This is a genomic window from Candidatus Methylomirabilota bacterium, assembly GCA_035764725.1.
GTDB lineage: Bacteria > Methylomirabilota > Methylomirabilia > Rokubacteriales > CSP1-6 > DASRWT01.
The window spans coordinates 1-57,671 of record DASTYT010000155.1 but is presented as its reverse complement, the minus strand read 5'-3'; the positions used below and the strand labels follow the sequence as shown (position 1 = coordinate 57,671).

General features: G+C 70.9%; 52 protein-coding genes (1 of these 52 running past the window's edge). 8 read left to right on the top strand and 44 right to left on the bottom strand.

Annotated elements, in window-relative coordinates:
* From VFX14_25520 to VFX14_25500, 5 genes are all read left to right on the top strand, one after another.
* Positions 1–765: the 3' end of an ABC transporter substrate-binding protein gene (locus tag VFX14_25520; protein ID HEU5193058.1), read on the top strand. Its footprint begins 924 nt before the window's first position; only the last 765 of its 1,689 coding nucleotides appear in the window; its start codon lies off the left edge, out of view; the stop codon is at positions 763–765.
* 15 nt (positions 766–780) lie between these two features.
* Positions 781–1,737 carry an ABC transporter permease gene (locus VFX14_25515; GenBank protein HEU5193057.1) on the top strand — a complete coding sequence of 319 codons (957 nt, stop codon included), beginning with the start codon at positions 781–783 and terminating at the stop codon, positions 1,735–1,737.
* A gap of 8 nt (positions 1,738–1,745) precedes the next feature.
* Positions 1,746–2,678, top strand: a complete 933-nt coding sequence (locus tag VFX14_25510; GenBank protein ID HEU5193056.1) for an ABC transporter permease — start codon at positions 1,746–1,748, stop codon at positions 2,676–2,678.
* A gap of 224 nt (positions 2,679–2,902) precedes the next feature.
* Positions 2,903–3,013, top strand: coding sequence for an ATP-binding protein (locus VFX14_25505; protein ID HEU5193055.1), 111 nt, complete (start codon positions 2,903–2,905; stop codon positions 3,011–3,013).
* Positions 3,014–3,081: 68 nt separating this feature from the next.
* Positions 3,082–3,630, top strand: a complete 549-nt coding sequence (locus VFX14_25500; GenBank protein HEU5193054.1) for a hypothetical protein — start codon at positions 3,082–3,084, stop codon at positions 3,628–3,630.
* Here the strand turns inward: VFX14_25500 and rsmA are convergent.
* From rsmA to VFX14_25310, 38 genes are all read right to left on the bottom strand, one after another.
* On the bottom strand, positions 3,627–4,517 hold the full coding sequence (gene rsmA / locus VFX14_25495; protein ID HEU5193053.1) for a 16S rRNA (adenine(1518)-N(6)/adenine(1519)-N(6))-dimethyltransferase RsmA: 891 nt from the start codon (positions 4,515–4,517) through the stop codon (positions 3,627–3,629). The two genes, VFX14_25500 and rsmA, sit on opposite strands and share 4 nt — an antisense overlap.
* Positions 4,514–5,146 carry a dephospho-CoA kinase gene (gene coaE / locus VFX14_25490; protein HEU5193052.1) on the bottom strand — a complete coding sequence of 211 codons (633 nt, stop codon included), beginning with the start codon at positions 5,144–5,146 and terminating at the stop codon, positions 4,514–4,516. The genes rsmA and coaE overlap by 4 nt, the downstream gene beginning before the upstream one ends.
* Positions 5,147–5,148: 2 nt before the next feature.
* Entirely contained in the window at positions 5,149–7,701 is a 2,553-nt protein-coding gene (gene polA, locus VFX14_25485; GenBank protein ID HEU5193051.1) for a DNA polymerase I, read from the bottom strand.
* A gap of 60 nt (positions 7,702–7,761) precedes the next feature.
* Entirely contained in the window at positions 7,762–10,827 is a 3,066-nt protein-coding gene (glnE, locus tag VFX14_25480) for a bifunctional [glutamate--ammonia ligase]-adenylyl-L-tyrosine phosphorylase/[glutamate--ammonia-ligase] adenylyltransferase (GenBank protein ID HEU5193050.1), read from the bottom strand.
* Between the two features lie 84 nt (positions 10,828–10,911).
* On the bottom strand, positions 10,912–11,250 hold the full coding sequence (locus tag VFX14_25475; protein ID HEU5193049.1) for a P-II family nitrogen regulator: 339 nt from the start codon (positions 11,248–11,250) through the stop codon (positions 10,912–10,914).
* Positions 11,247–12,731 (bottom strand): glycogen synthase GlgA, encoded by a 1,485-nt coding sequence (glgA, locus tag VFX14_25470; GenBank protein ID HEU5193048.1) that lies wholly within the window; start codon positions 12,729–12,731, stop codon positions 11,247–11,249. The genes VFX14_25475 and glgA overlap by 4 nt, the downstream gene beginning before the upstream one ends.
* A gap of 23 nt (positions 12,732–12,754) precedes the next feature.
* Entirely contained in the window at positions 12,755–14,362 is a 1,608-nt protein-coding gene (locus VFX14_25465) for a Na/Pi cotransporter family protein (GenBank protein ID HEU5193047.1), read from the bottom strand.
* A gap of 10 nt (positions 14,363–14,372) precedes the next feature.
* A complete protein-coding gene (locus VFX14_25460; GenBank protein HEU5193046.1) occupies positions 14,373–15,011 on the bottom strand; it encodes a histidine phosphatase family protein in 639 nt (212 codons plus the stop codon).
* A complete protein-coding gene (gene gltX, locus VFX14_25455; GenBank protein ID HEU5193045.1) occupies positions 15,008–16,429 on the bottom strand; it encodes a glutamate--tRNA ligase in 1,422 nt (473 codons plus the stop codon). The genes VFX14_25460 and gltX overlap by 4 nt, the downstream gene beginning before the upstream one ends.
* A gap of 64 nt (positions 16,430–16,493) precedes the next feature.
* A complete protein-coding gene (locus tag VFX14_25450; protein ID HEU5193044.1) occupies positions 16,494–17,231 on the bottom strand; it encodes an SDR family NAD(P)-dependent oxidoreductase in 738 nt (245 codons plus the stop codon).
* Positions 17,232–17,300: 69 nt separating this feature from the next.
* A complete protein-coding gene (locus VFX14_25445; protein ID HEU5193043.1) occupies positions 17,301–18,668 on the bottom strand; it encodes an FAD-binding oxidoreductase in 1,368 nt (455 codons plus the stop codon).
* A 4-nt stretch (positions 18,669–18,672) separates the two neighbouring features.
* Positions 18,673–19,569 carry a decaprenyl-phosphate phosphoribosyltransferase gene (locus VFX14_25440; protein HEU5193042.1) on the bottom strand — a complete coding sequence of 299 codons (897 nt, stop codon included), beginning with the start codon at positions 19,567–19,569 and terminating at the stop codon, positions 18,673–18,675.
* A gap of 70 nt (positions 19,570–19,639) precedes the next feature.
* Entirely contained in the window at positions 19,640–21,799 is a 2,160-nt protein-coding gene (gene lptD, locus VFX14_25435; GenBank protein HEU5193041.1) for an LPS assembly protein LptD, read from the bottom strand.
* Between the two features lie 18 nt (positions 21,800–21,817).
* Positions 21,818–23,119 carry a folylpolyglutamate synthase/dihydrofolate synthase family protein gene (locus VFX14_25430; protein HEU5193040.1) on the bottom strand — a complete coding sequence of 434 codons (1,302 nt, stop codon included), beginning with the start codon at positions 23,117–23,119 and terminating at the stop codon, positions 21,818–21,820.
* Positions 23,116–23,985 (bottom strand): acetyl-CoA carboxylase, carboxyltransferase subunit beta, encoded by an 870-nt coding sequence (accD, locus tag VFX14_25425; GenBank protein HEU5193039.1) that lies wholly within the window; start codon positions 23,983–23,985, stop codon positions 23,116–23,118. Before accD ends, VFX14_25430 begins: the two co-directional genes overlap by 4 nt.
* Positions 23,982–24,794, bottom strand: coding sequence for a tryptophan synthase subunit alpha (gene trpA, locus VFX14_25420; GenBank protein HEU5193038.1), 813 nt, complete (start codon positions 24,792–24,794; stop codon positions 23,982–23,984). The genes accD and trpA overlap by 4 nt, the downstream gene beginning before the upstream one ends.
* On the bottom strand, positions 24,791–26,020 hold the full coding sequence (trpB, locus tag VFX14_25415) for a tryptophan synthase subunit beta (GenBank protein HEU5193037.1): 1,230 nt from the start codon (positions 26,018–26,020) through the stop codon (positions 24,791–24,793). The genes trpA and trpB overlap by 4 nt, the downstream gene beginning before the upstream one ends.
* Complete coding sequence (locus VFX14_25410) at positions 26,017–26,631, bottom strand: phosphoribosylanthranilate isomerase (protein ID HEU5193036.1); 615 nt, start codon at positions 26,629–26,631, stop codon at positions 26,017–26,019. Before VFX14_25410 ends, trpB begins: the two co-directional genes overlap by 4 nt.
* 1 nt (position 26,632) lies before the next feature.
* Entirely contained in the window at positions 26,633–27,424 is a 792-nt protein-coding gene (gene trpC / locus VFX14_25405; protein HEU5193035.1) for an indole-3-glycerol phosphate synthase TrpC, read from the bottom strand.
* Positions 27,425–27,440: 16 nt separating this feature from the next.
* Positions 27,441–28,658: a nicotinate phosphoribosyltransferase gene (locus VFX14_25400; protein HEU5193034.1), complete on the bottom strand. Its 1,218-nt coding sequence runs from the start codon at positions 28,656–28,658 to the stop codon at positions 27,441–27,443.
* A 125-nt stretch (positions 28,659–28,783) separates the two neighbouring features.
* Positions 28,784–29,653 carry a UTP--glucose-1-phosphate uridylyltransferase GalU gene (gene galU, locus VFX14_25395; GenBank protein HEU5193033.1) on the bottom strand — a complete coding sequence of 290 codons (870 nt, stop codon included), beginning with the start codon at positions 29,651–29,653 and terminating at the stop codon, positions 28,784–28,786.
* A gap of 21 nt (positions 29,654–29,674) precedes the next feature.
* Positions 29,675–31,051 (bottom strand): sigma-54 dependent transcriptional regulator, encoded by a 1,377-nt coding sequence (locus VFX14_25390; protein ID HEU5193032.1) that lies wholly within the window; start codon positions 31,049–31,051, stop codon positions 29,675–29,677.
* Entirely contained in the window at positions 31,044–32,507 is a 1,464-nt protein-coding gene (locus VFX14_25385) for an ATP-binding protein (protein HEU5193031.1), read from the bottom strand. Before VFX14_25385 ends, VFX14_25390 begins: the two co-directional genes overlap by 8 nt.
* Positions 32,508–32,509: 2 nt before the next feature.
* Positions 32,510–33,775: a type II secretion system F family protein gene (locus VFX14_25380; protein HEU5193030.1), complete on the bottom strand. Its 1,266-nt coding sequence runs from the start codon at positions 33,773–33,775 to the stop codon at positions 32,510–32,512.
* A gap of 5 nt (positions 33,776–33,780) precedes the next feature.
* Entirely contained in the window at positions 33,781–35,511 is a 1,731-nt protein-coding gene (locus VFX14_25375) for an ATPase, T2SS/T4P/T4SS family (GenBank protein HEU5193029.1), read from the bottom strand.
* A complete protein-coding gene (locus tag VFX14_25370; protein ID HEU5193028.1) occupies positions 35,508–35,990 on the bottom strand; it encodes a tetratricopeptide repeat protein in 483 nt (160 codons plus the stop codon). The genes VFX14_25375 and VFX14_25370 overlap by 4 nt, the downstream gene beginning before the upstream one ends.
* Before the next feature lie 140 nt (positions 35,991–36,130).
* Positions 36,131–37,822, bottom strand: coding sequence for an AAA family ATPase (locus tag VFX14_25365; protein ID HEU5193027.1), 1,692 nt, complete (start codon positions 37,820–37,822; stop codon positions 36,131–36,133).
* Between the two features lie 6 nt (positions 37,823–37,828).
* Positions 37,829–39,505, bottom strand: coding sequence for a secretin N-terminal domain-containing protein (locus VFX14_25360; protein HEU5193026.1), 1,677 nt, complete (start codon positions 39,503–39,505; stop codon positions 37,829–37,831).
* Positions 39,506–39,513: 8 nt separating this feature from the next.
* On the bottom strand, positions 39,514–40,455 hold the full coding sequence (locus tag VFX14_25355) for a hypothetical protein (protein ID HEU5193025.1): 942 nt from the start codon (positions 40,453–40,455) through the stop codon (positions 39,514–39,516).
* Entirely contained in the window at positions 40,452–41,090 is a 639-nt protein-coding gene (locus tag VFX14_25350) for a hypothetical protein (GenBank protein HEU5193024.1), read from the bottom strand. The genes VFX14_25355 and VFX14_25350 overlap by 4 nt, the downstream gene beginning before the upstream one ends.
* On the bottom strand, positions 41,087–42,115 hold the full coding sequence (gene pilM, locus VFX14_25345; GenBank protein HEU5193023.1) for a pilus assembly protein PilM: 1,029 nt from the start codon (positions 42,113–42,115) through the stop codon (positions 41,087–41,089). The genes VFX14_25350 and pilM overlap by 4 nt, the downstream gene beginning before the upstream one ends.
* 120 nt (positions 42,116–42,235) lie before the next feature.
* Entirely contained in the window at positions 42,236–44,371 is a 2,136-nt protein-coding gene (locus tag VFX14_25340) for a hypothetical protein (GenBank protein HEU5193022.1), read from the bottom strand.
* Positions 44,371–45,012, bottom strand: a complete 642-nt coding sequence (locus tag VFX14_25335) for a prepilin-type N-terminal cleavage/methylation domain-containing protein (GenBank protein HEU5193021.1) — start codon at positions 45,010–45,012, stop codon at positions 44,371–44,373. The genes VFX14_25340 and VFX14_25335 overlap by 1 nt, the downstream gene beginning before the upstream one ends.
* Complete coding sequence (locus tag VFX14_25330; protein ID HEU5193020.1) at positions 45,009–45,482, bottom strand: hypothetical protein; 474 nt, start codon at positions 45,480–45,482, stop codon at positions 45,009–45,011. Before VFX14_25330 ends, VFX14_25335 begins: the two co-directional genes overlap by 4 nt.
* Before the next feature lie 117 nt (positions 45,483–45,599).
* Entirely contained in the window at positions 45,600–46,319 is a 720-nt protein-coding gene (locus VFX14_25325; GenBank protein HEU5193019.1) for a PEP-CTERM sorting domain-containing protein, read from the bottom strand.
* Between the two features lie 312 nt (positions 46,320–46,631).
* Positions 46,632–47,024 (bottom strand): hypothetical protein, encoded by a 393-nt coding sequence (locus VFX14_25320; GenBank protein ID HEU5193018.1) that lies wholly within the window; start codon positions 47,022–47,024, stop codon positions 46,632–46,634.
* 77 nt (positions 47,025–47,101) lie between these two features.
* A complete protein-coding gene (locus tag VFX14_25315; protein ID HEU5193017.1) occupies positions 47,102–47,560 on the bottom strand; it encodes a hypothetical protein in 459 nt (152 codons plus the stop codon).
* Between the two features lie 35 nt (positions 47,561–47,595).
* The gene (locus VFX14_25310) at positions 47,596–47,973 is read right to left on the bottom strand and encodes a response regulator (GenBank protein ID HEU5193016.1); all 378 of its coding nucleotides are present in this window, start codon (positions 47,971–47,973) and stop codon (positions 47,596–47,598) included.
* Positions 47,974–48,039: 66 nt separating this feature from the next.
* Here VFX14_25310 and VFX14_25305 point away from each other — a divergent pair, with 66 nt between their 5' ends.
* Both VFX14_25305 and VFX14_25300 read left to right on the top strand, forming a co-directional pair.
* On the top strand, positions 48,040–50,043 hold the full coding sequence (locus tag VFX14_25305) for a tetratricopeptide repeat protein (protein HEU5193015.1): 2,004 nt from the start codon (positions 48,040–48,042) through the stop codon (positions 50,041–50,043).
* The gene (locus tag VFX14_25300) at positions 50,043–51,623 is read left to right on the top strand and encodes a hypothetical protein (protein HEU5193014.1); all 1,581 of its coding nucleotides are present in this window, start codon (positions 50,043–50,045) and stop codon (positions 51,621–51,623) included. Before VFX14_25305 ends, VFX14_25300 begins: the two co-directional genes overlap by 1 nt.
* Here VFX14_25300 and VFX14_25295 read toward each other — a convergent pair.
* Both VFX14_25295 and VFX14_25290 read right to left on the bottom strand, forming a co-directional pair.
* On the bottom strand, positions 51,604–53,580 hold the full coding sequence (locus tag VFX14_25295) for a tetratricopeptide repeat protein (protein ID HEU5193013.1): 1,977 nt from the start codon (positions 53,578–53,580) through the stop codon (positions 51,604–51,606). The two genes, VFX14_25300 and VFX14_25295, sit on opposite strands and share 20 nt — an antisense overlap.
* Before the next feature lie 33 nt (positions 53,581–53,613).
* Positions 53,614–54,099: a prepilin-type N-terminal cleavage/methylation domain-containing protein gene (locus VFX14_25290; protein HEU5193012.1), complete on the bottom strand. Its 486-nt coding sequence runs from the start codon at positions 54,097–54,099 to the stop codon at positions 53,614–53,616.
* 536 nt (positions 54,100–54,635) lie between these two features.
* On the opposite strand from VFX14_25290, the gene VFX14_25285 reads away from it, so the two are divergent.
* Positions 54,636–55,847, top strand: coding sequence for a Do family serine endopeptidase (locus VFX14_25285; protein ID HEU5193011.1), 1,212 nt, complete (start codon positions 54,636–54,638; stop codon positions 55,845–55,847).
* A 101-nt stretch (positions 55,848–55,948) separates the two neighbouring features.
* On the opposite strand, the gene VFX14_25280 is transcribed toward VFX14_25285, so the two are convergent.
* From VFX14_25280 to VFX14_25265, 4 genes are all read right to left on the bottom strand, one after another.
* A complete protein-coding gene (locus VFX14_25280) occupies positions 55,949–56,776 on the bottom strand; it encodes a cytidylate kinase family protein (GenBank protein HEU5193010.1) in 828 nt (275 codons plus the stop codon).
* A gap of 3 nt (positions 56,777–56,779) precedes the next feature.
* The gene (locus tag VFX14_25275; protein HEU5193009.1) at positions 56,780–56,977 is read right to left on the bottom strand and encodes a hypothetical protein; all 198 of its coding nucleotides are present in this window, start codon (positions 56,975–56,977) and stop codon (positions 56,780–56,782) included.
* A gap of 2 nt (positions 56,978–56,979) precedes the next feature.
* Positions 56,980–57,369 carry an ACT domain-containing protein gene (locus tag VFX14_25270; GenBank protein ID HEU5193008.1) on the bottom strand — a complete coding sequence of 130 codons (390 nt, stop codon included), beginning with the start codon at positions 57,367–57,369 and terminating at the stop codon, positions 56,980–56,982.
* A 118-nt stretch (positions 57,370–57,487) separates the two neighbouring features.
* The coding region (locus tag VFX14_25265) for a tetratricopeptide repeat protein (GenBank protein HEU5193007.1) at positions 57,488–57,671 on the bottom strand (184 nt) is incomplete at its 5' end.

Sequence of the window (57,671 nt, the reverse complement as noted above, 5' to 3'; positions counted from 1 at the left end):
ATCCAGGCCTTCTGGATGAACATGGAGAAGAACAAGGCGCTGGCCGACAAGCGGGTCCGGCGGGCCATTCATCTCGCCATGGATCGCCCCACCCTGATCGAGGTCGTGAAGGACGCCGCGCCCATGCAGGTGGGCGGGTTCGTCTATCCGTTCCACGAGATGTCGACGCCGCGCGCTGAGCTGGAGAAGAAGCTCGGCTATCAGAAGGACATCAAGCGCGCCGTGCAGGAGGCCCGGAAGCTCATGCAGGCCGCGGGCTACGGCCAGGGCCTCAAGAACCTCGACTTCTGCGTGCGCGACATCCCTACCTTCAAGCTCTGGGCGGTGGCCATCCAAGCCATGCTGAAGGAGCACCTCAACATCGAGTCGAACCTGCGCGTGGTGCAAACCTCGGTGTGGTTCGACGAGGCCCAGGCGGGCAACTTCGACCTCGCCATCAGCGCCATCGTGTCCACCCTCATGGATCCCTCCGACATCTTCAGCGCCTGGTACGGCAAGGGCGGCCCGCAGAACTACTCCCGATGGACGAACCCGGCCTTCCACGATCTCGCTGCCCAGGTGGATCGCGAGCTCGACGACAACCGGCGCAAGGCCCTGGTACGCAAGGCGGAAGAGATTCTTGAGGACGACCCGCCGTTGATCCCGGTAGCGTACGAGCAGATCTACGACGCCTATTACAACAAGGTGCGCGGGCAGAACCCGTCCACCTTCTTCGGCATCTACGACGTGGTCCGCTGGGACAACGTCTGGCTGGCGTCTTCCTAAGGGGGACTCGGCCGCGTGCGGAAGTACCTGCTTCGCCGGGCAGGGTACGCCCTCGGTACCCTGCTCGGTGTCTCGCTCACCATTTTCGTAGTGCTCCGCGTCCTCCCGGGTGATCCGCTGGTGGCGATCCTCGGCGTGGAGGGGCACGCCCAGATGAAGCCCGAGGACCGCGTTCGCATCATGGCCGATCTCGGGCTCAGCGACCCCCTGCCCATCCAGTACGGCCACTGGCTCGTCGACATCGGCGCCGGCCGGCTCGGCAAGTCCTTCTTCCGCGGTGATACCGTCGCCGACCTGATCGCGCATCGCGGCCCCATCAGCGCCGAGATCGGGGTGCTCGCCCTCCTCGTGTCCTGGCTCGTCGGCCTGCCCGTCGGGATCCTCAGCGCGTTCAAGCCCAACAGCATCCCCGACGGCCTCGCGCGCGCGCTGTCCATCCTCTTCATCGCCATCCCGGGGTTCTGGCTGGGCATGCTCATCGTGCTCGCTCTGCTCTTCTGGTTCGGCTACAAGGCGCCCTTCATCATCGTGCATTTCTGGGAGGACCCCTGGCAGAACTTCCAGATGGTGATTGGCCCCGCGGTGGTGCTGGGGCTTGCCCAGGGCGCATACATCGCGCGCATGTCCCGTTCATGCCTCCTCGAGGTGATCAGCGAGGACTTCGTGCGAACGGCGCGGGCCAAAGGCCTTCGCGAGGGGCTCGTTGTCCTCCGCCACGCGCTCCCGAACGCGCTTCTGCCCGTCATCACCATCTCCGGCGTGCTGCTGGGCTTCGTCCTGGGCGGCTCGGTGGCGGTGGAGCAGGCCTTCGGGGTGCCCGGGCTCGGGCGCGCCCTCGTCGTGGCGGTCATCGAGCGCGACATCATCGTCGTCCAGAACCTCGTGCTCTTCTACGCGGTGATTTTCGTGGCCGTCAACGTGCTCGTCGATCTCAGCTATGCGTGGCTCGACCCGCGCATCCGGTTCGGCTGATGCGTATCGTGCTTCGCGAGCTGGGTCGCTTCACCCGCCGCAACACGCTGGCGGCGCTCGGCGGGCTGGTCGGGTTGTTCATCGTCTTCGTGGCCCTTGCGGCGCCGCTCCTCGCCCCCTACGATCCCCTCAAGGCGGACTTCCGCCGCATGAACAAGCCCCCGGATGCCCAGCACGTGCTGGGGACGGATCAGGTGGGCCGCGACACGCTCAGCCGGGTGATCTACGGCGCGCGGACGTCGCTCTTCGTCGCGTTCTCCGCCGTATTGCTGGGGACCACGGTGGGCTCGCTCTGGGGCGTGGCCTGCGGCTACCTCCGCGGGCGCTTCGATCTCGTGAGCCAGCGCATCATGGAGATCCTGCAATCGTTTCCGGACCTCATCCTGGCCATGGCCATCTCCATGGCCATCGGGACCGGCCTCCAGGCGGTGATCTTCGCCATCGCGATCACGCGCATTCCGTTCGGCGGGCGCGTCATCCGATCGGTCGCGCTGTCAGTGCGCGAGATGCCGTTCGTGGAGGCGGGCCGCGCCAACGGCTCCTCCACCCTCCGCGTGATGGCCAAGCACGTGCTGCCCCAGTGCGTGGCGCCGTATCTCGTCCTCGCCACCACACATCTCGGCGTGGCCATCGTCATCGAGGCCGCGCTGGGCTTCCTCGGCGTCGGCGTGCCGCCCCCCACGCCCACGTGGGGCAACATGCTGGCGGACTCGATCACCGGGCTCGTGCCGCCGTGGTGGCTCGCCTTCTTCCCCGGGCTCGCCATCACGATCACCGTGCTCGCGTTCAACCTGCTGGGCGACGGGATCCGCGACACGCTGGACCCGCGCTTGTCGCCCGGCTTCCTCCGCCTCGTGACCGGCGCGGGGCGTGCCGCGCCCGCGGCGACCCCCGCCGCGACCGCGCCCGTATCGTTGACAATGCCCGCGGGGAAGTCATAGATGAGGCGATGCCAGGCGACGCGCTCGCGGCGGCCGTCGGACAGCCCGCGCCGCACTTCACGCTTCCATCGGTGCAAGGGCCCACGATCGACCTGAAGTCGTATCACTGTCGGCCGAGCTGCCCGAGCGCTGAACCTCACTGGCAACGCCCTCAAGTACACGCGGGAGGGGGGCCGCGTGCACGTCTCGCGCTGACGGTGCTGCCGTCGGAGACCGCGCCCTGGGTGCGCGTCGCCTCCCGAAGCCTCGTGGAGTCCCATGGCGGCCGGATCTGGGCGGAGAGCGTGGAGGGTCAGGGCAGCACCTTCGCGTTCACCCTGCCCCTCGCGGGCTAGTTTCACACGGCCGCCCCGGCGGGGTTGTGCTCTCTGAGGGCGCTGCGCGCGCCCGAGGAGGAGATTTCATGTCCACGATGAGTGTTGGGCACTTCGAGAGAGCACAGGCGGTGCTGGCCTCGCCCGGTCGTGCCCCCGAGATCCCCGAGGCGGCGGACGTCTATGGATGGCTGGTAGGAAGCTGGGATCTCGACGTGCGCCGGTACGCCGGCATCGATGTGAGCGGGCGACGCTTGCGCGGCGAGGTGCACTTCGGCTGGGCGCTGGAGGGACGCGCGATCCAGGACGTGTGGATCATGCCGCCCCGGGCCGAGCGCGTGGGCGAGCCGGAGCGGGGCATGAACATGTTCGGCACCACCCTGCGGGTGTGGGATCCGACCATCCAGGCGTGGCGGATCACGTGGATCAATCCCCTGAACGGCCACCGCGAGGAGCAGGTCGGCCGGCGCATCGGCGCCGAGATCGTGCAGGTGGGCGCCCGCGCCAACGGGACGCCGACCCGCTGGCGCTTCACCGAGATCACGCCGGATTCCTTCCACTGGATCGGCGAGGCGCTCGCCGCCGACGGCGCGACCTGGCTCGTGGAGGGCGAGTTCCTCGCGCGGCGCGCGCGCTAGCCCACGTCGACCTGGTCGGCGGCCCGCGCGAACTCGGCGAGGGTGAGGGTCTCGGCCCGGCGGCCGGCAGCGATGCCGGCGGCGGCGAGGCGCGCGCGGGCGCGCTCGACGGGAATTCCGAGACCGGCGGCGAGCGCGTTGGCCAGGCTCTTGCGACGCTGCGCGAAGGCCGCGCGCACGAGCGCACGAAAGCGCCGCGGATCGGCGATGGGCACCGGCGGCGCGGCGAGCGCGCGCAGATGCAGCACCGCGGACTCGACGAGCGGCGGCGGGCGGAACGCGCCCGGCGGCACCGTGAAGGCCAGGCGCACCTCGACGGCGCACTGGGTGAGCACGGAGAGGCTGCCGTAGGTGCGGTCGCCCGGCGGCGCGGCCACGCGCTCCGCCACTTCCTTCTGGAGCATCAGCGCCATCTCGGTCGGCGCGGCGACGGCGAGCGCGGGCGCCGCGTCAGCCAGCGCCATCAGGATCGGCTTGCCCACGCTGTACGGGAGATTCCCCACCACGAGGATGCGACCACCGACGGCCGGCCGGAGCGCGGGCAGGCCCCGCCAGTCGAAGGCGAGCGCATCGGCGTGGCGGATTTCGACGGTGGGGGAGGCGGGCAGGCGCGCGCCGAGCCGGGCGGCGAGGGCGGCGTCCACTTCCACGGCGATGAAGCGTCCCGCCGCCGCGGCGAGCCGGCCGGTCAGCGCGCCCTCGCCGGGCCCGATCTCCACCACGAGGTCCGCGGGGCCCGGCCGCACGAGGGCGACGATGCGCTCGACGACGCCTTCGTCCCGCAGGAAGTGCTGGCCGAGGGCGCGCCGCTTGCCGCCGGTGGCGCGGCCGCCGCCGAAGCGGCGCGACGGCGGCGCGGTGGCTCGCGCGTTCCGCCGCGGGCTCATGCCGCGCCGCGCGCGGCGAGGTCTCCGAGGAGCGCCCTGTACACTGCGCGCACCTGCCGTTCGGTCTCGGCGCGGGGGCCGGAGTTGTCCACGACGTAGTCGGCCAGCTTGGCCTTCTCGGCCACCGGCAGCTGGCTGGCGATGCGCGCCCGCGCCTCCGCCTCAGTGCAGCTGTCGCGGGCCACGAGGCGGGCGAGCTGCACATCCGGGTCCGTGAACACCACCACCACCTTCTCCATGAGCCGCGCGCCGCCCGTCTCGTAGAGGAGGGCGGCGTCCCAGAAGACGATGCCGACGAACGCCTCTTCCTCGTAGACGCGGAGGATGCGGTCCCAGCGCGTCCGGATCGCCGGATGGGTGATGGCCTCCAATCGCTTGCGCCGCTCGGGGTCGGCGAACACCACCGCACCCAGTCGCTTGCGGTCCAGATAGCCGTCGGGCTGCAGCATCTCGGCGCCGAATTCCTTCACGATGGCGGCATGCGCGGGCTGGCCCGGCGCCACCACCTCGCGGGCGAGCTGGTCGGCGTCGGTGACGCGGCAGCCGAGATGGGTGAACATCGCGCTCACCGTGCTCTTGCCGGTGGCGATGCCGCCGGTGAGCCCGGCGAGGAGGAAGGGCCGCCCCACCGTCAGACCTGCGCCCAGTCGGCGCCGGCCTTGACGTCCACCTTGAGCGGCACCTCGAGCGTCATCGCGCCCTCCATCACCTCGGCCGCGAGGACCATCAGGCGCTCCTCCTCCTCGGGCGGGGCCTCGAAGAGCAGCTCGTCGTGCACTTGCAGGAGCATGCGGCTCGCCAGCCGCGCCTCCGTCATCGCCGTCGCCATGCGGATCATGGCGATCTTGATCATGTCCGCGGCGGTGCCCTGGATCGGCGCGTTGGTCGCCACGCGCTCGGCGAAGCTCCGGAGGTTCGGGTTGCCGCTGCGCAGCTCGGGCAAATAGCGACGCCTGCCCCGCAAAGTCTCCACGTAGCCGCGCTCGCGCCCCTCCTTCACCGTGCGGTCGAGCCACGCCCGAACCTTCGGATGCCGCGCGAAGAAGCGATCGAGGTACTCCTGCGCCTCGCGCGAGGTGATGCGGAGCCCGCGGGCCAGCCCGAACGCGGTGACGCCGTAGATCACGGAGAAGTTCGTGGTCTTGGCGATGTCGCGCTGGGCGGACGTGATCTGGTCGAGCGCGACGCCAAAGACCTCGGCGGCGGTGCGGCGATGGATGTCCTCGCCGCGGCGGAAGGCCTCCACCAAGCTCTCCTCGCCGCAGACGTGGGCGAGGATGCGCAATTCCACCTGGGAGTAGTCCGCGGCGACGAGGCGCCAGCCCGGCTCCGGCACGAAGGCGGCGCGGATGCGCCGGCCGAGCTCGGTGCGCACGGGGATGTTCTGAAGGTTCGGGGACGACGAGCTGACCCGTCCGGTGGCCGCGCCCATCTGGTTGAACGACGTGTGGATCCGCCCGGTGTCTGGATTGATCATGCCGGGCAACGCGTCGGCGTACGTGGACTTGAGCTTGGAGAGGGTGCGCTGCTCGAGGATCTTGGCGGGCAGCGCGTGGCCCACCGCAAGCTGCTCGAGCACGTCGGCGTCGGTGGAGTAGCCGGTCTTGGTCTTTTTGACCGGCGGCAGCGAGAGCTTCTCGAACAGGATCGCCGCGAGCTGCTTCGGCGAGCCCAGGTTGAATTCCTCGCCGGCCAGTTCGTAGATCTCGCGCGTGAGGCCCTCGAGGCTGCGGTCCAGCTCCTTGGAGAAGTCGGCGAGACGGTCGGAGTCGGCGCGGATCCCGTGGCGCTCCATCACCGCCAGCACCGGCACCAGCGGCCGCTCGATCTCGTCGTAGAGCGCGCGCACCTTCGCCTCGCGCAGCTCGCGCTCCTCCTGCTCCCAGAGGGCCCAGACGAGGCGCGCGCGCCCACCCGGCCGTCCCGTCGCCGCGCCCTCGCCGAGATGCTCGGTGGCGACTTCCTCGAGCTTGTAGTTCGACCGGGCGGGGTTGAGCAGGAACGCGGCGATCGCGGTGTCCTGCACCGCGGGCGCGGCCGCGCCACGGGCGAGGCACCACTGCACGAGCCGCTTGATGTCGTGGCCGATGAGGAGCCGGCTCACCAGGCGCGGCAGAGTCTCCGCCACCGCCTCCGGCGTCACCTGCACCTCGCCCGCGGCGGGATGGTGAAAGCCCACGCGCGTGAGCGCGGGATCGGGCGGCCCGCTCTCCTCGGCCCAGTCCACCGCCAGCGGCTCGCCGTCGGGCACCTTGGCGAGGAACGTGCCCAGCTCGTCGGCCCCGCCCGCGGGGGCCGCCTCCTCCACCGGCGCCGGCGCCGCCGAGCCCGGGAGCTGGCGCAGGAGATTTCGCAGCTCGAGCTCGGTCCACACCACGCGGAGCTTGTCCCAGTCCGGCTCCACGCGGCGCAGCGCCTCGAGGTCCTGTGGCAGCGGCACGCGTGTGCTCACGGTGGCCAGCTCGCGCGAGAGCAGCGCCTGCTTGCGATTGGCGGCCAGGGTCTCGCGGAGCTTCCCCGGCACGAGCGAGAGATGCTCGTAGAGGCCCTCGACCGAGCCGAACTGGCCGATCAGCTTCACCGCCGTCTTCTGGCCGACGCCCGGCACGCCGGGGATGTTGTCGATGGAGTCGCCCATGAGGGCGAGGAGATCCGGAATCTGCTCGGGCCCCACACCCCACTTCTCGCGTACCCGGTCGGCGTCGTACACGACTTGCTCGCCGGCCTTCGCGCCGGGCGCGAGCACGGTGACGCGCGGCCCCACGAGCTGCAGCATGTCCTTGTCCTGGGTAACGAGCACCACGTCCACGTCGTGGGCGCGCGCCCGCTCCACCATGGTGCCGAGCACATCATCGGCCTCGAAGCCCGCCACCTCCAACACGGGTACACGCAGAGCGGCGAGCACCTGCATCACCAGCGGGATCTGGCGCTTGAGGTCGTCCGGGGTGGCGGCGCGCGTCTCCTTGTAAGCGGCGAACTTCTCGTCACGGAACGTGGGGCCGGGCGGGTCCCACGCCACCGCAAAGTAGTCGGGGCGCTCCTCCCGAAATAGTTTCCACAGCATCGTGGACATGCCGAGCACGGTGTTGGTGGGCACACCCTTGGAGGTCGAGAGGTAGGGCAGCGCATGGTACGCCCGGAAGAGATAGCCGGGACCGTCGAGAACGAAGAGCCGCGCGCACATCGCGGCTCATTCTACCAGCGGCGCGGCCCGCGCGGCGCCGCGGTTGCCGCGCCGCCTGCCTCAGGTCGGGACCACGCGGTTCCACAGCGCGCGCACCCAGGTGGTGCGGCGCCGGTAGTCCTCCAGGAAGTCCTTGCGCGAGGGGTACTCGAGGCCGCGCGCCACGCGCGAGACGAAGGGGCCCGCGAGCTCCAGGGCGTCGCTCGGCCGCGCGCCGAAGAGCCGGAGGCTGCCGGAGACGCGGCGGAGGAAGCGGTAGTGGTCGGCCAGCGCGGCCGCGTCCTCCGCAGACAAGAGGCCGGCGGCGGCGATGGCGCGGACCGCCTGCAGCGTGTTGGGGCGCCGGATGCCGGGATGGCGGCGGCCGTGCACGAGCTGCAGCGCCTGGGTGATGAACTCCACGTCGACGAGGCCTCCCTTGCCGAACTTGACGTGGAAGAGCCCGGGCGTCTCCTTGCCGAGCTCCTTCTCCATGCGCTCGCGCAGCATGCGCATCTCCTTCAGGTCGGGCGGCGCGGCGTCCGGGCCGTGGAGGAGCGCGGTGATCAGGCGCCGCACCCCCCGCCCCACCGCGGGCGAGCCCGTCACGAGGCGCGCCCGGGTGAGAGTCTGGCGCTCCCAGGGATCCGCCCACTCGCGGTAGTACTGTGCCATCGACGCGCGGCTGGCCGCGAAGCCGCTGCCCTTGGAGCCGGGACGCAGCCGCAGATCCACGGAGAAGACGATGCCGGCGGCGGTGATGTCGCCGAGCAGGGCCTGCAGGATCTCCACCGCGCCGTGATAGAAGACGGCGGCCTCGATCGGGTCGGCGCCGTCGGTGGTCCCGTCGGCGTCGAAGATCACGAAGCAGTCGAGGTCGGAGCCGGTGGAGAGCTCGCGGCCGCCGAGCTTGCCGACCCCGACGATGACCGCGTCGAGGAAGCGCCCGCGGGCGTCGCGGGGCACCCCGTGGCGCGCGGCCATCTCGCTCACCGCCATGAGCCAGGCCACCGCGAGTGCGGCTTCGGCCAGCCCGGTGAGCTCGGCGGAGAAGCGCTCGGCGTCGGTGACGCCGAGCAGCATGCGCCAGGTGGCCCGCAGCTCCTCCGCCTGCTTGAGCCGGCGCAGGAGGTCTTTTCGCTCGGAGGGGCCGAGGGCGGGCCCCAGCACCGGCGCGAGCGCGGCGCGGAACTCCCGCTCGGTCTTGTGCGCGGCGAAGGTAGCCGGATCGGCCAGGCTCCCCAGGAGCTCGGGCTGGGCCAGCAGCATCTGGCTCATCAGCTCGCCACGCGCGCAGAGCCGCACCAGATTGACGAGGAGCGGCGGCGACTCCGCGAGCAGCTCCAGCCAGGCGGCGCGCGGGCCCGCCGCGGCCACAAAGCGCTCGAACAGGTTCAGGGCCTCGTCGGGGTCCGGGCTCTGCCAGAGCGCATCGAGAAGCACGGGGAACATGCGCCCGAGCGCCTGGGCGGCGCGGGCGGGATACGGCAGGAGCGGCCGGCCCTCCAGCAGGAGGCGCAGGTTCTGCCGCGCGCGATCGGGATCGACGAAGCCGGTCGCCTTGAGAGCGGTGAACGTCGGGATGCGAGGCGCGGGCGCCGCGCGCGGCGCCGGCCGCGCGTCGAAGAAATCGCGGAACGCCGCATGCACCGCGTCGGTGACGCGCCGGTACTCGGCGAGGAAGCGCCGCCGGGCCGCATCCGGCGGGAGCGGGATTCCCATGCGTCGGGCGAGCAGACCCAGGGCCCGCGGCTCCTCCGGCAGCGTGTGTGTCTGGAACTCGTGGAGGATCTGCAGACGATGCTCCACGCTGCGAAGGAAGACCAGCGCGTCGCCCAGCGTGCGCCCCAGCGCGGGGGCGAGGTAGCCGCGCTCGGTCAGCCGGAACAGCGTCCGCAGCGTGTTGCCGCCGCGCAGCCAGGGGTCGTCGCCCGCGTAGAGCAGCTGCAACGCCTGGACGAGGAACTCGACCTCGCGGATTCCCCCGCGGCCCAGCTTCACGTTGCGCCGCTCGCCGCGCTTGGCCCGCTGGGCGCGGTCGATCTCCTGCTTCATGCGGCGCACCTCGTCCACGATGCCTGCGTCGAGCCCGGCGCGGAACACGAAGGGCCGCACCAGCTCGAAGAAGCGCGCCGCCACCGCAGCATCCCCCGCGCAGAAGCGCGCCTTGATCAAGGCCTGTCGCTCCCAAAGCTCGGCGCGATCGGCGAAGTACGCGCGATAGCCGTCGAGGGACAGGATGAGCGCGCCGGAACGGCCCTCCGGCCGCAGCCGCAGGTCCACGCGGAAGGCGTAGCCCTCGTCGGTGACCGATTCCAGCGCCGCCACCACCGCCCTGGCCGCCTCGGCGAAGTACTGCCCGTTGGCGAGGGAGCCCTGCGACCCTCCGCTGGTCTCGCCGTCGTCGCCGTAGACGAAAATGAGGTCGATGTCCGAGGAGTAGTTGAGCTCGTCACCGCCGAGCTTGCCCATGCCGATCACGGCGAGGCCCGCGCGGCCACCGTCGGGCGCCTGGGGGACGCCGTAGAGGGGCTCCAGCGCCTCGTCCGCCCAGCGGCAGGCGGCGGCCAGGCACACGTCGGCGAGCCGCGAAAGCTCCTCGGTGGTCACCGTGAGGTCGGCGTCGCCCAGGATGTCGCGGGTTCCGATGCGAAGGAGCTGCCGGTACTTGAAGCGGCGCAGCGCGTTCCACCGCGCCTCCCGCTTGCTGAACGGCGCCAGGCTCGTCGCGAGCCCCGCCTCGAGCTCGTCGCCCAGCCACTGCCGCATAGTGCGGGGCTCGAGCAGCCAGGCGAAGAGCTGCGGGTAGCGGCGCAGGGTGTCGGCGAGGAACTGGCTGGTGCCGCCGAGCCGCGCGAGCAGGTGAATGGCGCCGGGATGCGCGGCGAGCGTGCGCAGGAACACGACGCGGTCGCCCTGGGCGGCGAGACGCTCGAGATTGTTGAGCGCCATGTCGGGATCGGGCGCTCCGGCGAGCTCGGTGAGCAGCCTCGGGAGGATGGGATCGAGGAGGGCGCCCTCCGCGGGAGTGGGGGCCAGCGCGTGGAGATTGGCCAGCGCCGTCCCCGGCTCGGCGAAGCCGCGCCGCTTGAGCTCGGCCAGCGCCCGCCGGTCGCCCGGCGCCGCGCGTACCAGATCTATCTTCATCATCAACATGCCTTTGGCATGTTGACCGTGGTCCAATCGGTTAGGGCGACCCGTCGCCCCCCGGCAACCGCTACCTTCCACTGGTCAGATAGCGCTCTCGCCTTTTTCCCCCGTGCGGATCCGGATGGCCTCGCTCATGGGCAGCACGAAGACCTTGCCGTCGCCGATGGAGCCGGTCTTGGCGGCGGACGCGATCGCTGTCACTACCTTGTCCACGAGCTCGTCGGGCAACACCACCTCGATCTTCACCTTGGGCAGGAAGTCGATGGTGTACTCCGAGCCGCGATAGAGCTCCGTGTGCCCCTTCTGGCGGCCGAACCCGCGCACCTCGGTGACGGTCATGCCGTACACCCCGAGCTGGGTCAGGGCCTCCTTGACGTCGTCTAGCTTGAATGGCTTGATCACCGCCTCGACCTTCTTCATGGCTGGCTCCCCCGCTCGCGAATCGTGCGCGCCTTCATGGCCTTGCGGTAGAGGGTCACGTATTCCCGCGCCGAGGCGTCCCAGGAAAAGTCCTCGGCCATCCCGTTCCGGACGATGGCGCTCCACAGCGCCGGATCGGCGTGCGCGGCGGCGGCACGGCGCACCGCCTCCACGAGCGCGTCGACCGCGAAGGCATCGAAGAGGAAGCCCGTGCCGGTGCGGCGGGCCGGGTCGACCTCGTGCACGGTGTCGGCGAGGCCGCCGGTGCGCCGCACGATCGGCACCGCCCCGTAGCGCAGGGCGATGAGCTGCCCGAGCCCGCAGGGCTCGTAGCGCGATGGCATCAGGAAGCAGTCGGACCCCGCGTAGATGCGTCGCGCGAGGTCGTCGTTGTAGCCGATGCGCACCGCCACTCGACCCGGATACGCGGCGGCCGCCGCGACGAAGGCTTCCTCGAGCGGGGCGTCGCCCGATCCCAGCAGGACGAGGCGGGCGGACGTGGCGAGCAGCCCGGGCAGCGCGTCGAGGGTGAGGTCGAGGCCCTTCTGGGTGGCGAGGCGCGTCACCATACCGACGATGGGGCCGCCGCCGCGCTCGAGCCCCATCTCCTCCTGGAGAGCCTGGCGGCAGATCGCCTTGGCCTCGAGCTCCCCCGGCCCGTAGCGCTTGGCGAGCACCGGGTCGGTGGCGGGGTTCCACGCCTCGTAGTCGATCCCGTTCACCACGCCGTGGAGGTCCGCGCTCCGCTCCTCCAGCACGCCCTCCAGCCCCGCTCCGAACGCGGCGGTGCGGATCTCCTGGGAATAGGTTCGGCTCACCGTGGTGAGCAGCTCCGAGAACACGAGCCCGCCCTTGAGGAAGTTGAGCCGGCCGTAGAACTCGAGCGCGGCGGGCGTGAAGAGATCCCAGCCGAGACCAGTCATGGGCATGTCGTAGTGCCAGAACACGCCCTGATAGGCCAGGTTGTGGATGGTGAAGAGGGTGGTGATCGGCCCCAGGACGGGGTGCGCGCGGTAGAGGGTCTGCAGATACACGGGCACGAGCCCGGTCTGCCAGTCATTGGCGTGGATCACCTGGGGCCGCCAGCCCTGCGCGCCCAGCGCCGCCACCGCCTCGAGCCCGCCGCGGCACAGGAAGATGAAGCGCTCGCAGTTGTCCCAGTAGTCCCCCTCCGCGGTGCCGTAGAGGGCCTCGCGGTCGTAGTAGTGATCGTGGCCGAGAAAATAGACGGTGACGCCGCCCGGCGCCTGCGCCTCGAACAGCGCGCCCTCCGCGGTGCGATCGCCCAGGGAGACCCGGATGCCGCTGGCGGCGACGCTCAGCGTGCCCGCGCAGGCCTCGACGCCCCGATACTTCGGCATCAGGATCCGCACGTCGTGGCCCAGGCCGGCGAGGGCCCGGGGGAGCGCGCCCGCCACGTCGGCGAGCCCGCCCGTCTTGGCGTAGGGCGCGGCCTCGGAGGCCATGAGGAGAATGCGCAGACGTTCGCGGGGCATCGGGGACCTCAAACTTCCTCTTCGAGGATCGGGAATACGAGGGCGGTGACGTGCGAGGAGATCCGCTTGAGATTGGTGAGCACGTCGAGGTGGATCTCGGAGGTCTCCAGCGACTCGGCGAGCCCACGGCGCAGGCGCGCGAGGTGCGACTCGCGCAGCTCTCGCTCCCTCTGGCGGATGAACGGCCGCTGGTCCAGCACCTCCTGGGCGAGGGCGCGGTCGCTCGCGGCGACGGCGGCGATCGCCCGCTCGAGATTCTTCGACACGATGCCGTGGAACTCGACCAGCTCGGTCTCCCCTTCCTCCGAGAACCGCCGGCCCTGGTAGAGCTTCTTGCGGGCGAGCTCCATGAGGTTCTTGTCCACGATGTCGCCGATGTTCTCGAGGTTGCCGATGAACGAGATCAGCCCGATCTCGCGGGCCGCCATGTCGGAGCTCATGGTCTCCCGGCCGAGGCGGGTGAGGAACATCTTGATCTCGCGCTCGAGATAGTCGAGCTGATCGTCGCGCCGCTCGACCTCCTCCAGCAGCTCGCGATCGTCGCGCCGCAGCACCACGAGCGCGTCGCGCAGCATGCTCTGGGCCACGTCGCCCATGCGCAGGGCCTCCCGGGTGGCCTGGCCGAGGGCGAGCGAGGGCTGGTCGAGATAGCGATCGTCGAGGTAACGGGTCTTGAGCGGGTTGTCGCCGCGCTCCTCCTCCGGCACGAGCGCGGTGATGGCGCGCGCGGCGAAGGGGGCAAAGGGCAAGAAGAGCGCGCTGATCGCGACGTTGAAGAGTGTATGCGCGTTGGCGATCTGCCGCGCGGTCTCCCCCGCCGTCGCCGCGACGAGCGCGGTGAGCGGGTGGATGAACGGGAACACGAGGGCGACGCCCAGGACCTTGAAGGCGATGTGCGCCACCGCGACCCGGCGCGCGTCCGAGGTGGACCGCATGCTCGCGGCGAGGGCGGCGGTGCAGGTCCCGATGTTGGCGCCCAGCACCACCGGGATCGCGCCTTCCAGCGGGAGCAGCCCCTGGTGGGCGAGGGACAGGAGCACCCCGATGGTGGCGGCCGAGGAGGCCATCCCAGCGCTGAGGACCGCGCCGGCGAGCACGCCCATGGCGGGATTCGACGCGAAGGCGACCAACACCTGGCGGGCGAGCGGATGCTCGGTGACGGGGGCGATGCCGTCCGTCATCAGGCGCATGCCGAGGAACAGGAAGCCAAAGCCCAGCACCGCCTGGCCGAGGTTCTTCACAAGGCCGCGCCGGCCGAAGAAGGCCAGCCCGAAGCCGACGGCGAGCAAGGCGAAGGCCAGGTCGCGCAGGTTGAAGGCGAGCAGCTGCACAGTGAAGGTCGTGCCGATGTCCGCGCCCAGGATCACGCCGAGCGACTGGCGGAACGTCATGAGGCCGGCGGACACGAAGCCGATCAGCATCAACGTGGTCGCGGAGGACGACTGGATCAGCGCGGTGACGAGCGCGCCCGCCGCCACCGCGGAGAGCCGGGTCCGCGTCATGCTCGTGAGGAGATGGCGGAGCTGGCCGCCCGCCGCGCGCTGCAGGCCCTCGCCGGACAGCTGCATCCCGTAGAGCAGGATCGCGAGACCGCCCGCCAGCGAGAGCAGGCTCATCGGTCCGGCCTCATGGCGACAGCGGCCGGAACCCGCCGGGCGGCTCCGCCACGCCGTGGAGATGGGCGGTGTCGTTCATCGTGAGCACGCGCGGGGGGGCCACCTCGCTGATCGAGCAATTCGACAGCGTCAGCCGCCAAATCGAGGACAGCGGAAGGGCCAGGCAGTAGGCGAGATACGCGCCGATCACGCCGCCGTGGCACACGACCAGCACGTCGTCACCATTCGGATGTGCGTGCTCGATCGTCGCGATCGCGCGCAGCACCCGCGCCTGCACCTCCGCCAGCGGCTCGCCGCCCGGCGGCATGGCACCCACGGGGTCGCGCACCCAGCAGGTGTAGGGATCGCCCGGGCGGGCCCGCACCTCCTCCACCGTGCAGCCCTCCCACTCGCCCAGCGACAGCTCCCGGAGATCCGCGACCGGCTCGAGCGGAGCGCCGGTGGCCGCGGCCACGATCTCCGCGGTGCGGCGGGCGCGCTGGAGCGGGCTCGCGTAGATGGCGGCGATGCGCCGGCGCGCGAGGGCGGCGCCGAGGGCTTCCGCCTGGCGCTCGCCCAGCTCGGACAGGGCGATGTCTTGCACGCCCTGGAAGCGCCGGACGGCGTTGGACACCGACTGGCCGTGGCGGGCGAGGAGGAGCCGTCTCACCGCCGGCCCTCGGCGGCGGCCTGGGCGCCGCGCAGGCGCCGGAGGGTCTCCTTCTTGCCCAGGATGCCGATGATGTCGAAGATGGGCGGGCTCGCGGTACGGCCGGTGAGGGCCAGGCGCGTGAGCTGGGCGAGATCCACGAGCTTGAGGCCGAGCTCGGCGGCGAGCCCCCGGTAGAACGCCTCGAGCGAGGCGGGGTCCATGTCCGCCTGCCCCTCGAGCCGCTTCACGATGAGCGCGTAGCGGCCGGGCGCCTCCGCCCCCCAGAACTTCGCGGTGGCCGCCGCGTCGTACGCGGCCGGCGCGCGGAAGTAGAAGGTCGCCGCCTCCGCCATCTCCACCAGCGTCTTCGCGCGCTCCTGGAGCGTGGCGACCACGCGGGCGAGCCAGGCGCGGTCCGCGGGCACCGGCAGCCCGGCGCGCTCGAGGAAGGTGGGCAGGCGCTCGGCCAGGGTCGGCGCCGGCAAGGTCTTGATCCAGTGCTGGCTCAGCCACTCGAGCTTGGTGCGGTCGAAGACGGCGGCGGCGAGGCCCACGTGAGCGAGGTCGAAGTACTGGCCGATCTCCTCGCGGGTGAAGACCTCCTGATCGCCGTGGGACCAGCCGAGCCGGGCCAGGTAGTTGAACAGGGCCTCGGCCACCACCCCCGCCTCGCGGAAGGCCTGCACGCTCGTCGCCCCGTGGCGCTTGGACAGGCGGTTCTTGTCCGGCCCGAGGATGAGCGGAATGTGGGCGAAGGCCGGAATGGGATAGCCGAGGGCGCGGTAGCACTGCACCTGCTTCGGCGTGTTCGAGAGGTGGTCGTCGCCGCGGATCACGTGGGTGATCTTCATCGTGACGTCGTCCACCACCACACAGAAGTTATAGGTGGGCGTGCCATCGGTACGGACGAGGATCCAGTCGTCGAGCTGACTGTGATCGAACGCCACTGATCCGTGGAGGAGATCCTCCACCACCGTCTGCCCCTCGTCGGCGATGCGCAGACGCAGAGCGTGCGGCTCGCTCGCCGGCACGTTCGCGTCCCGACATGTCCCCGGGTAGCGGAAGGTCTCCCCGCGGGCCTGGGCGGCCTTGCGGAGGCTGTCGAGCTCGGCGGGCGTGCACCGGCAGCGGTAGGCGCGGCCCTCCGCGAAGAGCCGCTCGGCGTGCGCGCGATAGATCTCGAAGCGCTCGGTCTGCCGGTAGCCGGGTGTGGGCGGCCCCTCGTCCCAGTCGATCCCGAGCCATCGCAGCGCGTCGAGCACCGACGCCAGATACTCCTCGGTCGAGCGCTCGCGATCGGTGTCCTCCACGCGCAGGATGAAGACCCCGCGATGCGCGCGGGCGAAGGCCCAGTTGAACAGCGCAGTGCGAGCGCCGCCCACGTGCAGATGACCGGTCGGGCTCGGAGCGAAGCGCACGCGCACAGGCTCGGGCATGGCCCGACCATTGTACCGTGGTGCGGTCGGAGAGAAGGGTCCGATGGGCCCTTCCCTCCGACCGCTAGGACTTCATGCGGCGCATCACGGAGCGCGGGAGAGCGCGGATCAGCGCCATGATCAGCCGCCAGATAGGCGGGGCGTACACCACGGGCCGGCCGGCATCCATCGCACGCAGCGCCCGTGCCGCCACCGCATCCGCGTCGCCCGCAAACGGGGGCACCGGCAGCCCCGCCGTCATCTCCGTGCGGACGAATCCCGGCTTCACGCAGACCACGCGGACGTCGCGGTCGGCGTAGGCGAGCCCGAGCCCGTCGAGGAAGGCGGAGAGCCCGGCCTTGGAGGCGCCGTAGAGATAGTTGGCGGGGCGGGCGCGGTCGCCCGCCACCGACGAGAACGCGCAGACGACCCCGCCGCCCCGCCCGGCGAGGCGTGCCGCCGCGAGCTGACACAGGAGTGCGGTGCCGGTGAAGTTGGCGTGGAGCAGGCGCTCGAGCCGTGCGGGATCGGAGGCCAACTCACCCTGCTCGCCGAAGAGACCGCCGGTGACGACGAACGTGTCGAAGCGGCCCAGCGCGGCGTCGGCCGCGTCCAGCGCGGCGAGGAACCCGGTGGAGTCGGCCAGGTCGAGCGGGCCCACGCGGACGGGCGCGCGGGCGCCCCGCGCCTCGAGATCACGCGCGGCCACCGTGAGCGTCGCGGCGTCGCGGCCCAGCAGGAACAGCGCGTCGGCGCGCTCGGCCATGAGCCGGGCCAGGGCTTTGCCCATCCCGCGCGTCGCGCCGACGAACGCGGCTTTCATGCCTGCCTCGCCTTCGGCTCGGACACCATCATGTTTCCGCTCGCCTCGCCTTCGGCTGCGGCTCGCCAATCAATTGCGGTCTCCGAGCAGTCTGACGGATTGCGCCGAGCGGAAGCGGTGGGCAGGGTCCCAGCGGTCGCGCACGGCGCGCCACTCCGGCAGGCGCGGCATCATCTGGGCGAAATCCTCGGCGCGCGTCACCGCATCCTTGGCCAGGTAGATGCGCCCACCCGCGGCGATGACAACCGCGTTGAGCTCGTGCACGAGCGTGACCGTGGCGGGACCGCGATACGGCAGATCGAGACCCAGCGTCACGCCCTCCATGGGGAACGACAGGGGCGCGGGCCCGGCCGGCCCGCAGTCCTTGATCACGGCGAGGAAGGAGGCCGAGCCCGCCCGCGCGATGCGCTCGAGCAGCTCGCGCATGGCGGCGAGCCCGGCCGCCCGCGGCACCACGCACTGGAACTGGAGGAAGCCGCGGCGCCCATAGAGGCGATTCCAGTCCGTAATCATGTCGAGCGGGTAGAAGAAGGACTCGTAGGACACGAGGCTCTGATGTGGCCTCGCCGCCCCGCCCCGGCGGCCCGCCTTCATCCAGTAGTAGAGCCCGTTGAAGGCGCGCATCGCGAGCGGGCTCAGGAGCCACTCGGGCGCATCCAGCGGCACGCCCAGCGCGCGGCGGGGGCGCGGATCGCCGGTGGGCACCTCGGCGCGCGTCGCGTGGCGGCCGCGCATGAGCACGCCGCGGCCCAGGCCCGCGCCCGCGGCGAGGCAGTCGATCCACCCCACCGTGTAGGGCCAGGCCTCTCGCGAGGCCTCGAGGGCCGCCGCCATCTGCTCGAGATTGGCCACCCCCTCCGTCTCCATGGCGATCCAGCCCGTCTCCACGGGACGCAGTCGCAGGGTGACCTCGGTGATGAGGCCGGTGAGCCCCATGCCACCCACCGTGGCGAGGAACAGCTCGCGGTCGAGATCGGGGCCGCACGCGATCTCCTTGCCGTCCGCGGTGAGGAGCCCCAGCCGCTCCACGAAGCCGCCGAAAGAACCGTCGCAGTGATGGTTCTTCCCATGCACGTCGCAGGCGACACAGCCGCCGAGCGTCACGAATTTGGTGCCGGGCGTGACGGGAGGGAACCATCCGCGCGGCAGGAAGAGGCGCAGGATCTCCGCAAGCGACAGCCCGGCCTCGGCGGTGAGCCGCCCGGACACGGGATCCCAGTCGAGGATGCGGTCGGCGCGCGGCGTCGCCAGCACCAGCGCGTCCTCGCGCGCCGGCACGGCGGCATCACCGTACGCGCGGCCGAGCCCGCGGGGGAGCACGATCCCCTCGCCGGGCGGCAGGCGCAGGCGCTCCGGCCGGGCCACGCGCCCCGGGCGCACGGGCATGCGGCCCCAGCCCGCGACGGACTCGCGCGCGGCGCGCAGCGGCGGCGTCACAGCCTCAATGCCCCCACGGCCCGTAGATCAGCAGGAGCAAGGTCGCGATCCAGAGCACGCTGTTGGCAAGGAGGGCCCGGTCGGACAGGACGAGATCGGAGGGGTTGCCGCCCAGCTGTCGGCGGTAGAGGAGATAGAGGTAGCGGAAGATCCCGTACAGCACGAACGGCAGGGTCAAGGGAAGGAGGCGCGTGTGGAACTTCCCCACCGTCTCCGGCGACATCGTGTAGAGGGCGTAGGCGGTAACGGTGGAGGCGGTGACCACCGCGATCATCTGGTCGATGAAGCCCTCGCTGTACTCGGCGAGGATGGGGCGGTGCGAGGCGGCGTCGCCGTGCAGGGTGAGGTACTCGTGGCGCCGCTTGCCGAGCGCCAGGAAGAGGGCGATGAGCACGGTGCAGATGAGCAGCCAACCCGAGATGTCGGCGTCCACCGCCACCGCCCCCGCCACCGCGCGGAGCACGAAGCCCAGCGCCACCGTCAGCACGTCGAGGATGACGAGATGCTTGAGCCGCACCGTGTACGCGGTGAGGAGCACGCCGTAGGCGAGCGCGACCAGTCCGAAGCGCACGCCGAGGCCGAACGACAGCATGAGGCTCACGAGCAAGAGGATCAGGCCGATGGCGAGCGCGGCGCCGCGCGACAGCGCCCCCGAGGCGACGGGGCGGCGCCGCTTGTCGGGATGAAGGCGGTCTTTCTCGGCGTCGGCGACGTCGTTCAGGAGATAGATGGCGCCGGAGAGCCCGCAAAAGAGCGCGAAGGCCGCCGCCGCCCGCCACGCCTGCGGAGTGAAGAGCTGATGGGAGAAGATCACGCCGGCGAAGACGAAGAAGTTCTTCACCCACTGTCGCGGGCGCAGCGAGACGACGACGGCGGTGAGGAGCCCCATCGGGCGGGTTATCGCCCCCTCACACGCGGCGCGCCCCCGCGAGCACGGGGCGGAGCGCCGGCGCCATCTCGTCGAACGCTCCTCATCGCAGCACCGAGCCGGTGCCGAAGCGCGTTCCGGTCTGGCCGACACCGAGCAGATTCACGGAGAAGCGGAACTCGTCCTCGTTCTTATGCCGATCGATGTACTCGAGCAAAATCGACCAGCATTGAAAGTGGATGTCCACCCCGACCCGATTCTCCACCTTGGTGCCGTTGAGGACGTCGTACTCGGTGGAGGCCCGGACGTTCATGTGCGAGCCGAGCCTGGTCACGACGGCCGCTTGAACGGTGTTGAACGGCGAGCCGATCTCGTTGAAGCGCGCCCCCGCGGACACTCTGAAGAGGTCCCGGTAATTGGCGAAGATATCGGCGGTGGCGGTGCGCATGCCCAGGCCGTACAGGTTCCAGACGCCCAATCCGCGGAGGCCGAAGTACTGGTTGGGGCTCACGATCAACTCGGCGCCCAGATCGCGGAATGGCTCGTCGGCGTCGGGCAGCATGTTGTAGATCTGGGTCACGGTGAGGCGGGCCGCCTCCCATCGCACCGGCTCCTCGTCGGGTCCGGAGACGGTCTTGGCGTTGAGCCGCTGCACGATCGAGTACGCGAGCTGGCTCTTCTTGCCGATGTCGTCGATGGTCCTGTCGTACACGGGATTCGCCTTCTGATCGAGCCCGCGGATCTCGAGCCACTGCACCCGCGGCTCGATGGTGTGCTGGAGGGCGGCGAGGCCCCACGTGCCGTCCATGGTCCACACGCGGGAGAGACGCGTTTCCAGCTCGACGCCGCCCTCAGCCTGGACGCGCACGTGCCGGTCGTTCTCCGTTTCCTCGACGAGGAAGCCGCCCACATTGGTCAGGCGCTCCCCCACCACCCGCTTGTCGTAGTACGTGGCTCGGCCGCCCACAAACGGCGTCACCGTGAAGAAGCCAAAGACCGGGATTGGATAGAAGAGGCGCGGGTGCACGTCCGCGCGCGCGCCGGCGGCGCCGACATCTCTGATGAAATAGGTGCCGCTGGCCTCCGTCTCGTAGAGGAAACCAGGGAGGCCCGGGAAGGGTTGGCGCAGCCCCTGGAGCCGAATATCCGGCACGCGCTGCAGCTCGACCGGACGTGGCGTGGTCAGGTCCTGGTACCAAAAGAAGTTGCCCACGAGGTTCCAGGTGTCCCAGCGCTTGGACACGAACACGTTGGTCTCTGCGCGCTGCTGGGCCCGGTCGGACAGCCGGTCCGCGTACTCGCGGAGCACCCGGTCGTCGCTCACCGCATTGGCGTCCACCTTGAAGGACAGGCTCGGACTGATCTGCCACGAGTGGCGATAGGTGCCCGCGGCCCGGAGGTCGCCGTCGCGAAATGCCTCGTCGACCCCGAAGCCGTTGAACTGGCCCCGCGCGTTCGCCGACATGATGTAGCGGTACTCGAGCGTGGTGCCGAAGCCACGGTTGGCGTAGGTGTCGAGCGATACCGTCAGGTCCTGGCTGTCATCGATGGCCCAGTAATAGGGAACCCGGGCGAAGAAGCCCTTCTGGCTGGACACCCCAAAACTCGGGTACAGGAAGCCCGATTGCCGCTCGCGCCGGATCGCCGCCGCGAAGAACGGGAACCACGGCAGCAGCGGCACCTTGCCCACCAGGAACGAGACGTCACGGCCCCAGACGATGTCGTTGAGGTCGGCGGTGCCAGAGCCGAAGCGGAAGGACCACGGCGGCGGATTGTCATCTTCACACGTGGTGAACGAAGCGTCCTTCAGCTCGTACACGCTCTCCCCCACGCGATCCATCCGCTGGGCGCCCAGCCGGTAGTACGGCGCGGAGAATGCGGAGCCGTTGTACACGACGCCCGTGCCGGTTCTCAGGTTGTAGTCGATGCGCTCGCCGACCAGGCGGTCCTCGCCGTCGTAGAACACCACCTTGCCCTGGGCGACCGCCTCGCCGGTGTCGCGGTTGAGCTCCACACGATCGGCGAGGAGCCGCGTCATGCCGCGCACGATCTCGACGTTGCCGGTGGCGATCAGGAGATTGGTGGCGCCCCCCACCTGCTGCATCTGATCGGCGACCACGCTGACCTCGCCGCCCCCCGGCTGCGGGAGGAGAAGCGGCGCGGGGCGCGTGGCCTGCGCGAGGACGCCGCCCGGCGCCGCGAGGAGAAGGAGCAACGCCGGCAGCAGCACGATCCCCACGGCGCGCGAGCGGGTAGGCGGCATGAGCTCGCGGACATGCTATCAGCGGGGCGGACCCAAGCAAAGCGTCTCGGCGTCCTCCGCGCGCGGCGCGAGCACCTTGCCGATCAGGAAGAGCGAGCCGGCCACGCAGACGGGTCCGTCCGCGCCGGCCTGGGCCTGCGCGACCGCCGCCACGGGGTCGGGCGTGACGGCGAGACGGTCGGGGGGCAGCACGTCGAGGTCACGCGCGAGGTCGCGGAGGGCGGCGGGATCGGCGGCGCGCGGATTCGGCGAGGCGGTGAAGATCGCGCGCGTGGCCAGCGGCAGCAGCGGCGCCAGGATGCCCGCGAGGTCCTTGTCGGCGGACGCGCCGAGCACGAGCGTCACCGGCTGTCCTGGGAAATAGGCACGTAGCGAGTCCGCGAGGGCGCGGGCGCCGCCGGGATTGTGGGCCCCGTCGAGGACGACGGGGGGCGTTCCCGGCAGGATCTGGAAGCGGCCGGGCCAGCGCGCCTCGGCGAGACCCCGGCGGATGGCAGCGTCTCCCGCGCCGAGCGCGCGGGCCGCCGCGGCGGCGACCAGCGCGTTGGCCGGCTGATAGAGCCCGAGGAGGGCGCAGCGCGCGTCGAGGACCTGCCAGTCGGGTCCCGCGAGGTCCAGCCGCTGCCCGTCGAGGCCTCGCGCGCGGACGGTCACCGAGAGCTCGCGTCCCTCCAGGAGCAGCGGCACGCCGACGGCGGCCGCGCGGTCGAGAATGGGGCGCTCGGCCTCGGGCGCCTGCTGGACGGACACCGCCACGCCGCTCCGGATGATATGCGCCTTGTCCCAGGCGATGCGGGCCAGGGTGTCGCCCAGCAGGGCCTGATGGTCGTAGTCGACGCGCGTGAGCACGGAGACGGCCGGCCGGCCCACCGTGGTCGCGTCGAGACGCCCGCCGACGCCGACTTCGAGCACGGCCACTTCGGCCGCCCGGGCGACGAAGTGGTCCAGGGCGAGCGCGGTACAGGCCTCGAACACGCTGGCGTCGAGGCGCGCGAACAGGGTCGCCATCGCGTCCATGCCGTCGGCGAGGTCGTCCTCGGCGATGCAGGCGCCGTCCATCCGGATGCGCTCGCGCACCGAGCAGAGATGCGGCGAGGTGAAGAGCCCCACCCGGAGCCCCGCGGCGGTGAGGATGGTGGCGAGCATGGCGGCGGCGGAGCCCTTGCCGTTGGTGCCGCCGACCTGGACCAGGCGCAGCCGCCGCTCGGGATTGCCGATGGCGTCGAGGAGAGCCTGGATCGTCTCCTGACCCGGCCGCATGCCCGCCATCTCCCCGCCACGAAGGGCGAGGAGCCGGGCCACGGCCTCGCGATAGGTCATGGAGCCGGCTGCGAGGGCCCCGTCCCGAAGAAGGCGATGATGCGGCGGAGGGTCTCCCGGAGGTCGCGCCGCTCGACCACCATATCGAGCTGGCCGTGCTCGAGGAGGAACTCCGAGCGCTGGAAGCCCTCGGGCAGCGGCTGACGGATGGTCTCGGCGATGACGCGGGGTCCGGCGAAGCCGATGAGGGCGCGCGGCTCGGCGAGGACCAGGTCGCCCAGCATCGCAAAGCTCGCGGTGACCCCCCCGGTGGTGGGATCGGTGAGGAGCGAGATGTAGGGCACCCGCTCCTCGGCGAGGCGGTGGAGGGCGGCGGAGGTCTTCGCCATCTGCATCAGGGAGAGAATGCCCTCCTGCATGCGCGCGCCGCCGGAGGCCGACACGATGATGAGCGGCGCGCGCTTCTGGATGGCCAGCTCGATGGCACGGGTGAGCTTTTCGCCGACCACCGAGGCCATGCTGCCGCCGAGGAAGCCGAACTCGAAGACGGCGAGGACCACGGGGGTACCGCCGATGCGCCCCATCCCGGTCACCACCGCCTCGTCGAGGCCGGTGGACTTCTTCGCCGCCTTGACCCGGTCCACGTACTTCTTCGTGTCCTTGAACTCGAGGGGATCGCGGGAGGTGAGCCCGGCGTCGCGCTCCTCGAAGGAGTCCGCGTCGAGCAGCGAGGCCACGCGCTCGCGCGCGGAGATGCGGAAGGGATACTTGCAGCGGGGGCACACGCGGCCGGCGCGATCGACCTCGGCGCGGTAGACGATCTCCTTGCAGGAGTCGCACTTGACCCAGAGGCCCTCGGCGATCTGCACCTTCTTCCGCGGCGCCTCTTCCTCCCCTTCCCGCTTCTTCCAGAACCAGGCGGTCATCGCGCCGCCTCCGTCCCGCGCAACGGCGCCTTGAGGGCGGCGAGGAAGCGTCCCACCTCGGGGACCAGCGCCGTCGAGCCGGCGTGACGCTCGACGAGCCGCACGATGGCCGAGCCCACGATGACGCCGTCGGCGTGCGCGCCCACCATCGCCGACTGCTCCGGCGTGGAGATGCCGAAGCCCACGCAGACCGGCTTGGTGGTGACGCCGCGGAGCGTGCGGAGCAGGTCGGTGAGATCGGGCGGCAGGCTGGCGCGCTCGCCGGTGACGCCGGTCAGCGAGACCAGGTAGATGAAACCGCGGCTGGCCCGCGCGATCGTGCGCATCCGCGCGGGCGGCGTGGTGGGCGCCACGAAATGCACCACGTCCAGGCCGAGCGGATCGGCCTCGGCGTGGAGGGGAGCCGCCTCCTCGGGCGGCAGGTCGATGACGAGCACGCCGTCCACACCGACCTCGACAGCGGTGCGGCAGAATGCCTTGAGGCCGAACGCGAGGATGGGGTTGTAGTAGATCATGAACACGAGGGGCGTGGTGAGGTCGCCCCGCAGCTCGCGCACCATCTCGAGCACGCGCGGGAGCGTCACGCCGGCGGCGAGCGCCCGCTGGGTGGCGCGCTGTATCACCGGCCCGTCGGCGAGCGGGTCGGAGAAGGGCACGCCGAGCTCGATCACGTCGGCGCCCTGTCGCGAGGCCTCGAGCAAGAGCTTGGCGGTGTCGGCCAGCGAAGGGTCGCCGGCGGTGAAGTACGGGATCAGCGCGCGCGCGCCCCGCGCCCGCAGGCCCGCGAACGTGGCGTCGAGGCGGCTCATGGGTGGCCGTTCCCCTTGCCCTCGAGCGCCTGCCCCACGGTGTGGACGTCCTTGTCCCCGCGGCCCGAGAGGCCCACCACGATCATCTCGGACTTCTTCATGCGCCCCGCCGCCTTCATGGCGTAGGCCACCGCGTGCGCCGACTCCAGCGCGGGCATCAGCCCCTCCAGGCGCGCGAGAGTCTGGAAGGCCTCGAGCGCTTCGGCGTCCGTGATGGATTCGTACTGAAAGCGGCCCGCATCCTTGTAATAGGCGTGCTCGGGGCCCACGCCCGGGTAGTCGAGCCCCGCCGAGATGGAGTGCGCCTCCATCACCTGCCCGTCGTCGTTCTGGAGGAGATAGCTCATGCTCCCGTGCAGTACGCCCACCGCGCCCGCGGAGAGCGCGGCGCCATGCTTGCCGCTCGAGAGCCCGTGGCCGCCCGGCTCCACCCCGACGATGCGGACGCGCCGGTCCTTGATGAACGGCCAGAAGAGGCCGATGGCGTTGGATCCGCCGCCCACGCAGGCCACGAGGAGATCGGGCAGCCGCCCGGCCTCGCGGCGCGCCTGCGCGCGCGTCTCCTCCCCGATCACGCGCTGGAAATCGCGCACCATCATGGGATAGGGATGCGGCCCCATGACCGAGCCGAGGAGGTAGTAGGTGGACCGCACGTTGGTGACCCAGTCACGGAGCGCCTCGTTCACCGCGTCCTTGAGCGTCTTCGAGCCCGACTCCACCGGGAGAACGCGCGCGCCGAGCAGCCGCATGCGGAAGACATTGAGCGCCTGGCGCTCGATGTCCACGCTGCCCATGTACACCTCGCACTCGAGGCCGAGCAGCGCGGCGGCGGTGGCGGACGCGACCCCGTGCTGCCCCGCGCCGGTCTCCGCGATGACGCGCTTCTTCCCCATGCGCTGGGCGAGCAGCGCCTGGCCCAACACGTTGTTGATCTTGTGCGCGCCGGTGTGGCAGAGGTCTTCTCTCTTCAGATAGATGCGGGCGCCGCCGCAGTGCTCGGTCAGCCGTTGCGCGAAGTAGAGCGGCGTGGGCCGGCCCGCGTAGTGGCGCAGGAGGTCGGCAAGGCGACGGCGGAATCGCGCGTCGGCGCGCGCGGCCTTGAACGCCCGCTCGAGCTCGATGAGCGGCGCCATGAGCGTCTCGGGCACGAAGCGGCCACCGAACCGGCCGAAGTGGCCCTGCGCGTCCGGCAGCGCGGCAGGATCGACCCGGGCAACCGCCATCATGCCCCCTTCGCGGCCGCCACGAAGCGGCGCACCTTGTCGGGGTCCTTCACGCCGGGGCGGGCCTCGACGCCGGAGGCCACGTCCACCGCGTAGGGGCGCACCCTTCGCGTCGCCTCCGCCACATTGTCGGGCGTGAGGCCGGCGGCGAGGATGACGCGATGCCCCGCCGCCGTCGCCTCATGCGCGACCGACCACGAGATGGGCGTGCGGGCCTCCCCTTCGCTCCAGCGCGCGGGCGAGTCCAGCAGGATCGCGGCGGCCGCATAGCGGCGCATCCGCTCGAGCGCATCCGGCCCGTCCACCTTGATGGTCTTGATCACGGGCAGTCGGTGCTGGGCGAGGTCCTCCGGCGACTCGTCGCCGTGGAACTGCAGCGCGGCCAGGCCGCATTCCTCGGCGACGGCCTTGACGTGGCCGGTGGGATGATCCCAGAAGACGCCGACGGGCGTCACGAAGGGCGGCAACGTGGCGATCACCTCCCGCGCCTGGGCCGGCGTGACGAAGCGCGGAGACCGCTCCACGAAGTTGAAGCCGAGCGCGTCGGCACCCGCCTCCACGCAGAGCCGCGCGTCCTCGACGCTGGTGATCCCGCAGACCTTCACGCGGACCACGTCACGCCTCCTCGAGGCACAGCTCGCGGACCTTGGCCGCCACGTCGCCCGCGCGCACCAGGGCCTCGCCCACGAGGACGGCGTGAGCGCCCGCGGCGGCCACTCGCTCGACGTCGTCCCTCGTGAAGATCCCGCTCTCCGCGACGGCGACGTGCCCGGGCGGGATCAGGGGGAGCAGGCGGAGCGAGGTGCCGAGGTCGGTGGTCAGGGTCTGGAGATTGCGGTTGTTCACGCCGACCACGCGGGCGCCGATGGCGAGCGCTTCCTCCAGCTCGGCGCTGGTGTGCGCCTCCACGAGCGTGTGCACCCCCACGCCCTTGGCCGCCTGATGGAGATCGCGAAGGGCGCGGCGATCGAGCGCGGCCACGATGAGCAGGGCGGCGTCGGCGCCGGACGCGCGCGCCTCCCAGAGCTGATACTCGTCGATGGTGAAGTCCTTTCTCAGTAGCGGGCGGGTCATCACGCCCCGCACCGCCACCAGATCCTCGAGGCTCCCGTTGAACCAGCGCGCATCGGTGAGCACGGACACCGCGTCGGCGCCCGCCGCGGCGTAGGTGCGCGCCTGCGCGGCGACGTCAAGGTCGGCGGCGAGCACGCCCTTGGACGGCGAGGCCTTCTTGACCTCGGCGATCAGGCGCACGCGCCGGCCCGCGCCGGGCGTGAGCGCCTCGGCGAGCTCGCGCGCGGGGCCGAGACCCCGGCATGCCGCCTCGAGGGCGACCTGCGGGCAGGTCGCGCGGCGGGCCGCGACCTCCTCACGCTTGTGGGCGACGATCTCGTCCAGCACACCCATGGCGGGGGCCGGAGCCCTAATAGTCTCCGCGCAGGCCGCGCTCCCGCGAGGCGCCGATGTCGATCCGGGCCATCTGCTCGAGGACGTACTCGCGAATCGTCCGGGGCGGCGGGAGATCGCGCACGAGCCGCCCGCGCGAGATGAGGGGCTTGAGCAGCGCCTCGGCCGGCCGACCGTCGGACCCCACGGGCGCGGGCTTGTGCGCGGGCAGCACCTGATTCTGCGCCATGCCGGGCAGGCGCCACACCTGCTTGGCGCCGGAGCGCTTGCCGCGCTTGGCCATTGGCTTGCCCTCGATCTCCATGATGTCGAGGGCGAAGGAGAGGACGGGCGCGTTGGCGATCGACGTGCCCACCCCGTAGCCGTCCACTAGGGGGTTGAGCTTGAGGATCTCGTACTCGTCGATGCCGCCCGAGGCGAGGATCTTCACGTGCTCGAAGCCGCGGAAGTCCAGCTCCCACCGCACCTCGTCGAGGATACGGAAGAAGTCGCCGCGCCGCGAGGACGGGGTGTCGAGCCGCACCGCGTAGAGGTCCTTGCCGAGCGCCTCGGCCACGCGGATGGCCTCGAACTTCTCATCCTGGAGCGTGTCGATCAGGGCCACGCGCCGGACCTTGGGATCCACTACCTCGTGGAAGGCGCGGAGGGCCTCGACGGTGTCGCCGAACATCAGGACGAGCGCGTGGGGAATCGTCCCCATCGGGTCGGCGTCGATCAGCTCCGCGGCCTTGGTCACCGCCACGCCGTCGCAGCCGCCGATGAAGGCGTTGCGCTCGATCATCGGGGCGAGCGCGGGATGCATGCGGCGGGCGCCGAACGAGATCACCTGCCGCTCCCCCGCTGCTCGCTTGCACCGCGCCGCCTTCGTGGCGATGCCGGAGGCCTGACAGAGGAAGCCGAGGAGCGCGGTCTCCAGTTCCGCCCAGTCGAGGTAGGGCCCCTCGAGCATCATGACCGGCTCGTACGGCGCGAAGGTCGTCCCCTCGTCCATCGCCCACACGTCGACGGCGTGGCCCTCGAGAAGCGCCGCCGCTTCCTCGATGCCGGCGAGGATGCCGAAGGACCAGTCGGGCTGGGGGAAGCTCTTCATGCGGATCTCGGCCTTGACCCGCTTGTTGATGCCCTTGGCGCGGAGAATCTGGACCGTCCGAGCGAAGTAGACGTCGGACACCTCCCCGGCCTTGATGTCGCGCTCGGAGGCGATGTGGAAGGCTCGCTTGGGAGGATTCGCCATTGGCGTCGAGATGCCTGTCAGGGGTTGTCCGATTGCGCGGATTCTCTCAGATGGCCCCGGTGAAGTCAATCGAGCGACCCGGGCGATCGAGCCGAAACTCCCAGCGGGAAAAGAGTTTTTGTCGCCTAGAGCCTGAGACCTTTGAGATAGGCGCGGAACTCGTCACCGAGATCCGGCCGGGCCAGGGCGAAATCCACCGTCGCCTTGAGGAAGCCCAGCTTGTCGCCGGTGTCGTAGCGGCGTCCCTCGAACTCCACGGCGTAGATGGGCCGCCGCTGCCGCAGCGTGCGGAGCCCGTTGGTGAGCTGGATCTCGCCCCGGGAATCGGCTGGGGTCTCCGCCAGGATCGGGAACAGATCAGGGGTCAGCACGTACCGGCCGATGATGGCCAGGTCGGACGGCGCGTCCTTGGGCGCCGGCTTCTCGACCATGTCCAGCACCTCGTAGACATTGCCGCCGAGGGCCTTGGCCTCGATCACTCCGTAGCGGCCGATCTCCTCGCCGGGAATGCGCATGACCGCCACCACCGGCCCGTCGTGACGCGCGTAGACGTCGAGGAGCTGCCGCATGCACGGGGTCTCCGCCACGATGATGTCGTCACCCAGGAACACGCCGAAGGGCTCGTCGCCCACGAGCGGGCGCGCGCACAGGATGGCATGGCCGAGCCCCAGCGGCTCCTTCTGCCGCACGTAGGAGACCGACGCCAGCTCGGAGATGGTCTTGATCTGCGCGAGCTCCTCCGTCTTGCCTCGGTCCTGCAGGTAGTACTCGAGCTCGAACGCGGCGTCGAAGTGGTCCTCGATCGCCCGCTTGTTGCGGCCGGTGACGAGCACGAGCTCTTGGAGCCCCGACGCCACCGCTTCCTCCACCACGTACTGGATGGTCGGCTTGTCGACCAGCGGCAGCATCTCCTTCGGCTGCGCCTTGGTGGCGGGCAGGAAGCGCGTGCCGAGGCCGGCGGCGGGAAAGACACCCTTGCGGACCTGTTTGGCCATGATGGCAGTGAGCGTGGGTGGTCAGGCGTCCGGCTGAGTGCGGACCTGAATGCCGAGCTTCTTCACGCGGTACCACAGGCTCCGCTCCGAGATCCCGAGGATCTTCGCAGCGCGGGCCTGGACGCCGCCGCCCTGGCGGAGGGCGTCCAGGATCATCTGGCGCTCCCAGGTCTCGAGCGCCTCGTCGAGGGGCCCCGCGAGCACCGGGGCGGCCGCGGAGGGCGGCTGCGCGGTGGCCTGCTGGATGGCGGGCGGGAGATGCGCGGGGAGAATCACGCCGTCCGACATGACCATGGCGCCCTCGAGCACGTGCTGGAGCTCGCGCACGTTGCCCGGCCACCCGTAGGCCCAGAGGGCGCGCAGTCCTTCGGTGGACACGGTGGCGGGCAGCCGGTTCATGCGCCGCGCCGTCCGGTCGAGGAGATGCGTGATGAGGTCGGGCAGATCGTCGATGCGCTCCCGTAGCGGCGGCAGACGCAGGCGCACGCCCTGCAGGCGGTAGAAGAGGTCCGCGCGGAACTTGCCCTCCGCCACCAGGGTATCGAGGTTCTGGTGGGTGGCGGCGATGACGCGCACGTCGATGGGGATGGACTTGGTCCCGCCCACGCGCTCGATCTCGCGCTCCTGGAGCGCGCGCAGGATCTTCACCTGCATGGCGAGCGGCATGTCCCCGATCTCATCGAGAAAGATCGTGCCCTCGCGGGCCAGCTCGAAGCGGCCCGGCTTGGCCCGCACCGCGCCGGTGAAGGCGCCGCGCTCGTGGCCGAACAGCTCGGACTCGAGAAGTCCCTCGGGGATGGCCGCGCAGTTCACCGGGATAATCGGGCCGTCCTTGCGGCTCGAGAGGCGGTGGATCGCCCGGGCCAGCACTTCCTTCCCGGTACCGCTCTCGCCTTCGATGAGCACGGTGACGTCGGCGGGAGCGGCCCGCTGCGCCATCTCGACCACGCGCTTGAGGGTCTCGCTCTTGCCCACGAGCTCCTCGAAGCCCGTGCCCTGGGCCGCCTGCAGCGCCTTGATCTGGACCTGGAGGCGCCGGCGCTCGAGGGCGCGCGCCACCACGACCTGGAACTCGGTCATCTTGAGCGGCTTGGTGAAGAAGTCGTAGGCCCCGCGGGCAATCGCCTCGGTGGCCACCTCGCGCGTGCCGTGCGCGGTCATCACGATGATCGGCGTGTCCGACGCGACGTCGCGGCACTTGGGAATGGCGTCGAGTCCATCCATGTCGGGCAGGCGCACGTCGAGGAGGATCAGATCCCAGGAGCCGGTCTTGAGCGTGTCGAGCATGCGCCCGGCGGTGGGCGCGACCTCGACCTCGTAGTCCTTGCGGATCAGCGCTTCCCGCAGGACGAACGCCAGATCCTCGTCGTCTTCCGCGATCAGGATGCGCTCAGCCATGACTCGACTTTACTACGGCCGCCGCGGCCGTGGGCTGGGTTGTCGGGAGCTCGACGGTGAACGTGGTCTCGGTCTGCCCGTCGCTGTCCACCCGCAAGGTGCCGCGATGGGCGTCCACGATGTGCTTGGCGATGGCGAGCCCGAGACCGGTCCCCTTCGCCTTCGTGGTGAAGAACGGTTGGAAGATCCGCTCGCGAATCTCCGCGGGAATCCCCACCCCGGTGTTGTGGACCACCACCCGGACCACGCCGCGGTCGGTCGACTCGACGCGGGCCTCCACCGTCGCGCTCGGGGGCGAGGCCTCCAGCGCGTTCTTGATCAGGTTGGTGAACACTTCGTGCAGCCGGAACGCGTCGCCCGGAATGGTGGCGAGGCTCGCCGCGGGCGCGCCGCTCACCCGCAGGCGGGCGTCCTGGGGAAGCTCGCGGACGACGTCGTCGATCAGGTCGCGGAGATTCACGGGCTGCAGGCTCTCGGGCTCGGGGTGCGAGAGCGTGAGCATGTCCTCGACGAGGCGGTCCTGCCGGTCCACCGCCTGGAGCACGCGGTCGATGTACTGCCGCCGCGTGGTGTCCTGCTCGGACAGATCCGCCTGCAAGAGCTCCACGAGCCCGCGCACCGTGGCCATGGGGGTCCGGATCTCGTGGGCCACGCGCGCGGCCATGCCGCCGAGGAACGCGAGCTGATCGGCCCGGCGGATCTCTTCCCGGATCCGCCGCTTCTCCGACGCATCGCGGAAGAGGAGGATCAGCGCGGTGGAGTCGCGCCGCCACTCCCGGTGCTGCACGGTCACCTCGAGGAGGAACTCGCGGCCGGTGGCCGGCACCACGGAGACCTCGCCCAGCTGGAGCGAGCGCTCTTCAAGGAGGGCGTCGTCGAGGAGGCGGGCGAGCTGCTCGTTGCCGTCGGCCAGGGGGAACAGACCCTGAGCGGAGAGGAGCGGCGTGCCGCGGAAGCGCTCGAGCGAGGTCTCCAGCACGACCTCGGCGGTGGTGTTGAAGGAGAGGAGATCGCCGGCGGGTCCCAGGAGCAGCATGCCTTCGGGCAGGCGGCTCAGGATGTCGCTGTCGCGCACGAAGCGGTCCATGGACAGCGTGAGGCGGCCCACCGCCGCGTCGAGGGCACCGATCTCGTCCTTGGGCGCGGGAGGCGCCGCCCCCCCGTCCACGCGCGCGGTGAGCGCCTCCGCCCGCTGGGCGATGCCCCGGATGCGGCCGGCGACGCGGAGCCCGATGACGAGGCCCCCGAGCGCGCCCAGGCCGCCCGCCGCCGCGGTGCCGAAGAACAGCCACGCCGCCGCGCGCTCGGCGAGCTGCGCGTTGAGGCTGTTGATGAAGGGTCGCGCGAGGAACAGCACGTAGAGGGCGGACGCCGCCGCCGCCGCCATCATCACCAGCGGCAGCACGACGTACAGTCGGGGTCCCTCGCGCATCGGCCGGAAGGGATCGGTGGCCATGGCTATCGCACACCTCCCCGGATGGCCTGCCCGAGCGTGAAGATGGGCAGGTAGAGGGCGAAGATCACCGCGCCCGCGATCGCCCCCATGATGACGATCATCACCGGCTCGATAAGAGTCGAGAGCGTGGCCACGGAGTTGTCCACCTGCTGCTCGTAGTAGACGGCGGCCCGGCCGAGCATGGTCGGCAGCGTGCCGCTCTCCTCGCCGGTGGCCACGAGCTGGATGATCATGACGGGAAACTGGCCGGTCTCGCGCAGGGTGGCCGCGATGGTGCCGCCGTCGCGCATGCGCCGGGTGGCGTCGGTCAGCGCCCCCTCGATGACGCGGTTGCCGGCGACCCGCGACACCGTCTCCATCGCCTCGATGAGCGGGATGCCGCTGTTCAGGAGCACGGCGAGGGTGCGGCATACCCGCGCCATGATGGCCTTACGGATGAGCTGGCCGAACAGGGGGAAGCCGAGCTTGACCCGGTCGAAGAGGCGCCGGCCCCGACTCGTCTGCAGCGCCACGTAGACGCCCGCGGCGGCGAGGAGGACGAGCAGGATGACCGTCACCGTGTAGTAGCGCACGAGTCCGCTCACCCAGATGAGGGTGCGGGTCGGCGCGGGCAGCGTGGCGTTGGCGCGCGCGTACACGTTCTCGAAGATCGGGACGATCTTGACGATCATGATGAAGACGACGGACAGCGACACGAAGAGGATCACGCTGGGATATGCGATGGCGCCCCGCACCTTGCGGCGCAGGTTCGCCGTCTTCTCGAGATATACGGTGAGGGTGTCGAGCACCCCCGGCAGGGAGCCGGACAGCTCCCCCGCCCGCACCACCGACACGTAGAGCTTGTCGAAGACATAGGGGAACTGGCCCAGGGCGTCCGCGAAGCTCGTGCCGCCGGTGACCGAGTCCCGCACGCTCATGAGGACCTTCCGGAACTTCTGATTGGTGGTCTCGCCGGCGAGCGAGGTGAGGATGCGTACGAGGTGGAGGCCGCCGCCCAGCATGGCGGCGAGCTGGCCGGTGAAGAGCACGAGGGTACCGAGCCCGACCCCGCTGCTCAGACGCTGGAGCGTCTGCCGGATGGACTCGGTGAGGGCCGGCGTGGCGGCGCCGACGAGGACGGCCCCGTCGCCCCCGGTGGGGCGGATGGCCACGACCAGGCGTCCCTGCTCGCGGAAGCGGAGGATCAGGTCGCCGGCGTTCTCCGCCTGGGCGCGGCCTCGGGACAGCGCACCCGCGCGGTCCGCCACCTCGTACTCGAACACGGGCATCGCGCCTACTCCTGGTCCGCCACCACCGCCATGACCTCCTCCATCGTCGTGAGCCCCTGGAGGGCGCGGCGGACGCCCGCCTGGCGCAGCGTCATCATGCCGCTCTCCATCGCGTGGCGGCGGAGACCGTCGCCGTCGCACCCGTCGAGGACCATGCGGCGCACCGCCGCGTTGACCCAGAACACCTCGTACAGCGCCATGCGCCCGGCGTAGCCGATGTTGCGGCACGCCTTGCAGCCGCGCCCGCGGTAGAGCACCTCCGGCGCGGGATCGGGCGCGAAGAGCGCCGCCTCCTCGGCATTGGGGCGGTACGCCTCCTTGCAGGAGGTGCAGATCTTCCGGACGAGCCGCTGCGCGGCGGCGACGTTCACGGCGGTGGCGACGAGGAACGGCTCCACGCCGATGTTGATGAGCCGGGTCACCGTGGAGACCGCGTCGTTCGTGTGTAGGGTCGAGAGCACGAGGTGGCCGGTGAGGGCCGCCCGCACCGCGATCTGGGCCGTCTCCTGGTCGCGGATCTCGCCGACCATGATGATGTCGGGATCCTGCCGAAGGATGGAGCGGAGCGAGCGCGCGAAGTCGAAGCCGATCTCGGCCTTCACCTGCACCTGCTGGATGCCCGGCTGGCGGTACTCCACCGGGTCCTCGACGGTAATGATGTTCTTGCGCGGTGACTTGATGGCCTTGAGCGCGGTGTGCAGGGTGGTCGACTTGCCGCTGCCCGTGGGCCCGGTGAGCAGCACCATGCCCCACGGCCGCCGGATCCCGCGCATGAACTGCTCGAGCTGCTCGGGCTCGAAGCCGAGACTCTCCAGCGAATAGTGCTGGACCACCGCCTCCTTCTCGAGGAGCCGGAGCACGACCTTCTCGCCGAAGATGGTGGGCAGGGTGGACACGCGGAAGTCGATCTCGCGGCCGTGGATGCGGGAGGCGAAGCTCCCGTCCTGGGGGAGCCGCCGCTCCGCGATGTCGAGACGCGAGATGATCTTGAGCCGCGAGACCACCGCGAGGTGCAGCGCGCGCGGGATCTCGAGGAGGTCGAAGAGCAGCCCGTCTACTCGATAGCGCACTCGCGTTCTGTCCTCGTGGGGCTCCACGTGGATGTCGGAGGCGTTGTCGCCGGCGGCGCGCCCGAGCACGTAGTTCACGACCTTGACGACGGGCGGATCGTCGGCCTGGGTGCGGAGCTGCTTGACGTCCACCGCCTCCTCGGCGGCCGGGTTGACGCCGACGGAGAGCCCGAGGTCCTGCCGCAGGGCTTCGTCGATGCCCTCGGTGGAGATCATCCGGCGGTACGTCCGCTCGATCGCCTCCTGGATGGCGGCGCCGGGACCGATGCGGAAGTCGATGTCGAGCCCGGTGGCGCGCCGCAGGTCGTCGATCGCCACCACGTTGAGGGGATCCGCGGTGGCCACGATGAGGCGGCGCCCGTTGCGCTCCGCGGCGATCACGCGATGCTGGCGGGCGACCTCCTCGGGGATCAGCTTCACCACGTCGAGGTCGAGTCCGGCCAGCTCCGGTCGGGTGATGGCCTCCTTGCGGAACTGCGCGCCGAGGTACTTGAGCAGCACCTCCTCGTCGATGAGCCGCATCTCGATGAGGACCTGCCCGAGACGCTCCTTGGTCTTGCGCTGCCGCTCCAGCGCCGCGGCCACCTGCTCGTCGGTGAGGATGCCGTCCTGTACCAGCATCTGCCCCAGAGGCACCCATCCCCAGCGCTCGGGAGTGTGGCTCACGCGGGCACCCGCTCCGGGGCGATCTCGAGCAGCCGGCGCCGGACCTCGTCACGACCGGGATACCCGTCCGGGCTCAGCGAAAGGAACCGCTCGTAGTGGCCGATGGCCTCGCCGCGGCGCCCCTGGCGGTCGAGCGCCACGCCGAGATTGCGATGGGCCTCAAGATGCGTCGGCACGAGGCGGAGCGCGGTGCGGAGCGCCTCGATGCCGCGCGCGCGCTCACCCTGACGAATCAGGACGACGCCGAGGCTGTTCCACGCCTCCGCGTCGCGCTCGTCGTGCGCGAGCGCCTCACGGAATAGGCGCTCCGCGTCGGCGAGGCTGCCCCGCTGCGCGGCTTCGAGGCCCAGGGCGAGTGCGAAGGGGGCGGGCGGCGCCGGCGTGATCGAGGGCAGCGGCGTGATCTGTCCTGGGGCGGGAGAGGCCAGGTAGTCTCGGCCCGGCGGGCGCACGTACACCGTCCACGCGATAGCCGCCATCCCCACTAGGATAATAAAGGACCCAACAATGCGCCACGTTCGTCTCCCCCTGACGCGGCGCGTCGGAAGCGCGATGCGTCCCCGCTCGGCCGGGCGCTCCCGGCCCCGGTCCAGCAGGGCGAGCCCGTCGAACAGCCGGCTCAATTGAGGGGTCGGGACAAGGCGGGAGGAGCCTGAAGCGTGGGGCCGAAGGGGCCCGCGGTGGCGCGGGCCAAGGCCACCGTCGTGCGCGGGCCCATGATCCCGTCCTCCTCGAGCCCAGCCGAGCGCTGGAAACGCCGGATCGCCTGCGACAGCCGCCCCTCGGCGCTGGTGGGGGGCGGGCCGCTGAGGTAGCCGAGCTTGCCGAGGCGCAGCCCCACGGTGGCGACCACCGTCGGCGTCATGCCGGCCGCGGGATCGGTCGGGAGGAGATCGATATTCCGCCAGACCACCCACGCAGACCGGAGCCAGGCTGGCTCCAGCCGGTCGACGGGTAAGCGCCGCTCCTCCCCGGTCGCCGCCACGAGGGTGGCCGCCTCCCGGTCGAGCCGGCGGAGGAGATACGGCTGTGGCGTGCCCTGCTCCTCCACGCTGATGAGGGCGGGCAGGCCGACCGCGCGCAGGTCCGAGGGTGCGGAGTCGGAGAAGAACGTCGCGGTGAGTTGATAGCGCGCGGCCACCGCGGCCACGTCGAGCGTACCGCTCGGCCCGGCGGGCCAGGCCGCGAGCACCGAGGGACCGAGATCGTCGGTGACGCCCCAGAGCCGCATGAGCTGGGCGAGCAGCGCGCGCACCGGCTCGACCGGCCGCGCATCGGCCGGCGCGGGGGCGGCCGCCGCCGCGGCAGTCGGCCTGCTGATGGGCTCGAGCCGGGCCGGCTCGGGGCCGGGCGCCGAGAGCATGGCGGCCGGCAGCGGGCGCCCGGGCAGCCACGAGGTGGCGAGTACACCCGCGAGCACGACCACCCCGGCGAGACCGGCGGCCATCGCCAGGCGGCGCAGGGCCGGCCACTCCGGAGCCAGCGCGCGGAGGCGCCGCGCGCGGCGGCGGCCCTCGAGGTTGCGCGCCGCCATGCGCACGAGCGCGGGCGTGACCTCGTGAGCCCGCGCGCTGTAGGCGGCCATGAGCGCGCGGTCGCAGAGGAGGTTGATCACGCGCGGCACCCCGCCGCTCCACCGGTAGACGCGCCCCAGCGCGGCGTGGGTGAATGGCAGCGCGCCGGGCAGGCCGGCCACGCGCAGGCGGTGCTCGACGTAGCGCGCGGTGTCCTTGCGGCTCAGCGGGGTGAGATAGCAGCGGATGCCGATGCGCTGGTCGAGCTGGCGCAGGTCGCGGCGGCGCAGCTTTTCCTCGAGCTCGGGCTGGCCGACGAGGACGATCTGCAGGAGCTTGCGCGTGGCGGTCTCCACCGTGGAGAGAATGCGGATCTGCTCGAGGGCCTCCACGCTCATCTGCTGGGCCTCGTCGAGGACGACCACGACCGTCTTACCCTCCTCGCCGGCGGCGAGGAGATGCTGGTTCAGCGTGGTCATCAGCTCGCCCTTGGTGGCGCCGCGCCGCTCGATCCCGAGATCGTCGAGGATGGTACCGAGCAGCTCCACGTCGGAGAGGTGTGGATTCAGCACGAGCGCGCTCTGCACGTCCGGGGGCAGCTCGCGGAGGAGGGCGCGGCAGAGCGTGGTCTTGCCGGTGCCCACGTCGCCGATGAGGGCCATGAGCCCCTTCTGGCTCGTGATGCCGTAGAGGAGGCTCGAGAGGATCTCGTGATGGCTCTTCGAGCGCAGCAGGAAGCGCGGATCGGGCGTCAGGACGAACGGCAAGTCCTCCAGGCAAAAGAAGGCCTCGTACATCGCGCGCTACCTCCTGGCCGTCTTGCCGGCGGCGACGACCGATGGCGTGATGATCACGATGAGCTCCTCTCCGTCGGTGTTGTATTCCCGCGACTTGAACAGCCAGCCCAAGATGGGGATCTGGCTGAGCACGGGGACACCCCGGTTGGTCTTCGAGCTGTTGTCCAGCACGACGCCCCCGATCACGAGCTTCTCCCCTTCCTTGACCACGACCTCGGTCTCGTTCCGGCGCTTGAAGATGGGCGGGTTGCCGTTGATCGAGCGCGTGAAGTCCGGCTCATTGTTCTCCACCAGCACCTTCATGCGGATCTTGGTGATGCCGTCCTCGTAGATCACGTTGGGCGTGACCTGGAGCTGGAGGAGGGCGTCCTTGAACTGCACGTTGGAGACGTCCGCCGTCGGCGTGCTCGTGAACGGCACCTCGAAGCCCCGCGAGATCGTCGCCTTGCCGTTCTCCACCGTCACGATCTTGGGCTCGGAGATCCTCCGCGCTTTCCCCTGCACCTCGAGCGCCTGGATGGCGAGGTTCAGGTTGAAGTTCGAGCCCACCAGCCCGAAGAGGGCGCCCAGCGCGGGCGGCGAGATCGTGGGCAGAAATGAGGTCGGGAGGTTCACGAGGTTCCCTCCGATCGGCAGCCCCTGGGTGGGAGACACGGGGAGGAGATCGGAGCCGGTGAAGTTCGGGTTGGGGCTGAAGGGCCCGCCCGATACGCCGGTGCCAGTGCCCGAGCGGTTGCTCAGGCCCGCGCCGACCACGGCGGGCCCCTTGCCGCCCGCGGTGGAGCCGATCGCGGCGCCTCCCCACTGAATGCCGATCTGGTCCAGGGCGTTCTGCGTCGTGATGACCATGGTGGCGGCGATCTGCACCTGCGGCAGCGGGATGTCGAGCTGATCCCGGATGAGCCGCTCGATCCGCTCGAGGTCCGCCTCGTAGAAGCGGATGAAGATCGAGTTCGTGGGCTTGTAGGCCCGCACGGTGAGGCCGTTGGCGAGCACGTCGGCGGGCAGCGTCACGAACGGTCCCTGGAGGAGCGGGGCGGTCTGGATGGGCTGCGGACTCGTTGGAATATTGATGGGCGGCGGCGGCAGCAGCGTGCTCGGCACCGGCGCCGGGGGTGGCAGGGCGCCCTCCGGCGGCAGGCCCAGAATGCCCAGGATGGTCTTGGCGACCTCCTCCGAGTCGGCGTAGTAGAGACGGATGGTCCGCTCCCGCACAGGGCCGCGCTGCTGGATCCGCTCGAAGTCGGCACGATCACGCTCGGCCTCCACCTGCTTCTTGGCCGCCTCGGCCTCGCGGCGGCTGCGCTCCGCCGCTGCGCTGCGCCGCTCCTCGTCTTCCTGACGCAGGCGGGCAAAGCTCGACACGCGCAGCACCCCGCCCACCTCCACACACTGCAGGCCCGCCGAGTCGATGACGACCTGGAACGCGTCGCGCGCGGGCACCTGGAAGAAATCCACCGTCACCGTGCCCTTCACCTCGTCGGTGACGATCATGTTCACGCGATACTGCTGGGCCAGGAGCCGGAGCGTGGTCTGGACGTTGGCATCGCGCAGGTTGAGCGTGATCGGCTCGGTGGGCAACCTGCTCGCGCACGGCCCTTGGGCCAGCGCGAGGGCCGGCGCCGCGAGCGCGGCGATCGCGACGGCGATCGCGGCCGGCACGTGATGGATCGGGATCCTCATGGCGTGAGTCACCTCCTTGGCGCCCCGGGCGGGGCGGTGGACAGAGCGGGCAGTGTCACGACGCGGCTCTCGCCGCTCCGCTCGCGCAGGATCACGGATCCCTCGGTGATCCGCTCCACGCGATAGCCGGCGACGGCGTCGCCGGCCTTGACGATCTGGTTGTTGACGATGGCGAGGAAGCCGCCGGGGAAGCCGAAGACGCCCTTGACCTCGACGTCGGACCGCTCGCCCCCCAGGGGCGGTGGCACGCCGGGGCCGGCGGGGGCGGCGGCGACGGGCGGGCGTCGCGTGCCCGCCGTGAACGTGAAGGGATCGCGCGCGGGCGCCGCGCCCGGCTCCGCCGGGAGCGGCAGCGCCAGCGAGCCGCCCGGCGGCGTCCCCGGTGGGCTCGGGCCCGCTGCCGCCACCGCGCGGTCGAAGACCTTCCGCGCGTCGGGCGTGAGCTCGAGCGCCGTCATCTTGAAGTGGGCCTCGATCTCGTCCGGGCGGGCGCTGCCCGAGCGCGGCACCCTCACGCTGACGTCTTCGAGAATCCCCTTCTCCGCCTCCACCCGCGCGGCCAGCTCGCGCAGCTCGCGAAAGGGCGCGACGACCTGGATGGTGTGCCAGGACTTCGTGAACTGCGCCGTCGACGCGCGCTCGAGCGGCCCGATGCCGATCACCTTCATGCGCTTCTCGCGCGCGAGATCGCCGAGGCGCGTGAGGAAGGCGGCGGGATCGCCGCCCGAGGATGTCCACTGCATCTCTTGGAGCAGCCCCGCGTTGGCGCGCATGAGCGCGACGATCTCGCCTTCCTTCGCGCGGATCTCGTCGCCGAGGCCCGAGCGCTGGGCGGTCACGCGAGAGCCGCGGCCCGCGAGAGATCGCCACTGGTAGAAGGCCACGATGTTCAGGAGGAGGAGCACTCCGATCACGACGAACCAGAGCAGCGCCAGCGGACGGCCCCTCACTGCGCGCGCTCCGCGAGCATGATCGTGATGCTGAGCAGCCCTTCGTCGGTGGCGGGGCCGCTGCCGGACGGGGGCTTGATCTCCCAGCTCTTGAGCTGGAAGCGCTTGTTCACCGCGGGATCCCGCATGAGCCCGGCCATGAATTGCGCGGTCTCCAGGAGCGGCGGGCTCCCCGCGCGCACCGGGGTGACCGCGTCGATGCGAAGCATGCCTTCGCCCTTGGCGTCCGGCGGCGGTGGGGGGGCGCCCGGCGCGCTCGTGGGACGCACCGCCTCCACCGCCTCGAGGCGCATGGTCGCGGGGAGGTGCTGGCTCAGCGCCGCGAGCACCTCGGCCCAGCGGACCTGCCGTCGCGTCTCCACGGTGAGGGCCTGGAGGTTCGTGCGTAGCAGGCTCAGGTCGCCCTCGGTCGCGGCGAGGTCGTGCTGCAGTCGCGGGATGTCCTGGAGGTCCCTGGCGAGACGCCAGTACACGGGGAGGATCCCGCCCACGAGCAGCAGCAGGAGGAGCGAGGCGCCCACCATGGCCACGAGGGCGAGGTGACGCTGCCCGGGCGCGCCGATGAACCACTCCTGCCAGGTCATCGAGAGCTGCCCCGGGTGGAGTAGGTCGACGCTGAAGCGGCGGGTGGTCACATGCCTCTCAGCGCGAGGCCGAAGGCCTGGAGATACTGAGGGCCGCCGGTCGGGGACTCGGGAACGGGAACGGCCGACCGCAACTTCACCTCCACCGCCTTGAAGGGGTCCATCACCTCGAGCGGCGCGCTGAGGCCGATGCGGTCGGCGAGCCAGCGGCCGAGCGGCGCCAGACCGGTCCACCCCCCGATCGCGTAGCGGGGCAGGCTCTCCCGGTCGTACTCGGTCCGATAGAACGTGAGCGACAGGCGCATGTCCTCGGCGATGCGCTCCACGAGATCGCGGCACGCGCTCTGCGCCCGCGGGAGGTCGGCGGGCGGGACGGCGCGCCAGAACGTGTCGGTCGAGGACGCCGCGAAGCCGAAGGTGATGCGGAGCTGCTCGGAGAGCGATTCCGCGCCGACGTCGAGATAGCGGGCCACCACCGGCCCCTGCTCGCTGAACAGGCACAGACACGACGAGCGACGGCCCACATTGAGCAGGACGAGGAGCTCCCCGGGCTCGAGCCCGGTGATGTAGATCCCCGCGTTGAGGAGGGCGAGCGGCTCGACGTCCAGGGCCAGCACACGCACCGACGCCGACTGGAGGATGCGGGTGCGCTCGTCCACGAGTGCCTTGGGCACGCTGATGGCGAGCACGTCGCGGCTCGTGCCGTCCTTGGAGGGGCGGAGCACCTGCGCGTCCAGCACGGAGTCGCTCGGGGGCAGCAGGCCCAGCTCGCGATGCTGGATCTCGAGCGCCGGGATGATCTTGGCGGGCGGCAAGGGCGGCAGGGACACCTGCCGGATGACGATCTCGGGGCCACCGACAGCCGCGATGACGGGATCGCTCTCGGCGCCGGCGGCGGCCAGGGCGGCGTGAATGGCCTGCGCGAACTGCCGGGGGTCGAGGGTGTTCTCGAGACGGCTCATCCCCCGCCCGACCACGAGATCGGCGCCGCCGCGCCGCTCCAGCGCCAGGGCCTTGACGGAGCCATGGCCGACGTCGAGACCCACCACCCGCTTACGCAGGAAGCTGAGAATCATCGCCTCGCGGGACGGACCACAGTGCTCGATGTTAGCAACGTAAGTCCTCGGTACCCAAGGAAAACCGGGCAGTTTGCCGAAAAATGTCGGGCGGGGCGGCGGGGGAGCTCGGGGCGGAGACTAGTAGCTACAGGCGCCCGTCGGCGCCGTCGGGAGCGTCGTCACGGGCCGGCACTCCAGCCAGAGCCGCGGGACGCTTTCGACCCGCCAGTGCTTGGGCGCCTGGCCGTTCTGCGAGGGGGCCAGCGCCAGCAGCTCCTCGGGGAGCCCCCGGGCGTCGCCGGCCGGGGAGGTGCTCACCGACGAGCCGGCGAGCGGGGCCTGGTAGAACTCGGGAAAGTTCGTGGTGCCGTTGATGCACGTGCCCGACGCCGCACCCCCGCCGAAGCAGAATCGGCCGGCCGCGAGCCCGCCCACGAGACGCGTCGTGGTGCCGCCCGGCGCGGTACGGGCGCTCAGATCGCCGCCGGCGTAGAAGAAGCCCATGACGCGGGTGACCGAGGTCGTGGCCCGCGCGATGTCGACATTGCCGGGGGTGAGGAGCGCGAGCAGATCGGTGCTCGGGAACTTCTCTCCGCTACAGGTCGGATTCGACGCGGACAGACAGGTGCTCGTGACGGCCTCTTCGATGCTCACGGGGCCCGTGTTGTAGATCACCGCGGCCCCGTTGAAGCAGATCTGGCTCGTGCCGGCGCACTGCGCGCTCGACCGGGAGGCGAAGGCGCTGCGGGTGATCCGCCAGCCGTTCGCGCTCGTGTTGTAGACGAGGAGCGGGTCGGACGGAGACGCCGGCGTGTTGCACGGGTTGTTGGTGGTGCCGGCCGCCGTGATGCCGAACGTGAGCACCCCGGTCGGGCGGTTCCAGCAGATCCGCCCACGCCGTGCTTGGCCGGCCTTGTTGAAGAAGTTGCCGGCGGCCGCAGGATTGGTGGTGTTCCAGCTGCCCGTGCTGGCGAAGAGGCCGTTCAGGCTGCCCGTGTCCCCCGGCTGGCCGGTCCCGTCCAGGCTGGCCGTGAGATCGGCGGCGCGCGTCGAGAAGTACGTCTGCATGTTGGCGTACGTGGAGCCGCCGATGGTCACGGGATAGGCGCCGGTGAGGAGTGGGAAGGGCGAGATCGGATTCTCGGGATACGGCCGGCCGATCGCGCCGAGGTCCACCGTGGGGAGCTGCGAGGGCGAGACGATCTTGAAGCTGTCCGTGCACCCGCTCGTCTGGCAGCCGTCGGCGACAAGGATCGCGTCGAGTGGGCCCTTCCCGGCGAGCGAGCCCGGCGTGCTGCCCCCGGTGGCGTGCGACACGCCGACGACGCCACCCGCCACGGCGCCGCCGGCCAGGTTCACCGCGGTCACCGCAGTCGGCCGCGCGACCTGGACCTCGGCCCCCAGCGAGTACACGTTCGGCGTGGCGCAGGGAGTCGCCGTCGGCGCGCACACCGCCTGCTGGGCCGGCAGGCGCCGTAGGATCTCGGCATCGGGCAGCGACGCGGTGGGGCCCAGGTTCCCCAAGCTGTTGTGAAACCCCACGGCATTGGTCCCGTTCAAGTCGAAGGCGGCCAGCGACGAGGTGCCGAACGTGAGCGCCGAGCCCGCGACCAGCACGTTGCCGTTCACGGGCTGAAGCGATGCGGGCGTCCCCGCCACGAGGCCGCCGGCGAGCACCGAGGGCGCGTACGCGCGCGCCAGCACCTGCAGGGTCTTCCGCGCGGTGTAGCCGGCGGGCGCCGGCGACGTGGCGCCGCCCGACGTGCTATCGGTCACCGTGCCCGTGCTGCGCACGAAGACCAGGTTGGTGCAGACGCTGGCGGCGTTCATGAAGCAGCTGAGTCCGATCGGGTACGGCGAGGTCGCGTTCGCCTCGGCCACCGTCACGAGCATGATCTCGACCGCGTACGAGCCGCCGCCCGGGAAGCTCGTGTTGGCCAGCGTCATGGGGCGATAGACGCCCGTCGCGCAGGACGGCGAGCAGATCGGGGCCCGCACGCCGTCGTTGTCGGCCCAGCTCTCGCTGCCCGCGGTGTCTCCCACGAAGCCGTCCTGCAGCTCGCGCAGGGCGCGCTCGACGCCGGCCTGCGCCACCTCGAAGGCGCGCAGGTCCGCCTGGCTCGCCAGCGAAAGCCGGTTCTCGATGGCGCCGAGATCGAACAGGGCGAGGCCCAGCAGCGTCATCACGAACACGAGGACGATGCTCATGAGGAGCACGCTGCCGCGCTGGTCGCGGACGGCCGTGCTGAGCGGGCGCTGGCGGGCCGCCGCCATCAATTCCTCAGCGTGGTCGTGAATCCGAAGCGCATGCCCGTGTAGCTCGCGGGGTAAAGGCTCAGGATGGCGCCGTCGTAGAGGTCGAAGCGCACGTCGAGCGCGCGCCCCGCCATCGCCGAGCCGTTCATCGTCGACACGGCGAGGAACGTGGTGTTGGCGACGCGGAGCTGAGTGCTCAGCCGGCGTGACATGTCGTTGAGGTTCTGCGCCTGGGCGGTCAGGCTCACCGCAGAGCCCGTGTCGCAGGCAATGCCTCCGGTGACGAGCACGACCCCGGCGTTCAGCGAGCAGACGTAGAGCTGAGGATAGGCGTCGCCCGTCTTCTGGTCCTGGTGCAGGCACCAGACCGTGCCATCGGGGAGGTTGTACCTCACGAACGCGGTCGCGGTGCCGGACCCGCAGGGCGTGACCGAGAAGTCCACCGCGCGCTGCAGCCGCCGCTGGATCTCTTCCTGGAGCAAGGTCCCCTGCCGCTGGGCGAAGGCCTGCGCGCTGCCGTAGTCGAACGCTCGCTGGGTCGAGACGTAGAACGAGCCGATGGCCACCGCCACGATGGCGAAGATCACGGTAGCCACGAGGAGCTCGACGAGGGTGACGCCGCGACGGTCCCGGGCTAGCGCGGCGGGGCGCGCGCTCACTTCAGCACCATCACCGAGCGCAGCACGACCGGCAGGCTGGTCATGTCCGCGCCCTTCACGCCCTGGGTCGCGCGCACGGTCACCGTGATCAGCTTGGCCTCGATCGGCGTGGGCGCGGTGCAGGCGGGAAGGAAGTTGTTCGCGCACACCGAGGCGATCGTGATCGTGCGCTGGTATCCCGGGTAGGTCGTGCCATACGCGGTCGAGTTGAACGTCAGCTCCTCGCGCGGGTCGCTCCCGCTCGTGGGGCCGAATCCGGAGGCTCGCACCTGCTCGATGGCCTGACGCGCGAGCGCCAGCGCCACCCGATTGTCACCCTCGCCGACGATGAAGGCCTGGCCGCTGCCGAACATGAGGGTGACGCCTGCCGCCGCGATGCCCAGAAGCAGCGCGGCAATGAGCACCTCGACGACGGAGATGCCCCGTCGATCGCGGACGATGCGGCGCAGGCGGCCGCCGAGCGCACCCATGTGTCGTCAGAAGCCTCCCCGAAAAGTTTAGCAAAGGGAGCGCCCAAAGCATCGCGGACGCCGAGGGGGAAGTCGGCGTCCGCGTGCTCTTTGCTTTCCGCTACTTCGCGGGCGGGGCTACCCGCGCCGCGCCAAGCGGCGAAGGGCGCCCGCACCCAGCATGCCCGCCGCCACGAGGAGGAGGCTCCCGGGCTCCGGAACCGCAGCCTCGGTGTCCGCCACCGCCAGGGTGGAACCCGGCGTGATCGAACCCAGCGTGATGTCATCGAAGGCGATCTGGTCGACGGTACCGCCGAAGTCCACCGAGCGGGCGATGCCGTTGAAGGCGACGCCCATCGCGAGGAAGGGGCTATAGGCGCCCGTCGGATCCGGCGCCCCACCGAACGGTGTCACCGGCAGCACGAGCGAGGCCAGGAGATTGCCAGTGCCATCGAGGGCGTCCCACACATTGATGAGACCGGACACGTTGACCGAGGAGTAGTAGAACGAGAAGCCCGTGTCGAAGCCGGCCGGAACGTTCATGGTCGCGGCGGTCCCGCTCAGGAAGAACAGCACGGTGCTGGGCGAGGGCTCGCCGCCGATGTTGCCGCTGCCGCCGGCGTCACTGTCGATGATGGCCAGGGCGTTGGAGGAGAACGTGATCCCGAGGCTGGGTCCCGGGCCGCTCCCGAAGCCGCCGTTGGCGCCGTTGTAGAAGCCGTTGATCGACTCGAGGTTCTGGAGACCTTCGAAGGTCAAGACGGTGATCGCTGCCGCCGGACTCGCCGTGATCATCACGGCCAGCGCGAGGGCGACTGCCCCGCCGATTGATCGCTTGAACGATCTGCCCATGGTCATGGCCCCTCCTGACATTCGGGAAGAGCACGGTGCATGCCAGGGGGCAAATCGCATTGAAATCAGCAAGTTGCATTTGCGGGAAGCGGCGGAGTGAGCGGCCTGTCAACGGAGGCAATCCGATTTGGCCCAAGCGAGCCCTAACTAATTGGCTTTATTGACTATGAATCACATGCGGGGCTCCAAGATCTGAAGGGTGCCCGTCGCCCAGCGCTAGGCGAGCGCCGTTTCGAGTCGGAGAATCCGACGGATGACCGGAATGCGCGGCGTCGAGTTTCTTTCCGCGCAGAAATTGTTGCGCGGGCGGCGGCGTGATCAGAAGCCGGTGTCGAACGTGCGGTCCATCCAGAGCGTGAGGTCGAAGAGATTGGTGTCGCCGTACAGCGCGACCGGGTGCTTCCAGCTCATCGAGACCTGCACCGCGTACGAGCCGGGCGTGACCTGGAGAGTGTGCTCATCGAGTGGGATCTGCTGCCGGCGCGACTCCTTCAGGATCAGTCCGCGCACGTCGTTGGCGATCTCCTGGGTGACCGCGGGGCTGCCGCCCGCGGCGACCATGGCCTTGCGCTTGGTCACGGCATCCACGACGAGCTGGCCCACCATGCCTGAGGTCGTGAAGTAGTCGTAGGCGACCATGAACGCGGTGTAGGCGGCCCATCCGAACACCGCGAGGAACACCACCGTGCGGATCAGCGTCCCGATTTTCACGCCAACACTCTAGCGCGCACCCCGCGCCGCCACCAAGAATGCTCGGCGGGGCGGGCGCGCGGCATGGGCGCCGGGGGCTACTCCAGCGGCGGCTTACCCGCGACGGTCAGGTCCACCACGCGCTCGCCGTCGAAGTAGACGGCCCAGCCGGACGGGTACCGCCACATCTCCGTCGCCCGCTTGCTGATGTCCTTCCAGAACACCTGTGCGGTAGCGCCCATGAGAACGGGATCCACGCTCGTCGTGTCCGGCTGGCCCAGCAACAGCGTGACCTCGGGCCTGGTCATGCCCACGTCCACCCGACGCTCGAAGCGAAACTGGCTGGCGCGCGGGGACGTCGCGAGCTGAGGATTCTTCGTCAGGTACTCGCCGACCCGCTGGTCGAGATCGTCCCGGAACTTCGACGTCTCGTCAAAGGTGGGCAGGCGCGCGTACCCGCGCACGAAGCGGGCGTTGTAGACCTCCATCGCGCTGGGCCCCACCGTCGCGCGCTGCACCGGCACCTGACCGGGGGTGGACGCGCAGCCCGCGAGCACGAGCAGCGCGACCGCGGTGGCGACGCAGGGAGACTTCAGGGCTCGAGCGCGGCCGACACCTGGATGCTGACGGCCTGACCGAGGTAGTCGAGATCGAACGGCTTGGGAATGTAGTCCGCCGCGCCCATGGCGAGCAGCCGGGACGTGATGTCCACGTCGGCGTTGGCCGTCACCATGATGATGGGCAATCCGGGCTTGAGGGCGGCGAGCCGCTTGAGCGTCTCGATGCCGTCCATCTCCGGCATGGTGACGTCGAGGAGCACCACGTGCGGCTCGACGGAGTCGACGACGGCCAATGCGCGGGCGCCGCTCTCGGCGGCGGTGACGTGGAAGCCGCGGCTCTCGAGGAATTCAGTGAGCACGAGCCGCACTTCCGGCTCGTCGTCCACCACGAGGACCTTACCCGCGCTCATGGATGACCCTCGTCGATCTTATCGCCCGTCGCCGCAAGTGGTCAACAAAGTTAATATGGAGACGTCGTGCGCGCGCCCCAGCGACGTCATGCCGCACTGATTTTCGTGCTCGTACTCGCCGCCTTTCTACCCGCCGTCGGTGGCGCCTTCCTGAGCTGGGACGACGGGGAGAATCTGGTCGGCAATCCGCACTACCGCGGCCTCGGTCCAGCCCACCTGGCCTGGATCTTCACCGCGGTGCACATGGGTCACTACATCCCGGTCACCTGGCTCACCTTGGCGCTGGACTATCTCATCTGGGGCATGAACCCGGCGGGCTATCACCTCACCGCCGTGCTCTTCCACGCCGCGAGCGCCGTACTGGTCTACCGGCTCGCCGTGCGCCTGCTCACGGCCGGCTTCCACGCGGGCGGCCCGCCTCCCCGCGCGATACAGCTCGGCGCCGCGCTCGCCGCGCTCGTGTGGGGACTGCACCCGCTGCGCGTCGAGTCGGTCGCCTGGATCACCGAGCGCCGCGACCTGGTCAGCGGCGCCCTGGCCCTCGCCGCCACGCTCGCCTACGTGAAAGCCGTCGAAGACGCGGAGCGAGGCGGCGCCGTCCGGCGGGGCCACTACTGGACCGCCGTGGCCTGCTTCACGCTGGCCGTCTTCGCGAAGTCGATCGTGGTGGGGCTGCCGCTGGTGCTCGTGGCCCTGGACGTGTACCCGCTGCGCCGCATCGCGATCGCGCCACGCGAGGGGACGGCGTGGGGACACGTGCTCCGCGTGGTGCTCGTCGAGAAGCTTCCGTTCCTCGCCGTGGCTGCGCTCGCCGCCGGGATCATGCTGGTCATCGGCTTCCGGTGGGGGATTCTCGCTCCCGTGAGCCACGAGGGCATCGCCCCGCGCCTCGCGCTCGCCGCGTACAGTGTCCTCTTCTACCTCGGCAAGACGCTCTGGCCCTGGCCGCTCTCGCCGCTCTACTCCCTCTATCGCCCGGTCGATCCCCTCGCCCTCCGCTATCTCCTCCCGGCCGTCGCCGGCCTCGCGCTCACCGCGGTCCTGGTCGCGCTCCGCCGGCGCTGGCCGGCCGGGCTGACGGCGTGGGTGGCGTACATCGCGCTGCTGCTCCCCGCTTCCGGCATCTTCCCCAATGGCCCGCAGATCACGGCGGACCGTTATTCCTACCTGCCGAGCGTCGGCTGGTCCATTCTCGTGGGCGCCTTCGCCGTGTGGGCGTGGCGGGCCTGGCAGGCCCAGCGGCTCTCGACCCCGATCGCGCGCGCGGCGCTCGCCGCGGCCCTCGTCCTCGTCTGCGGGCTCACGCTCCTCACCCAGCGCCAGATCGCGATCTGGCGGGACTCGATCACACTCTGGCGCCATGCCGCGTGGGCCGATCCGGACAGCGACATACCGCTCTTCTACCTCGGCTGGGCCCTCGCCGAAGGGGGGCGATTCGACGAGGCGCGCGCGCACTTCGAGGCGTGCCTGGCGCGCGTGCCAGCGAGCCTGCCGGCGCTGCGCGCGCAGTTCACCCTGCACCTCGCCCTCGTGGACGCGCAGGCGGGGCGGCCCGCCGAGGCGGAGCGACGGCTCCGCGAGGCCCTGGCGCTCGATCCCGGGCATCCCGTGGCGTGGATCCGGCTGGGGAATCTCCTCTGGGCCCGCGGGGCGTCGGAGGAGGCGGTGCGAGCCTGGAGCGCCGCGCTCGAGCGGACGGCGGCCTGGCCGCGCTATCAGGTGTGGGAGCTGCGTGCCGCCGTCGCGGGCGTGCCCGAGGCGAGCCCGGCCGCACGCGCCCGTCTCGCCTTCGCGCTCGCCCTCATGCTCCAGGAGTACCGCGCGCACGCCGAAGCCGAGGAGCACTACCGTCTCGCCGTGCGACTCGAGCCGGGGTTCGGCGCGGCGTGGAACAACCTCGGGGTCGCCTACGCCTCACAGGGCCGCTACGCGAATGCCCTTGACGCCTTCGTCCACGCGCTGCGCCTGCAGCCCGGCGAACCCGGGGCCTGCGCCAATGCCCGGCGCGCCGCGGTGGCGGTCGGCGCGCGGCCTCACGAGCTCGACGGCTGCCGCCCGGAGCGTACGTAGTGCCGCCGTCCTGGGATGACCGGCAGTGGGCGAGCGCCGTGATCGCCGTGCTGGTGGTCGCGCTCACCATCGGCGTGTTCGCGCCTGCGCTCTCGCCCGAATGGGTCAACTGGGACGATCCCGCGATGTTCCTCGAGAACCCGCACTACCGCGGGCTAGGCCCGCGCCAGCTCGTGTGGATGTTCACCGCGTTCCACATGGGCCACTACATGCCGCTGACCTGGCTCACGCTGGGCTGGGACTACGCCGTGTGGGAGATGTCCCCGTGGGGCTATCACCTCAGCAACGTGCTGCTGCATGCGGCCACGGCCCTGGTGTTTTACTTCCTCGCCGTGCGCCTGCTGCGCCTCGCGCTGGGCGCCGCGACCGCCGGTGGCCTCTCCCTGCGACTCGGCGCCGCCGCGGCGGCCGTGTTCTTCGCCGCGCATCCCCTACGCGCGGAGTCGGTGGCCTGGGTCACCGAGCGGCGGGACGTGCTCTCGGGCCTCCTCTACGTGGGCGCCGCCCTCGCCTACGTGAAGGCCGTCAGCGGCGACTCTCGGCGTGTGGGCCTGTACTGGACGTCGGTCGCGCTCTTCGTGGGCGCGCTCCTCTCCAAGTCCATCACCGCCACGCTCCCGCTGACGCTGCTCGTGCTGGACATCTACCCGCTGCGGCGCCTCGGCGGAGCCCGGGGCTGGACGCGCTGGGCGGTGTGGGCCGAGAAGCTGCCCTTCTTCGCCCTGGGCCTCGCCGCCGCCGCGCTCGCCTTCCTCGCCCTCGTCCCGCTGGGCAACATGCGCTCGCTCTCCGGCATGAGCCCGCTGCTCCGGGCGGTGCTGTTCCTCTACAGCCTCGCGTTCTATCTCGGAAAGACCGCGCTTCCACTCGCTCTCAGCCCGCTCTACACGTTCCCGATGCTCGTGACCTACTATGACTTCGCCCTGGCGCTCGGCGGCACCGCGCTGGCCCTCGTCCTCGTGCGACGCCTGCCCGCGTTCTCGGCGTCATGGGCGGTGTACGCGGTGACGCTGCTCCCGGTGTCGGGTGTCTTCCATAACGGTCCTCAGTCCGTGGCCGATCGCTACTCTTATCTGGCCGGCTTGCCGTGGGCGCTCTGGGTCGGCGCGGCGGTGGCATGGCACCCGGGCTCGGCGCCGCGCGCGCGCGTGCTGGCGACGGCGCTGCGGACCGCGGTGGCCGCCGTGCTGGTCGGCTACGGGGGGCTCGCCTGGCAGCAGGCGGCGATCTGGCACGACTCGGTGGCGCTCTGGCGCCATGCCCTCGCCGTCGATCCGGAGAGCCGCAACGCGCACGCCTATCTCGGCAACGCGTACGCCGAGGCCGGCATGGTGCCGGAGGCGATCGGCCAGTACGAAGAGGCGGCGGCCCGCTTCCACAACAAGCCCGGCTTCTACGTCCTGATCGCCCGGCTGCTCGAGGGCGAAGACAACGACCTGGGGGCGCTCGCCTACTATCGCGCGGTCCTCCAGGCGGAACCCGGTCAGGCGGAGGCGTGCGCGGGCGTGCGGCGGATCGGCGAGCGACTCGAGGTGCCCGGGGACGCCGCCGCGGGCTGTCCTAGCGCGGAGGGGAAATAGCGGCGGCGCTCGGGGCCCGGGTCAGCTCCTCGAGCGCGGCCAGCGCCGTCGCAAGCTGCGCCAGTTCGCGCGGCGTGGGGCGTGGAATCCGGCTCATCGCCAGCAGGTAGCGCTGCCACGCCGCCACCGCGGTGGGCGGGTCGATCGAGGCGTAGACGAGCGCCGTGTAGCGGTCGCTCTCGGCCTCGGGGAGCCCGGCGGCGCGCTGCAGTCGATGGCCGTCCTCGAGCGCGGCCACGGCGTCGGCCGCGCGCCCCATCTCTGCGAGCCGCGTCGCGCGCAGGTAGGCATGGTAGGGCACACCCGGCGCCAGGCGCTCGCCCTCGTCGATCGCGGCCAGCGCCTCGTCGTGCCGGCCGCCCTGCCACAGGATCTCGGCGAGGACCACCCGAAAGCCCGCGCGCTTCGGCTGGCGTGCGATGGCCAGCCGCGCGTGGCGCACCGCCTCGTCGGTCTGCCGCTCGCGCCCCAAAATCAGGGCCAGCCCCATCTCGGCCTCGGGGAGTTGCGGAAACAGAGCCAGCGCGCGGCGGTAATGGGCGGCCGCGTCCGCTCGGCGGCCCTCGTCCAGGAGCGCGGTACCGAGCCCGGTGTGGGCGAGCGCGCTTCGCGGCTCGAGCGCGATCACGCGGGACCACAGCGTCAGCGTGTCCTGCCAGATGAGCGTCTGCCACGCGCTCAGGCTCACCAGCGCCACGCAGGCCGCGGCAGCCAGCGCCAGCACGCAGCGGGCGAACGGTCGTCGCGAGGCGGCCCCGGCGACTTCGGCGGCGCACCACGCAAGCCCAGCGCCCGCGAGGAGCGCCCAGGGCGCGCCCGCGAGGTAGGTGTAGCGATCGGCGGCGATCTGCGGGCCGTTCTGGACCAGGCCGGACACGGGGAGGAGAACGACCACGTACGCGGCCCACGTCGCGGCCAGGGCCGGCCGGCGCCGCGCGCGCACGAGGGCCACCACGGTCATAGCCAGGACGAGCGCGCCGCCCGCGACGAAGGGCCACGGGCCGCGGGCGAGGGTGGCGCGGAAATCGTAGAGCGGCGACAGGGAGACCGGCAGGAGGCTCTTCGCGAGGTGAAACGCGAGCGCGTAGAGCGCGGCCGCCACGCGCGTGGGCCAGCCGATGTCCCCGACGTCCACCAGGCTGCCGAACTCGATCCGGGCGCACACCGCGAGCACGCTCGCGGCGCCGGCGAGCGCGAAGAACGGCGCCTTCTCGAGATACGCGCGGCGCGCGGCCGGACCGAGCCAGCCCCCTGCGGCGGGCCCGAGGCGCCGGAGGGGATAGGCGTCGAGGAGGAGGAGCACGACGGGCAGCGTGACGACGATCGACTTGCCCATGAGCGCGAGCGCGAAGAGGGCGAGCGACGCGCCGTACCACCGAGGCGACCACGTCGCAGCCCCGGGCCCGTCCGTACCCGGTGCGCGGCGGTGCGCGCGGAGATACGCGAGCACGGTCACGAAGGCGCCCAGCCCGGCCACGACGTCGCCGCGCGCGCTGAGCCAGACGACGGGCTCGACGCGAAGGGGATGCAGCGCCCAGAGCAGCGCGGCGCCCAGCGCGCCCGTGCGGATGGGTCCGTCCGGCGCGCGGTCGAAGGCGAGCCCGAGCAGGCGTCGTGCGAGATGGAGGAGCGCGAGCGCGGCCAGCGCGTGGAGCAGGATGGTGACCGCCTTGTAGCCCATCGGATGCATGCCCCAGAGGGCGTGATCGAGGCCGTGGGTGAGCCAGGTGATGGGCTTCCAGTGGCCCATGTGATACGTGGTCAGCATCCAGCGGAGATGGGGGCCGTCGAGCCCGCGATAGGCGAGATTCTCGACGAAGTTCTGATCGTCGTCCCAGCCGAGGAAGCCGCCGAAGAGGGCAGGCAGGAAGGCAATGATCACGAGGACGACGACGAGCCATCCGTCGAGCCTCGCGGACGGCGGGGCGGTGAGACGCGAACGGGGGTGACGGATCATCCCGCCACCCCCGCGAGACGCTCGAGAATCAGCCTAGCAGGGCTCGCCGGCGCCAGTGCTGGCCGGAGGCGTGCTGCTCGTGCTGTTGCAGCGAAGGAACACGCCGCTGTTCGTGGGGAACATCGAGAGCGACAGGGCCGCGGTGTCCGACCCCGTGCCCGACGCCTGGATCGTGCCGTTGAAAGTCGGGGGCGACGTGGTGGAGACGGCGAGGCTGCCCGAGGTCACTACCGTCCAGCGGCCATCACCCGTCGCGCCGCCGGCGCTGAGGCCCGCGCGATTGACGATCTCGCTGACTTGGCAGCTCTGCCCCGAGCCCTTGGCCTGGACGCAACCCTGCAGGGCCGTCATCACGGACCCGAGCAGCGCCTTGCCCTCGGCCATCTTGGCGTCCTTCGTGTAGCCCAGATAGAGCGGAATCGCCACCGCGGCAAGGATGCCGACGATGAGGATCACGATCAGGAGCTCGACCAGGGTGAACCCCCGCTCGCGCTCCTTCCCGCGAACCGCTTTGAGCATTGAGGTGAACATCTTCGTACCCTCCCAGTCGATTTATCAGGTTATGAGTTCTGGCCGTTGGCGCACAGGCGCCGACCGACCTACTGCTGACCTAGGGTCAAGCAATACACATGCCCGTAGGAGGTGGTACTTCACCGCCAACTCAGGCATGTTTATCAAACACTTGTAATACAGCAGCCCCTGGCGGGGGGCCCGGCGCGCAACAAATTCAGGGGGGTCCTTCAAAAACTGTGGCCGCCGAAAGCCTCGTCGCGGCGGCGTGGAGCGCTCCTCGGCAGCCTCGACGGCAATGGCGTGGCGGCTCGCGCGGCGGGCGATCGCGTTTCGCGCGTCGCGCGCGGCGCCGGCGGGCTCGTGCCCGCTACGATCTCGCGTCGCGGTCAGCGTTCGCGGTGTGCATGCGAGCGCCCTCCTGCCCCTGTCTTAGCAAACAAGTCGCGCCACGCCGTCGCATTTTCTGCGCCGGCGCGAGGGGGGCTCGCTTGACACCCCGAATCACGGGTGAGTATGATCCGCTCGCCCGCAGCGCACACGTCATGAACCGTACCCTCCTCGGTGCTCTCGTCGGCTTCGTCCTCGTGCTGGCGTCCGCCGGCGTGGGCTTCCTCGTCCGCGATCGCATCGGGCCCGCGCCCACCGTCGCGGCGGTGGCCCGGCCGAGCGCGGGCGCTCTCCAGGCCGACTCGCTACAGGCCGCGTTCGTGGGGGTCGCTCAGCAGCTACGTCCCGCCGTCGTCAACATCGGCACCCTGTCGCGCGCGCGCCGGCCCACACCGCCGCCCCCCGGCTCCGACGACCCGTTCTTCCATGACTTCTTCAAGCAGTTCTTCGGCTCGGAGCCGCCCGCGCCCAAGGCACCCGGCGGGCCCGGTCAGCGGCCCGAGTTCCGGCTGCCGAGCATGGGCTCCGGCGTGATCATCGACAAGCGCGGACTCATCCTCACGAACTTCCACGTCATCAAGGGCGCGGACGAGATTCTCGTGCGCCTCGCCGACAAGCGCGAGTACCGCGGCAAGGTGATGGGCGTGGATCCCAAGACCGATCTCGCGGTGGTGCGCTTCGAGGCGGACCACGAGCTCCGGGTGGCGGCCCTGGGTGACTCCGACGCGCTCCGCGTGGGCGAGTGGGCCATCGCGATCGGCAATCCGTTCGGGCTCGATCAGACCGTCACCGTGGGCGTGATCAGCGCCACCGGGCGCTCCGACGTCGGCGTGGCGACCTACGAGAACTTCATCCAGACCGACGCGTCCATCAATCCCGGCAACTCCGGCGGTCCCCTCATCAACCTCAAGGGCGAGGTGGTGGGCGTCAACACCGCCATCGTCGCCGCCGGGCAGGGCATCGGCTTCGCCATCCCCATCAATATGGTGAAGCGGGTGGTGGATCAGCTCGTCGAGAAGGGTAAGGTCGTGCGGGGCTGGCTCGGCGTGGCGCTGCAGCCCCTGTCCAAGGAGCTCGTGCAGAGCCTGGGCCTACCCGGCGCGGAGGGTGCGCTCGTCGCGTCCACCATTCCCGACAGCCCCGCCGCGAAGGCCGGGCTGCAGCAGGGCGACGTGGTGCTGAGCTACGACAAGACGGCCGTCGAGGACTCGCACCACCTGCAGCGTCTCGTCGCCGAGACCCGGGTGGGCAAGACGGTGAACCTCGAGGTCTGGCGCAAGAAGCAGAAGGTGACCGTGTCCACCACGGTCGCCGAGGTTCCCGAGGACCGCAGCACCCGTCCCGACCGCCCCCTCAAATCCAACTAGCGACGCCGAGTGCGGGCGGGGGCTGCGGGACCTCGCGGCGCAATGCTGTACTGAGCAAGCGAGGCCCGGCGGCCCCCGCCTGCACTCGTACGGCATCGACGCTACGCGACGAACGGCGGGATCGGCGGGATCTCCACCTGCTGCGTCCGCACTTCGCGCACCCCGTTGACCGAGCGGGCCACCTCGACCGCCTCCTCGAGCGCAGCGGTGCCCTCGAGGGTGACCACCCCGTCCTTGGCCTCCACGGTGGTGCGATACTTGCGTGTCTCGGGATGCGTGGCGAGTGCCACCTGCACACGTGAGGCGAGCGCGCGGTCGGCGACGAGGCGCGTGCCCACGTCGGACGTCGCCATCTCCGGCCGGCGGACGAGCACCGCGATGACCTCGACGGCGGCGTCCACCGAGACCTTCTCGGTGTTGATCACGACGTCGTAGAGGGCAGGGTCGCGGATGTCGACCTCGTAGAGGTAGCGCATGCGCCCGATCTTCTCCATGTCGTCGCGCCGCACCATGTCGGTGACCGTACGCATGTTCGTCTGCTCGCCCATCTGGCCCGCCATCTTCTTGGCGAGCCGCTTCTGACGCAGGTCGAACGGCGCCATCACGCGCACGCGCAGCACGTGAGGAATGCCCCGCAGGAGCCACTGGCCGCCGCGGCCGAGGAGGATCACGTTGTCGTGCTCGGCGAACTCGTACAGTGCGGTCTGGATCACCGTGATGTAGCGCCGCGTCTCGGCGTCGAAGCGCTCGAAGAGCGAGGGCTTGGCCTCGTCCAGATGCGAGAGCTTCTCTTCGAGCAGTCCATAGCGGCGCGCGACATCGACGATGAGATCTTGGCCGACGCATCGGTAGTTGAGCCGCTCACCCAGGGCCTGCCCGATCTCCGGTCCACCCGCTCCGATCTCGTGCGAGATGACGATGATGGCCATGGGTCACTCCTTCCTGTATTTCGCCTTCAGCGCGCTGGGCGCGATGGCGATGCGCTTGCCGCCGACGTTGTCGAGGATGTACACCTCGTCGGCCAGGGTCCCGCTGGCGAAGACCTCGTACACGTCGAGCGCCTCCTCGAGGGCGGTGCCGGCCGGCCGCTCCGCCATCATCCGCTCCACGTCCTCGCGCTTGAGACGCATGCTCAGGCCAGCGCGCGCTCGGCCTTGTCGGGGTTCGGGACGACGAGGATCACCTGCGCGCTCCCCCCGGCGCCGGTGGTGCTGGCGTAGGTGCACTTGATGTTGATCTTGGCCGCGGCGAGCTTCTCCGCCACGCGCCCGAGGCTCCCCGGACGGTCGTCCAGCGTGAGGACGAGGGCGGGCTCTTCGCCGCAGCGGATCTTCGCGTCGGCGAGCGCCTGCTTGGCCCGCGTCGGGTCGGAGACCACGAGGCGGAGCTTGCCTCGGCCGCCCGCGTCGGCGGCGCACACCGCGAGGATGTTCACGTTCGCCCCGGCGAGGGCCGCGCACACCTTGGCGAGGACGCCCGGCTTCGATTCGGCGGTCACCGTGATCTGCTTCACCTGCGCCATGGATTGATCTCCTTGCTAGCCCGGTGGGGGGTCGGAGAAGGCCGCGAGGGCTTCCGATTGGCCGTTTGCTTACCAGCAAAACGGGGCGAACACAAGGGGGCGGCGCGATGTTCCCGGCCTAGCGCGTGACGGAGGCAGGCGGCCCACCATCGAGGGCACGCTCGAGCCGGGCCAGCTCGGCCCGGGCGGCGACATAACCCGGCTCGAGGGTAACAGCCTGGCGCAGCAGGGCCACCGCCGCGGCGGTGTCCCCCACCCCCTCCCGGACGGCCGCCAGCCCCGCCGGGCCGTCCGCGCTGGCC

Bases quoted from the DNA above. Each gene is read 5' to 3' on its own strand.
- gltX (HEU5193045.1), bottom strand. From the start codon at position 16,429: ATGCCCGAGCCTGTGCGCGTGCGCTTCGCTCCGAGCCCGACCGGTCAT.
- VFX14_25270 (HEU5193008.1), bottom strand. From the start codon at position 57,369: ATGGCGCAGGTGAAGCAGATCACGGTGACCGCCGAATCGAAGCCGGGC.
- polA (HEU5193051.1), bottom strand. From the start codon at position 7,701: ATGTGCGCGCGGCTCTTCGTTCTCGACGGTCCCGGCTATCTCTTCCGG.
- VFX14_25370 (HEU5193028.1), bottom strand. From the start codon at position 35,990: ATGGCGGCTATCGCGTGGACGGTGTACGTGCGCCCGCCGGGCCGAGAC.
- VFX14_25360 (HEU5193026.1), bottom strand. From the start codon at position 39,505: ATGAGGATCCCGATCCATCACGTGCCGGCCGCGATCGCCGTCGCGATC.
- VFX14_25280 (HEU5193010.1), bottom strand. From the start codon at position 56,776: ATGGCCATCATCGTCATCTCGCACGAGATCGGAGCGGGTGGACCGGAG.
- VFX14_25450 (HEU5193044.1), bottom strand. From the start codon at position 17,231: ATGAAAGCCGCGTTCGTCGGCGCGACGCGCGGGATGGGCAAAGCCCTG.
- pilM (HEU5193023.1), bottom strand. From the start codon at position 42,115: ATGATTCTCAGCTTCCTGCGTAAGCGGGTGGTGGGTCTCGACGTCGGC.
- VFX14_25475 (HEU5193049.1), bottom strand. From the start codon at position 11,250: ATGAAGAAGGTCGAGGCGGTGATCAAGCCATTCAAGCTAGACGACGTC.
- glnE (HEU5193050.1), bottom strand. From the start codon at position 10,827: ATGAAGATAGATCTGGTACGCGCGGCGCCGGGCGACCGGCGGGCGCTG.
- VFX14_25325 (HEU5193019.1), bottom strand. From the start codon at position 46,319: ATGACCATGGGCAGATCGTTCAAGCGATCAATCGGCGGGGCAGTCGCC.
- trpC (HEU5193035.1), bottom strand. From the start codon at position 27,424: ATGGGTGTGCTGGACGAGATCGTCGCCCACAAGCGTGAGGAGGTCGCG.
- VFX14_25285 (HEU5193011.1), top strand. From the start codon at position 54,636: ATGAACCGTACCCTCCTCGGTGCTCTCGTCGGCTTCGTCCTCGTGCTG.
- VFX14_25330 (HEU5193020.1), bottom strand. From the start codon at position 45,482: ATGGGTGCGCTCGGCGGCCGCCTGCGCCGCATCGTCCGCGATCGACGG.
- VFX14_25310 (HEU5193016.1), bottom strand. From the start codon at position 47,973: ATGAGCGCGGGTAAGGTCCTCGTGGTGGACGACGAGCCGGAAGTGCGG.
- VFX14_25400 (HEU5193034.1), bottom strand. From the start codon at position 28,658: ATGGCGAATCCTCCCAAGCGAGCCTTCCACATCGCCTCCGAGCGCGAC.
- VFX14_25465 (HEU5193047.1), bottom strand. From the start codon at position 14,362: ATGAGCCTGCTCTCGCTGGCGGGCGGTCTCGCGATCCTGCTCTACGGG.
- VFX14_25430 (HEU5193040.1), bottom strand. From the start codon at position 23,119: ATGACCTATCGCGAGGCCGTGGCCCGGCTCCTCGCCCTTCGTGGCGGG.
- lptD (HEU5193041.1), bottom strand. From the start codon at position 21,799: ATGCCGCCTACCCGCTCGCGCGCCGTGGGGATCGTGCTGCTGCCGGCG.
- trpB (HEU5193037.1), bottom strand. From the start codon at position 26,020: ATGATGGCGGTTGCCCGGGTCGATCCTGCCGCGCTGCCGGACGCGCAG.
- VFX14_25275 (HEU5193009.1), bottom strand. From the start codon at position 56,977: ATGCGTCTCAAGCGCGAGGACGTGGAGCGGATGATGGCGGAGCGGCCG.
- accD (HEU5193039.1), bottom strand. From the start codon at position 23,985: ATGACCGCCTGGTTCTGGAAGAAGCGGGAAGGGGAGGAAGAGGCGCCG.
- galU (HEU5193033.1), bottom strand. From the start codon at position 29,653: ATGGCCAAACAGGTCCGCAAGGGTGTCTTTCCCGCCGCCGGCCTCGGC.
- VFX14_25290 (HEU5193012.1), bottom strand. From the start codon at position 54,099: ATGCTCAAAGCGGTTCGCGGGAAGGAGCGCGAGCGGGGGTTCACCCTG.
- VFX14_25390 (HEU5193032.1), bottom strand. From the start codon at position 31,051: ATGGCTGAGCGCATCCTGATCGCGGAAGACGACGAGGATCTGGCGTTC.
- rsmA (HEU5193053.1), bottom strand. From the start codon at position 4,517: ATGAGCCCGCGGCGGAACGCGCGAGCCACCGCGCCGCCGTCGCGCCGC.
- VFX14_25365 (HEU5193027.1), bottom strand. From the start codon at position 37,822: ATGTACGAGGCCTTCTTTTGCCTGGAGGACTTGCCGTTCGTCCTGACG.
- VFX14_25295 (HEU5193013.1), bottom strand. From the start codon at position 53,580: ATGATCCGTCACCCCCGTTCGCGTCTCACCGCCCCGCCGTCCGCGAGG.
- VFX14_25340 (HEU5193022.1), bottom strand. From the start codon at position 44,371: ATGGCGGCGGCCCGCCAGCGCCCGCTCAGCACGGCCGTCCGCGACCAG.
- trpA (HEU5193038.1), bottom strand. From the start codon at position 24,794: ATGAGCCGCCTCGACGCCACGTTCGCGGGCCTGCGGGCGCGGGGCGCG.
- VFX14_25380 (HEU5193030.1), bottom strand. From the start codon at position 33,775: ATGCCCGTGTTCGAGTACGAGGTGGCGGACCGCGCGGGTGCGCTGTCC.
- VFX14_25500 (HEU5193054.1), top strand. From the start codon at position 3,082: ATGTCCACGATGAGTGTTGGGCACTTCGAGAGAGCACAGGCGGTGCTG.
- VFX14_25385 (HEU5193031.1), bottom strand. From the start codon at position 32,507: ATGGCCACCGATCCCTTCCGGCCGATGCGCGAGGGACCCCGACTGTAC.